Here is a 57,671-nt window from a genome sequence, read left to right as displayed (position 1 = left end):
GGAATATTCCGAACATTTTTTCATTTTTATTTTCTATTGCGTAAACGAGCTAAAAAGTCCGCCATTTTCATTTCGGAATTATAAGCAAAATCTTACGTAATATTTTTCAAAATCTGCTGTTTTACGATTCCGTTTCTACTGCGTAAACGAGCTAGAAAGTCGGCTATTTTCATTACAAACAGATTCACGTAATCTTTGTCAGAATTTTACTTTTCGAAAACGCTTAATTACGTTAATATTCCGTGTAATTTGGCTTAATGCAGGTTAACGTTTTTGTATAAGCTTTGTTGCGTTGTTTAAGCAGTGAATTTAGTAAATAAAGTACGAACGGCGAAATTCCAGAGGAATTTCCCAAGTGAGCTAAAACCAGCAATAAAGTTTATACGGTGTTGTGGTGTCGTTTTTTATTCATTTACTTCATAAACTTGACCTTTCTTTGGTTCTCCTTTTTGTTTGTTTACAATAGTTGGTAATATCCAAATCAGTTTTTTTTCACTCAGACCATTACCATATTTTTGGTTTCTCCAATGTCCTCGTCTCCAATGTGGTTCAACAGTATAATTTCCGAAAAGTTCTTTGTTTTTATGCTTAAAAGATTGTCCTACAAAAGAAATTTTTGAAAATCCTAAACTCTCAATTTTTTTGTCAAGTTTAGAATTTTCACGTTTAGTTTTGGCAAATGTTCTTTTGCGGTCAAAATTATGTGGTAAACCTTTTGGAAAATTATTCTTTATGTCAACTTTTTCAGTCGGTTGAGATAGGTATAGTATGCAGTTTATTATGAGATTAATTGTATTCTCAAATAATTGTTTAGTAGAATTATAAAAATCTAATTCTGCATCTGTAACTTCTCTTTTAGAATTTTTAAGTGGGAAAATCTCCTTTTTTAGTTCTTTTAGATAATCATCTACGGAATTTTTGACAGTTAACTTGTTTTGTTTAGGGTCAAACCATAGCCAAACATTCCAAAAATCGCCTAATGGTGAAATATCATACTTTTCAACACCATCTATATTATATGGAAGTTGACTATTAACTTTTTGTACATACTCAAAATAGATTTTCTTAAACTCTCCAGTAAAAGTCAATCCTAATTCACAATAACCGTCATAGGTTTCTCCGTTTCCATTCCATATTTGGTGGTCAATGTAAACACCTTCTATAACTTCTTTACTATCTTTTGTTATTTTTAAATTCAATGGTTTTAAGGAAAGATAAAACCTATCGTAAGGTGGATGAAATTTATCGGCTGTTATTTCACTAACATCGGTTTTTTTAAGCATTTCTAGTAATTCTTTTGTGAATGCGAAAATATGTTTACCGTTTTTGTACCAATCTAACCATCTAGAAAATTCCCCATACTTATAGTCAATTTCAATTATTTCTAACTCTGTGAAATTCGTGTGTTTTTTAATAAATTCGTGTCGGTTTGTTTCTGTACTATCATAGTTTGGAATGAACTGTCTTAAAAACCCGTCATTATCGTTGGCAAAATTTCTGTAATTATTTTTTTTGTCAATAGAATATGGATAATAATAAAGTAATTCCGATTCTGTCATTTGTCAATTTTCTTGTTAGTTTCGATCTTGGATTCAATGTTCTAACGCAACAAAGCGTTGTTAATTTTTGATGCTACTAAGCTATGTTTTTTATTTCAATATCCATCATTTCTTTAGGCGTTTTGTACCCGATAATTTTCCGAGGTCTATTGTTTAATTTTTGTTGAATAATTTGTAGTTGATTTTCGCTAATTTCATTAAAATTAGTACCCTTAGGCAGATACCTTCTAATGAGTCCATTTGTGTTTTCATTGGTGCCTCTTTCCCAGGAAGAATATGGATGTGCAAAGTAAATTTTCATACCTGTTTTTTGCGTTATTTTTTGATGCCTTGCCATTTCAATTCCGTTGTCATATGTCATTGATTTTTTATAAATAGGATTTAATTTAGTGAATATTTCACTAAATTGATTGGCAACTTCCATGGCTTTTTTCGATTTTAGTTTAATGATTAAAGTGAACCTTGTTTTGCGTTCAACAATTGTTCCGATAGCACTTTTATGGTTTTTTCCAATGATTAAGTCGCCTTCCCAATGTCCAACTTCATCTCTAAGTTCAATATGCTTAGGTCTGTTGTCAATACTAACTTGATTGCTTATTTTAGAACCACCACCACGTCTTTTTTTATGAGGTCTGCGTCTTGTTTTTTTACGAACTAGAAGTTTGATTAGTTTTTTATTTAAACTAGCTTGTGGTCTGGTGTAAATGTGTCTATAGATAGCTTCATGTGAAATAGACATTATTGGGTTGTTTGGATATATCTCTTTGAGTCTTCCAGAAATTTGTTCAGGAGTCCAGTTAGATAAAAGTCCTTTATAAACAAAAAACTTGAGTAGGGAATAGGTGCTTATTTTATCAAGGTTTCTTTTGTTCGCATAATCATCTTTAGCGTTCCAATGTGCTAATTCAGCATCATATTTATCTTCTTTATTTTGTACCCATTTAGAGACTTCTCTAAAGATTGTTGAACGTGCTCTTTTTAATGTTTTAGCGATATAAGATTTAGACTTTTTTTCATTTAAAAGAGTCTGAATAATAACTCTTTCTTTTAGAGTTAAACGTCTATGCTTTTTTATTTTCATTTTACAAATCTATAATTTTAGATTTGTTGCGTTAAGTTATTGAATGGAGCGATGTTCGTCTGAAATGCACCACAACGGTTTATATATGGTTTGTTGTGTTTTTCGAGCAACTAATTTAGTAAATAAAAACGAAATAGAAAATCCCCTAAGGATTTTCGTAGGTAGGCGAGCACTAGCAATAAATTATATATTTTGTTAGCTTTTCGTTTATTTTTCCTTATTTACAATTAAAATACCGATATAAAACCACATATTTTTCAGCGTTTTTATTCGGTGTTTAACTTGTCTAAATTTTCATTCCTAATTTCGTAAACAGGCTAAAAGTCCGCCATTTTCATTTCAGAATTACAGACAGATTCTTGCGTAATATTTGTCAGAATCCCACAGTTTTTCATTTCCGATTGCATAAACAGGCTAAAGTCTGCCGTTTCTATTTCATAATTGCGGACAGATTCTTACGTAATATTTTTCAAAATCTTCTGCGTTAAAATTCCATTTCTAATTGCGTAATATTTATCAGGATTCTACTTTAGGAAAACGCTTTATTTTTCCAATTTCACGCATTTTTTTTGTTAATGAAAGCTAACGCCATGTGTATGTGGCGTATTTTTCCGCCAGGAAAATATGCGCTCATACACTTTGTTAACGTGCGTTTTTTCTTTTTTAATTAAAATACCGTTATAAAATCACATATTTTTCAGCGTTTTTATTGGGCGTTTAACTTGTCTAAATTTTCATATAAACTTACGTGAAAAAATCTAAAATCGGGGATATTCCGAACATTTTTTCATTTTTATTTTCGATTGCGTAAACGAGCTAAAAAGTCTGCGGTTTTATTTCGGAATTATAAGCAAAATCTTACGTAATATTTTTCAAAATCTGCTGTTTTACGATTCCGTTTCTACTGCGCAAACGAGCTAGAAAGTCGGCTATTTTCATTACAAACAGATTCACGTAATCTTTGTCAGGATTTTACTTTTCGAAAACGCTTAATTACGTTAATATTCCGTGTAATTTGGCTTAATGCAGGTTAACGATAACGTATAAACGAAGTAGCGAATAAAAAAGCCGAAAATTCGAATTAAGTACTAATTCTGTAAATATACAAAAAGGTTGAGTTAAGGCACTTAACTCGCTATTTTGTTTATACAATGTTGTAGCCAGTTACTTCTTTTTTGGTAAACCTACTTTCGCAAGTATTTTTTTTGCTTTCTCTAATTTTTTAGGAAATAGAACTCTGTCTTGTAATTCTTCTAATTTCTTATCAAATACTATAATAGGTACTTTCGACGTATTTAATTTATCAATTTTAGTTGCCATAATTTTCAATATTAGTTAATAAAAAAGCACTGTAATCTTCTCCAACGATAAACTCTTCCCATTCATCCTTTTCAATTGTTAGACCAAAAACTTTAAAATCTTTCTGTATTTCAGCCAAATTGTTAGTTATTCCCATTCTATAAAGTCGAGTTCTTACTTTTGTACTACCTGTTGCAAAAATCCAAGCATTTGGGTTTTGTTCAGTAAAAGCATATACTGTTGATGCTACGGTAGCTAAAACTTTCAAACTATCTCCGTTATTGGTTACAGATAAATCATTTATAGATTTAGTTTTATCATCATAATCTCCAAATCCCAAGTTATATACATTTTCTTGTCCGGTGAAGGTATATTCAACCATTTTTCTAATTAATCCTTTTTTACCCTCACTAATAAATTCAAAATGTTGGTATTTATTCTCAGATTTGTATTGATATTTAGGATTATTCATATTAATAGTTTAATTATAAACAAAATTATGAAATATTTTCAGGACTTTAATTGTTAAGTTCAGTTTTTAATTGGCTACAACGGTTTTATATATGGTTTGTTGCGTATTTCGAGCAACTAATTTAGTAAATAAAAACGGAATAGAAAATCCCCTAAGGATTTTCGTAAGTAGATAAGCACTAGCAATAAATTATATATGTTGTTGTAATTAGTGATTTTCTAACTAAATTTCTCATTTCTTAATTTTCAATTTTTCCGTTTTATTTCTCTTTCTTTTTTTTACGTTTCTACTTAAAACTCCGCCTTAATTAATTTCCACCTATTTATTCACGCTTTATTTTCAGCGTTCAATTCTGCCTTTTTTCACGTTTGAGCTTAAAACTCCGCCCTAATTAATTTCCGCTTATTTATTCACGCTTTATTTTTCAGCGTTCAATTCTGTTTTTCTCTTTTTTAGGGTTTACTTTCTAAAAATAGAGTAGTAGTCATTTTCAATTTTTCCAGCGCAATATTATTCAATATTAATTTCTAGAAAAGATAAATCACTAATTAGGAATTTCAGGCTGAAATTCCGCCATTAATTACAACGTGTTTGTATATGGTTTGTTGCGTGTTTTAAGCACCTAATTTAGCAAATAAAAACCGAATAGAAAATCCACGAGGATTTTCGTAAGTAGGCAAGAACTAGCAATAAATTATATACGGTGTTGTGCGTTCGTTTTTTTTTACGTTATCATTGCTTTATCTCCTTTTTTTCCTTTTTTAACTCGTTCAGAATATCCAGCAAAAAAGAAAGGAATATTATCTTCAGTTCCATTTTCAATTCGTTGTTTAACTTTCTCAAAAGCTAGAATAGAAATTTCAAATTCAGGTTGTCCAGTAACTAAAATCGGTTGATTTAATTGGTCATACCAATAATATTTTCCTCCGTAGTTTCTTCTGGCAACTTCAAATATATAAGAGCCAGCTTGTGCGATTATATCTTCCAACATTCCAGAATCCATATCGTCTTTATTTTCTGAAAATAAACTCAAAATTTCGTCATCTAAAACTGCTAAACTAGATTCAGTATAATCTAATCCGTCATCAAGTCTTTCATTGAAACTGGAAATAAGTTTTTCAGCATTATTTGTCGATTTTTCAATAAATTCTAATTGAGCTTCATCAATCGGATTTTCACTAGGTTTTCCGTTTGTTTTTTTCTTAAAAAAGTTAAATATTCCCATAATTTTTATTTTGTTCTAGATTTTTCTCAAATGACGCACAACGTGTTTGTGTATGCTTTGTTGCGTTGGTTTAGCGTAAAGTTAGCAAATAATTACTGAATAGAAAATCCGCGAGGATTTTCGTAAGTAGGCTAAAAGAAAGCAATAAAATATACACGGTGTTGTAGGTAGGCTTTTAGAATTCAGTCCTATGTTTTTCGGCATATTTCCGATATAAATTTTTCATTGAACCATCTGGGTAATTAGAAAATTTAGAATCTAATTCACTCATTATTCTTTCAGATTCTTCGTTTGAACTTTCAAAAAACCAACTACCATTTTCAGGAAGCAATTCAACCGCTTTTTTTATTATTTCAGATGATTTAGTCGCTCCAATTTCATTCAGCGATTTAATAACTTTTTCATTCTGTTCAGGAAACCATTCTTGTAAAAAAGTCAAAATACTATCTGCTTGACCTGCATTTTCCAAATTCATACATAAAAATAAATTCAGTTCAATTTCATTTAGTGAGTTCGGTTTTTTTTCATTTCTTTTTTGAAGGATTTCAAATAATGCAATTGAAAAGTCAGAATTGTCTTTTAAAGAAAAAAGACTTTTGATATCTTCATTTTTAACAATTTTATCTCGTATAATTAATTCGTTTTTTATTTCCTCTGTCATCCAAGAAAGTCCAGAATAAGGATCTTTTTTCATAGTTCGAATTTCATTGATTTATTTCGGTTTTTAGCTTAGCTACAACGCCTAGTGTATGTGGCGTATTTTTCCGCCAGGAAAATATGCGCTCATACACTTTGTTAACGTGCGTTTTTTCTTTTTTAATTAAAATACCGTTATAAAATCACATATTTTTCAGCATTTTTATTCGGCGTTTAACTTGTCTAAATTTTGATATAAACTTACGCTAAAAAATCTAAAATCGGGAATATTCAGAACATTTATTCATTTTTATTTTCGATTGCGCAAACGAGCTAAAAAGTCCGCCATTTTCATTTCAGAATTATAGACAAATTCTTGCGTGATATTTTTCAAATTCTGCTGTTTTACGATTCCGTTTTGATTGCGCAAACGAGCTAGAAAGTCGGCTATTTTCATTACAAACAGATTCACGTAATCTTTGTTAGGATTTTACTTTTCGAAAACGCTTAATTCCGTTAATATTCCGTGTAATTTGGCTTAATGCAGGTTAACGCCATGTGTATGTGGCGTATTTTTCCACCAGGAAAATATGCGCTCATACACTTTGTTAACGTGCGTTTTTTTCTTTCTTTTTTAATTAAAATACCGTTATAAAATCACATATTTTTCAGCGTTTTTATTCGGCATTTAACTTGTCTAAATTTTCATATAAACTTACGCTAAAAAATCTAACATCGGGAATATTCCGAACATTTTTTCATTTTTATTTTCGATTGCGTAAACGAGCTAAAAAGTCCGCCATTTTCATTTCGGAATTATAAGCAAAATCTTACGTGATATTTGTCAAAATCTACTGTTTTACGATTCCGTTTCTATTGCGTAAACGAGCTAGAAAGTCGGCTATTTTCATTACAAACAGATTCACGTAATCTTTGTCAGGATTTTACTTTTCGAAAACGCTTAATTACGTTAATATTCCGTGTAATTTGGCTTAATGCAGGTTAACGGTCTCGTGTATGAGTAGTAGCGGATTTCTACTTACGAACCTTTCGGTTTTGCATTGACCTTTGTTTTATGTTTATACTTTCGTTTTATCACTTAAACCGCTATTACTTATACACATTGTTGTGCCTAGTATTTTTTCCATTCTCTTAAATACTTTATTGGGAACGGTAAAACTGTTAAGTCACCATTCTTAACAAAGTCTACATTCATAAGGGGTAATAATTTTTCAAAAACATATTCTGAATTTCCGTAAGTTTCAATTTTTCTAATTACTGAAGCTCTTGATATAGACTGTTGAATTCCCTTTCCTTTTATACCAACAAAATAATAATTCCTTTCGTTTTCCTTAAAAGAATGAATATCTAACTGACTGTCTAAAATTTCATACCTTGACTTATCTCTAAAATATGATTTTAATACTTCTCCTGTTTCCTGCTTAACTTTTTCAACAAAGATTTTTTTATCATTTCTGTTTTTGAAACAATTTAGTAGGTTTTCCTTATTCCAGTTCTCAATTTGTTTTATTTTGTTTTCAAATTCTTTAACTTTTTCAGTTTCAAACACTTCATTCACTACAGATAATGCTAAATCTTTTTTGATACTAATTTTAGAGTTTTCTTTTATTAAAGTATCATTTATTTTTTCAAATTCTGGAAGTGTAAAGTTGCTGGTTCGCTTTATGATATTAATATTTCCAATATCGTCTTTTACAATAAATTCAATATTACTGTCATTATCATAAATAGAACATAATTCATCATATTCACTTTGATTAAATAAATCTGCTTCGAATTTTTCATAACTCAAAACTCCATTTGGCTCAATGGTCAAGAAGTAGAAGTCGATATTACTTTTAATGCCAAAAATCCATTTGTTTTTGTAGTTATATTTCGACCAATCAATTATTGATATTTTCTTGTTCCTAATATCATTTTTAATTACCAATTCTTTAATAATTGCTTTAATACTGGCTTTTGAATTTAGTTTAAAATCTTCAGAAGTTATGTGCTGGATATTATTTGATGGTTTATAAGGGTCTTTCTGTTCGTATTTTTGATAAAAACTCTTATTATGAATTAGCTTAAAATTATAACCCGTTTTGTTTTCTTTTTTAGATAATTCAATTTTTGAATTTGGAATATGATTTTCAATTTCTCCTTTAATACTTTCAAGATGTTCGTTAGAGTTTTCATCTTTGATACCATCAATTAAAAAAATGCTTTCGTTTAATTTAGAATAATCAAAAGTAATTGAATGTCGAATTACATTATTTGTTTTAGCACTTTTAAATTCAATACTTAAATAGTTGGATAGTTTCTCTTTAATGCTATCAAAAATATCTGATAGCATTCCTATTTTACTATTTTTAAATTCATTTAGATTACTAAAATCAAAAAACGGAATATTATTTTTTTCTAATGAACCTTTTTTTGAAGTCTGTTTTAGAATGAATAGATTTTCTCCTTTAATACTTTCGCTAGGTAAAACACGTTTGAGTGTGTTAGTTGAATGAACAAAAGTATACTTTGGATATTCTTTGAGTTTCTTTTTTGAAAAATCCATTTGTTTACTTAGTAATACACTTGAAAATGTTTTTACGTTTAATTGTAAACAACAATTTGGGTCAATATAAAACTCTAAGCCTACAATTTTAAAAATCTGCTCTTTATCTTTTGATTTACTAATTTTTAAATGATTTGGATTGAATAAATAAAGTTTTCCAGTCAGATTGTTAAATGTTAGTCTTTTATGATTTGGCGTTGCTATTGAGTTAATTAATAATTGAGAGAGTGTATGAGTTTCCAACAACTCAAGTTCAGTTTTATTTAAAATCTTAAAAGATAGTTTGTTGCCATCTTCAATTTTTTCAAGTTGTTTTGATAAATCAACATTAGAAATATAATTTTTATCAAACAACGCATAAAAAGATTTACCTCTTTCAAAAATGATACTTTTAGCGTTTAACTCAAGTTCAATTTTATCAAGTATCAACGCTCCATATTTTATGAAATTCTCAGAAGTAGAAAACTTAACAATTGTATATTCTTTCACTAATTGCTGAAAGTTAAACCGTATGTTTAATTGATTTGTTTTACAAGCTTGCATAAGTGTTAATCTCTTTTAAAAATGAATGATTTAACTCCTTTGTTTCTGAATTCCATAAAAACGGAACTTCAACTATTTTTCCGTCAGTAGATTTAACTGTTTGCCAATTGATGGTAGAAAGAATATTTATTATAAACACTTTATCAGCTTGTACTTTTTCCAATTTCTTTCTGATTTTTGATTCTTGATTTTCAAATCCAATTTCTGTAGTTTCCTTCCAATGTTTAAAATCTACATAAATATTTGAATCTTTTATTTTGTAATCAAAAATTTCATAATTCTCTGTTGACAGTTCTTCAAGTTGAATACCAAAATGTTTTTCAAAAATAAATTTGCCAATTTCTTCACCTAAAGCTCCTTTGTAAATGTTGTTAAACATAACAGGTGGTATAATATACTTATTGGTTTTGAACGATTTTGCCCATTTCTTTTCATCAAAAAGGTCTTTTACTCCATCTATTTCTAAAAGTTCATTTAGCCTTGCAGTTTCAGAAGAAATTTCACTTCCATTATTAGATTTAAAATCAACAATAACATTCTTGAAATCATTGAAGAAATCAGATTTTTTTAGTTCAAAGTGATATTTGTTAGATGGATTTGGAAATTCAACATATAAATCTAAAATGCGATTTAAATTCAGGGTATTTATATCTTGCTCTGATATCGTTGGAAAACGCAAGCACATTTCTCTTAACTTTTCCCATTCTTTTACTCGCTTTTCATTCCATCCCCAATCTTCGTTTGATATAAATTTTTGAATTAAGGAATGAACTTTTTTGTTAGTCGCAGTTGCTAAATTTTTAAAAGTAAAATCTGTCTGCTGATGCATTTTGATTTGTTGTTTACTTGAATTAACCAAAGCTTTAAATTCATTCAGTACTAAGTTGTTTTCTGTGTCAAAATTGCAAATCAATTTATCTAATTCTTTATCTGCATAAATGTAGATATTTGGTGCTTTTAAATTTGTTCTACAAATTCTTCCAATTGCTTGAATGATGTATTTAGCGTAATGCTGTTTAATATTGTCGTCTTGATAAAGGTTGACTTTTGGTTTACCTAAGTCTTCTTTAGTATTAAAAGATGCTAATAAGTGTTTAAATGCTCTAGTAACTTCTGTGTTTAATTGGTGTATGGAAATGATTCCAACTTGTGTTAAAAATTCTAATTGAAAAAGGTATTTAATAAAACCTTCCTCATTTAAATCTTTATTAACTTGCTGTATAATATGCGTTGGCTTGTCTAAATAAATAGCATTAATGTCAGTCTTTCCTTTAGTATTCCAGTTAAATAGTTTTTTGCTTCTAACATTTATTAGATTTTTGGGATTTGGTGCAATAAACTGTAAATTTTGTCCAGCTCCCATTGTCTGATACATAGAGATGATAAAGACTTTTTTCCCTTCCTCAAGACGTCTTATAAAGTTTTGTTTTTTGTTATCAAAGTCATTACTGTTTATGACTGTATAGGCATTTTTAACCTTAAATTTGTCATTGATTATGAATTCGTTAGCAAGATTGTTTTCTTCAATTAGGATTTCAAATATTTCTTCCAAAATAGATAAGTCAAGAGCTTTGTCGTTCCATTTTGGTTCTTTGTTTAATAAACAAAGAAAACCTTTAATATCATCTTGAATTAAAAACTGCTTGAAAGCATAGGATATTTTTAAATAACGGTTAAAAAGATATTCAGTTATTTTTGAATTTTTAGATTTTATTTTAGAAATAATTTCTCTTGAAAGTTCTTTACTGCTTAATAAATTTTCGAAATCTGATTCGAAATTGTTAAATCCTAACCACTTTGTTTGAATCTTTGTTTTAGAGTAGTATTTATTCTGCTCATTAAATATATCAGTTAGAATTTTATTTTCTTCATTATTTAATTCTATAAATTTTGAACCAAGTTGTCTTTTAAAATAGGTAATGTCGTAATTACCTGTAACCGTTTTTACTAGTGCAGTTGCAGAAATTCCTATGACCTTTGATTTTTCAGCAAGCTTTAACAAAAACTTTTCAGGTGTATTTTGGAAACTGTATATGAATGTTTTTGTTTTTGATTGATGAGAATCATCATCTACAAAATCATAATACCTAAAACCATTTTCATAAACACTCAAATCATAATTAAGTTCGGTTTTTCCGTTTTTGCTTTTTGTTGGTTTTTCTCTAGCACTTAAAATATTATCGATTAAAAAGTTTTTGTATTTAGAATCTAAACCAAACTCTTCAATAACTGTGCTTAATGCCAAATCAAATGTAAATTCAGCTCTTCTTGGGTTGCTTTCTCTTTCTTGTGTTTCAAGTTGCTGATAATTTTCTGCAATACTTTTTAACACTCCACTAAAATAATTTACAAAGCCTTTTATTTGGTTCAATAAATGAACCATACTTTCGCCTTTGGGTTTTGTGTCTTCAAAAATTATTTCATTTGTTTTAGATGATTTGTTTTTATTCAAACGAATAAACCTTTTATCGTTTCGATAAACAGAATGATATTGAAAATCGTGAAACAATAAATTTCTTTGATTTATGTTTTCATTTTCGTGATTTTGGGTTTTAAAGCTGTAGTCAAGTTGATATTTGGTTACAATTTCTTCTGATTTTTTTAATAAGACTTCTTGTATGTCGTGAAGTGGTAAGCCATAATTATTATCAATTAATTCTTGTCTTTTTTCTGAATGTGTTATGAATTTTTGAGGAAAAACATTTTTTGATAATGCCCAATAAATTTCTGTAAAAAGATGAATGAAATCAATTCGTTGTTTTTTTCCTTTCTCAATAATATTTTTGAGAATGTTGTCTTTTGTAGCATCAAATTCATCTATGAAAATAATTGCATCTTTTGTCAAGTCATTTTCTAAGAAAGAATAAGATGGTTCTACTAACGTACTATTTTTATGATAGAATTTATCAATACTTAAGAAGAATACTTTTCTTTTTGATGTAAAAACAGCAGGATAAAGCTCTCCAATCCATTTTAATTCATTATTAGTTTGAATTGCTTTAATACGGTCTTGTCTATTTTTGAATTTGTCTTTTAAATACTTTTCAATTATTCTTCTGAATTTTGGTTCAAAATCTGTTCTAAGCTCATCTTTAAGTTTTGAAACATACGTTTTTAATGAGTTATTTTTTTCGTTATTTTTTATTTCAGCAACATTGCTTTTGATTGAATAAAAAACTTTGTAGTTTTTAAAATAGTCGTTTATTGAGTTTTCTACATCTTGAAAACGCTTAACTAGACAGTCAGAGTTTGAGTCTAAAAAAGTAATATCTTTCTCAAATTCTTGAAGCTTCTTTTTAGGTATAAAAAAGTCTTCTCTTAATTCATCAAAAGGAAGATTTTTTTTGAGGTTTGTTACAAAAAATATCTTTCTATTTTCTTTACAATAATTTTTATAATTTTCAAAAACCCAAGTTAGAACTGTATGAGTTTTTCCAGAACCAGTAGGTGGGTTAAATAATAATAATCCGTTTTCTTTGTTACAGTGATTATTCAGGATTTCTATCATATTTGGGGATGTTCTTCTATATTAGGCACAACGGTTTTATATATGGTTTGTTGCGTGTTTCAAGTTCTAAATATATTAAATAAAAACGAAATAGAAAATCCCCTAAGGATTTTTGTAAGTAGATAAGCACTAGCAATAAATTATATATGTTGTTGTAATTAGTGATTTTCTAACTAAATTTCTCATTTCTTAATTTTCAATTTTTCCGTTTTATTTCTCTTTCTTTTTTTTACGTTTCTACTTAAAACTCCACCTATTTATTCACGCTTTATTTTCAGCGTTAACTTCTGCTTTTTTCACGTTTCTGCTTAAAACTCCGCTTTCATTAATTTCCGCCTATTTATTCACGCTTCATTTTTCAGCGTTCAATTCTGTTTTTCTCTTTTTTAGGGTTTACTTTCTAAAAATAGAGTAGCAGTCATTTTCAATTTTTCCAGCGCAATATTATTCAATATTAATTTCTAGAAAAGATAAATCACTAATTAGGAATTTCAGGCTGAAATTCCGCCATTAATTACAACGTTTTTGTATATGATTAGTGGTGTGTTTAAGTACCTAATTTAGCAAATAATCACCAGATAGAAAATCGGCGAGGATTTTCGTAAGTAAGCTAAAACTAGCCATTAATTATATACGGTGTTGTACACAGTATTATTTTTTCAATTTCTTAATTTGATATTTTGACAAAAATTTATTACCCAATGGCGATATAAAAAACTTGTCATAATTAGTTCTAGTAGTTTTTATTTTTTCACGTTGAACTAAACCGAAATTTAATAAGATAGGTACTAAATTTCGAGTTATGTATCTTTGGTTGTGATTCGACATAAATTCGGTAACTCCATTTGTAAGAGAACCTTGAAAACTAACAAAAAGTTTTAATACTGTATGTATAGAATCTTCTTCTTTGGAATTCATACTAGCTGGTAAAGTAATTTCTTTAGTATTTAGCACTTCATAAATTTCATCGAAACTGTAGTCTCCAATATTATCATTTTGACTTTTTCTTTTAGTCAAAGTTTCTAATGATGTAACTTTTTTTTGTAATTCATCTCGTTCAGTTCTTAGAATTTCTAATTCATTTATTATTACAGAATTATTTGGAATTTCGTCTCCTTTTATCCAACCTTCCAAATCAAACTCATTTTGAATATCGATAATAGATTCTAAAATTGCTAATTTAATATCACTATCGTTTTCGCAAATACGACAAACTTTAGACATTACATTTTTTCTAAAATCTTTATATTTTTTTTGATTATCAAGTTCTAAAACCATTTGACCTTCTGATTTTACTTTTAAATCTATAAAATTTTTGTCTAATACTAAAGCAAAAAAAGGCTTGCCAATTTCAATTGCATAATTGTATTCAATTTCTGTATAAGATAACCCTGATTCTGGTTCCAATGAGCCATATCTTCCTCCTAAAATTAGAACGTATATATCTGATTCATCAATCCAGCGTTTAATGGTGTCTAATTGACTTTTATTTCCCGCTGAGAAAAGTTCCATTCCAGCAGGAATATTACCAGCTCTTAAAATTGCTTGAACTGCTGATTGTCTTTCTTGTATCAAATCAGTAAATGTGGATGAAACAAATATTTGTAATTTTTTCTTCATTCGTTATTTTTTAGATATTGTGTACAACGGTCTTGTATATGGCTCGTAGTGTGCAAATTATCAATATTTTTTCGGTTAAGCACTAGCCGGATTTTTTAATTTTCTTATTACCTTTTTTTCTCAATAAGTCAAATTAAAAAATTTGGCGGACTTCGCAAATATGCCTAAACTTCGATTAAGCAACTGCCCAGCTATGAGCTATATACGGTGTTGTAAGTAGTGCTTTTTTCATTCACTTACTTAATTTCAAAATCCTAAACGCTCCTTGAATTACCAATATAAAAACGATTGTTCCAATAATCAAATCAGGTTTATTAGAACTCAAATAATGCACTAAAATTCCTGCAATTATTACTCCTAAATTTATAATCACGTCATTCGAGGTGAAAATCATACTCGCTTTCATATGTGCTTCTTCTTTACTTTTTGACTTTTGCAAAATATAAAGACAAATTCCGTTTGCGATAAGTGCGAAAATCGAAACGATAATCATTGTCGAAAAATCGGGAAGTTTCTCGTCTTCGAAAAATCTTCTTAAAACTTCTACAAATCCAATAATCGCAAGTATTATTTGAAAATATCCAGCAAGTTTGGCAATCCGTTTTTTCTTTATTACTGTTCCGCCAACCGCAAACAAACTAATTCCGTAAACAAAACTGTCCGCAAGCATATCTAAACTATCGGCAACAAGTCCCATAGATTTTGAGATAATTCCTGTTGTCATTTCGATTATAAAAAACGCAAAATTTATAACGAGTACAGACCAAAGTAGCTTTTTTTGGTTTTTGTTTTCTTTAAATTCTGTTTGGTCGGTTTGTTTAGTCGAGATTTTCTTTCCACCTAAATTTAGTTCGATAACTGACTTTTCGATTTGGTCAATTTCTCCGCTGTGAAAAACGGTCAATTTTCGATTCGGAATATCAAAGTCCAAATTCGCAATGCTTGAAATTCCATCTAATTTCATTCGGATTAGATTTTCCTCTGAAGGACAGTCCATTTTGGTAATTTCAAATATTGTCTTTTTCATTCGGTTTCTGGGTTTTTCGGCATTACTTACAACGTTGTTGTATATGGTTTGTTGCGTGTTTCAAGCAACTAATTTAGTAAATAATTACCGACCAAGAAAGTCCGCGAGGACTTTCGTAAGTAGGCTAGAAGCCAGCAATAAATTATATACGGTGTTGTAGGTAGTTGTTTTTCAGGTGTATATTAATATCCGTTAGTTCTTCTCTATATATCTCGTTCCAACTAAAAAGAACATCCCAGTAGTTTTTCCATTTATGATTATTTCACTTCTTTTAGGTTTATATTCCTTCCATTCTCCTTTAGAATCTAAATTACTCATTTCGGTAATAACTTCAAATGGATTCCCTTCTCTGTATCTTAATTTAAATTTTTCTTTAAAAATAATTTCTTTACCTTGTAGAAGTGAATATTCGAAAACATCATAATCTGAACTTGATTTTGGAAGTTCATTTTTTAAATATTCCGAATTCATTTTCAAAGGAACCATAATTTCATTCAATCTTTTTTCAGTTTGATTATAGTACATAACTTCAAAGTTTTCATTATCATTTTCAGAAGTTACTTTAATTTTCAATTTACTAAGGTAGTTACTTATTTTAATATTCTCTCCTCTTAAATCGTTTCCATCATTGTCATAAAATTTCACATCAATACTTGACTGTACATTAGAGTCAAGTATTTCTTCACTATCACAAGAGTTAAAAAATTGAACTAATAAGACTATAACTAATAATTTTAAAATACTGTTTTTCATATTTTTGGTTTTAATTACCTACAACGTTTTGTATATGAAAAGTGCTGTTTTGTGTGCGAGGATTTTCCGCAGGAAAATCAGATGTAGCAAAACGGCACTGACTTTTGTGTTATGACCAAATTAAGCATTTTTTATATACTTTGTTAGCTTTTCGTTATTTTTTTACAATTAAAATACTGTTATAAAATCACATATTTTCAGCATTTTTATTCGGCGTTTAACTTGTCTAAATTTTCATTTCTGATTGCATAAACAGGCTAAAAGTCCGCCGTTTTCATTTCAGAATTACAGACGGATTCTTGCGTAATATTTGTCAGAATCCTATAGTTTTTCATTTCCGATTGCATAAACAGGCTAAAAGTCCGCCGTTTTCATTTCATAATTACAAACAAATTCTTGCGTAATATTTGTCAAAATTTACAGCTTTACGATTCCATTTCTAATTGCGTAATATTTATCAGGATTCTACTTTTTTAAACCGCTTTATTTTTTCAATTTTTGCGTATTTTTTGTTAATGAAAGCTAACGCCTAGTGTATGTGGCGTATTTTTCCGCCAGGAAAATATGCGCTCATACACTTTGTTAACGTGCGTTTTTTCTTTTTTAATTAAAATACCGTTATAAAATCACATATTTTTCAGCATTTTTATTCGGTGTTTAACTTGTCTAAATTTTCATATAAACTTACGCTAAAAAATCTAAAATCGGGAATATTCCGAACATTTTTTCATTTTTATTTTCTATTGCGTAAACGAGCTAAAAAGTCCGCCATTTTCATTTCGGAATTATAGACAAATTCTTACGTGATATTTTTTAAAGTCTGCTGTTTTACGATTCTGTTTCTATTGCGTAAACGAGCTAGAAAGTCCGCTGTTTTCATTACAAACAGATTCACGTAATCTTTGTCAGGATTTTACTTTTCGAAAACGCTTAATTACGTTAATATTCCGTGTAACTTGGCTTAATGCAGGTTAACGGTCTAGTATATGAAACGTAGCGTATAAATAAACACTAACTTTTCGGATTATACACGAGCCAAATTTTTATTTTTTCTATTTATCTTTAATTTTTTAAATATACAAAAATAAAAATTTGGTGGACTTAATAGAGAAGCAAAAACCTCTCGGAAAGCCTGTAATAGCTATGTTTTATATACATTGTTGTGCATAGTGCTTTTCACGTTTTGCTTGGTTTTCCGATGTTTGTTATTTAGTTCTAAATTGAGCGTTGGCAAGACATATTCTTTTACAGTTTTGGTGGTGCGATGGCTTGAGCGACTGTAAATGTGTATGGCTTTCAGCGTTGGCAATTCCGATTACTTACTTAATTTCAAAATCCGAAATGCACCTTGTATTACCACTATAAAAACGATTGTTCCGATAATCAAATCAGGTTTGTTGGAATTTAGCCAATTCACTAAAATTCCTGCGATTATTACTCCCAAATTGATAATCACGTCATTGGAAGTAAAAATCATACTCGCTTTCATATGTGCCTCTTCTTTGCTCTTTGACTTTTGCAAAATGTAAAGACAAATTCCGTTTGCGATAAGTGCTAAAATCGAAACGATAATCATCGTTGAAAAATCGGGAAGTTTCTCGGCTCCAAAAAATCTTCTCAACACTTCCACAAATCCGATAATCGCAAGTGTTATCTGAAAATAGCCTGCAATTTTTGCAATCCGTTTTTTCTTAATCAACGTTCCGCCAACCGCAAACAAGCTAATTCCGTAAACAAAACTGTCGGCAAGCATATCCAAACTATCGGCAACCAATCCCATTGATTTCGAGATGAGCCCTGTGGTCATTTCGATAATGAAGAAGACAAAATTTATCGCCAGTACAATCCAAAGTAGCTTTTTTTGGTTGGTGTTTTCTACAAAATCTTTTTTGTTGGTTTCTTCGGTCGAGATTTTCTTTCCGCCTAATTTTAATTCGATAATTGACTTTTCAATTTGGTCGTTATGACCATCGTGAAAAACGGTCAATTTTCGGTTGGGAATGTCAAAATCGAGATTTTTGATTTCTTGGATTCCATCCAATTTCATTCGTATAAGATTTTCCTCGGAAGGACAATCCATCTTACTGATTTCAAATATCGTTTTGTTCATTTTAGTCGTCATCTTCGTTTCCAAAAGGTTTGATTATTACTCCAACGCTAAATATAAAACCGTCTGTTGGTGCATAAATTTCGGAAAATTCTGGATTGTCGTGTGGTGGCAAAACCAATGGCGAAAACCTGCTTTGTCTTCTGTCCGTAAAGTTTTCAAAATTCACAAACGTTGTTCCCCATTTAAAATTTCGCATTGCCACAAAACCCATTGTTATGAAGTCGGTTGTTTCTGTTCCATTAGACAAAAATTGTTTTCCTGTGTAAAACGTTTCGTAACCGATTCGCCATTTTTCAGATTCGTACATCAAAACACTTCCTGCGTTATGTTTTGCAGTTAGCGGTTTTTGTGGATTTCCAGCCAAATAATTCAATTTTGTGTCAATGAGTGCATAATTCAAGAACCAACGAAAATCTTTATAGGTAAACTTGATGTTTGTTTCAGCACCTTTGCTCAAAATTTCATCTGTTGCATTCTCAAATTGGAAAAATCCATTATCAGTTGAATTTAACAGTAATGCATCATTAATCGCAGTTACATAAAACAGTTGATTAATAGAAAAACCAACGGTTTCAAATAAACGTGTTTGATAGTTGAAATCAAGATTTACACCGTAAGAACGTTCCGCATTTAGTGAAGATTTATCAATACCAAGTACATTTTCAAAATTGATAAATTCCGCCTCTTCTGTAAAAATATCTGGAATTTTGTAACCTAATCCACCACCAATTCTGCTCGAAAATCCACTATCGTTTTTGTATAGCAATGAAACTCGTGGAAGCGGAAAAAAGCCAAAATCAGTATTGTAATCTGCTCGCAATCCTGTTTCCAAAATCCAATTATCCGAAATGTCATAAATGTTATTTGCAAATGCTCCATAAGTTATATCTGTTTGGTCGCGTTGCAAAGTTGCATTATCATTTTCATCAAAATCAGAAGTATATAGGTTTGCTCCAAAAATCCAATCTGTTTTATTGGCTGACTTTTGATAGTTTATTTCCGTGAATGTATTGGTTTGTTTACCGTCAAATGTAAAATCGGGAATGGTCAGTTCTCTGTCGAAGAACGAGATACTATTTTTGATAGTTAATGAACTGACGGAATCTATTTGAGTTTCGTAAACCGCTTGACTGCTCAATCTTTTCGATACGTTTTCTTCGGTATATTGATGGATGCCATTTTCGCCACTTTCAATTTTTGTGATGTCGCCACCAATTCTGTCGTCATACGTTCCGTTTAAGCCAAACCAAAATGTTGTTTTTTCCGATGGATAATAAAAGAACTTTGGGTTGAATGAAATCGAAGTTGTTTTTGGCAAGTTACTAAAGTCATCATCTTCTGGGTCATACGCTTTTTGATAATGACCTGAACCATAAAGTGAAACACCAAATTTTTCATTCCGTTTGCTGTAAAATACATTTGCTGTACTTCCCAGAGCTTGGGTTTGTGTCAACATAATATCCAAAGCAGGTTCTTCGTCTGGTGTTTTGGAAACCATATTTATCAAACCTGCAATTGCACCACCACCATAAAGCGTTGATGAACTTCCTTTTATTATTTCAAATTGTTTTAAGTCTAATGGCGGAATTTGTAAAATACTCAAACCGCTGGAAAAACCGCCATAAAGTGGAAATCCATCTCTCAAAAGTTGTGTATAGCGTCCATCGAGACCTTGAATTCTAATGTTGGTATTTCCGCTACTTAACGAAGTTTGTTGCATCTGTATGCCTGTACTTTCTCGAAGTACCATTGAAATATTTGTCGGGTTCATTACTGCTTTTTCGCCTAATTCTTCCGCTCCAATAAATTCAATTCGAGTTGGAATTTTTCTAACAGTTCGTGTACTTCTTGAAGATTGTATGACAACTTCGTCAAGTTCATTACCTCCAGATTCGAGCTTGAAAGCGAACTCCTTTTTTGTTCCAACATCAATAGTAGTTTCTATGGTTTTGAAGCCTATGTATGAAATTTTTATAATGTGGTTTCCATTTGGGATTTCTGTAAATGTGGCAATTCCGTAAAAATCTGTTACTGCTCCTTTTGCTAATTCTTCAAAATAGACGGTAGCACCCAATAATGGTTCGTTGGTTCCTGCATCGCTAACAGAAATGGAAATATCGCTCGTCTGTGAGAACGATATGATTGATACGAATAAAAATAATGTGTTTAAAAATATGTTTTTCATCTGCTTATTCTGATTTAAAAGAATAGTACAAATGTAAATTCCTTTTACTGCAACTCGATTGCAAAGATTACTTGTTGCAGTTGTCGCACAAGCCTTTTACAACCATATTAGCTTGTTGTAGTTTGAAGTTTTGAGGAAGTTCAATTTGAGGAATTGGAACATCGAAAAGGCAGAATGTTTTATCGCAGTTTGTACAGTAAAAATGATAGTGCAAATCCTTTGGGTCGCAGTTACAGCCTTTGGCACAAACCGCATATTTGGTCATTCCAGAACCATCTTCAATGCTGTGGATAACTTTGTTTTCCTCAAATGTTTTCAGCGTTCTGAAAATCGAACTTCTGTCAGTATATGCCAATGCGTTTTCAATATCTTTTAAAGATTGGGCTTTTTCTTGGCTCAAAAGATGTCGTAAAACCACAGTTCTGACTGCGGTGTTTTTTACTTTTTTTATTTTTAGGATTTCTTCTTCAGTTTGCATTTTCCTAATGTATCATTTTTTTCGAGCGTTGGCGAAAAACAGCTCTTTTATTTTTTTAGCGTTGGTATTTCGCGTTGGCAAAAAAAATAAATGTGCTGTTTGTGCGGTTGGCTTTTTTAGTTCAAATGTTGAATTTTAGAACGATTTTTTGCATTATGCACAACGGTTTTGTATATGGTTTGTTGCGTATTTCAAGTTCTAAATATATTAAATAAAAATGGAATAGAAAATCCCCTAAGGATTTTCGTAAGTAGATAAGCACTAGCAATAAATTATATATGTTGTTGCCCACAGTTATTTTTTCAGTTCGATTAATAACATATCACATTGGTCGTTAATATAATTCAATTTAGGAACTAATTCCATTGAAGTTGGTTCATTCAGCCAATCTTGTGGTTTTCCCCAAAATTTCGATTTACTATGCAAATAATCAGGTAAATCTTTCAATTCAGCATTGATTGATTTCTGTAAAGCAACATTCCATAATTCCGCTAAATCCATATTCGGTTCATAACCATTATTATCAATAAAATTCCGAGTTTTAATTGACGCTAATTGGATTGAAGTCAAAGCATCTGATAAATTTTCTCTTCTTTCTTGCGATATTCCTGTAAGATTGAGTTTCTTTAATTCTTTTATTGAAGCCCTAATTGACTCTACTAAAAGTGTTTTTCCAATAAATTCTACAACTCCCATTTTATTCAACTATTACTTTTGTTCTACTTACCCAATATATTCTAATATCGAGTTTTTTTAATGCAGGATTAATTTTATTAATTACTATTCTTTGTTCTTCGGTATCTGGCAATGCTATTCCAACTTTCGTTTTGTTTCCACTTGGTAAACTTGAGATAACTTTCATAGTTGCTAATAAAGCTACCGAAATATGTGATTTAATTTGATTCCGATTAAATGGTAGTCCAAACCTTTTAGACGTTTCCACAGAGCTTGTTTCTCCTTTAGCCTCAATATATAAAGTTTCAGATTCCGTTTCCGCAATTATATCAATTCCTTGTTGATTAGTGGTCAAACTTTGGGTAATTCGATAACCTTTAGTTTCAAGGAAATCGGTTACTTTTTCAACTATATCATTCTCGGTTAGCATTTTTTTCATAATTGTGGGCAACGGTTTGTATATGAAAAGTAGCAGAATAAAAAAGCTATAACTTTCAATTTAGCAATAAAGATAGCAGTAAAGCACAAATTTTGTAGTTTGCACTTGACTGCTGTTTTTTATATACTGTGTTGGCAAATGTGCGTATTTATTTTTCAATTATTCTTGCTCGAAAAAAAGACCTTTTATTGAATCTTCAAAAATAGCAATACTCAAATCTCCTCCGTAATCATTTTTTAGGAATCCATTTTCGGTAATATTTGCACTAACTAATATATTATTTTCAAATTCATTATATAAAGATATTACTCCTTGTCCTTCTAATTGAACTGTAAAGTACGCTTTATCAGAAATCTCTTTTACCAAGTTCAAATTGGGCTTCCATCTATTATGGTCGACTGCAACATATTGAGCTTCGGAGTTATTATTTCTTATTCTTATGAGAGGTAACGTGTAAGATCCTGTATCTACAAATTCCCCATTTTTTATACCTCCTATAGTTACTTTTACATTTTCGTATTCTAATCCGGTTGTATTTCTTATTTCAAACATAAATCCAATTTGAACATTTTCTTCATCTGAAGGTAAACATGAAGTTAGCAAAAATATACAACAAATTAATATTAATTTCAGTTTGTTTAAATTTCTCATAAATCATTTAGTTTTTAATTAGTAATTGTTTTTTCGTTTTTAGCATTTTTGCCAACGCCTAGTGTATGTGGCGTATTTTTCCGCCAGGAAAATATGCGCTCATACACTTTGTTAACGTGCGTTTTTTTCTTTTTTAATTAAAATACCGTTATAAAATCACATATTTTTCAGCGTTTTTATTCGGCATTTAACTTGTCTAAATTTTCATATAAACTTACGCTAAAAAATCTAAAATCGGGAATATTCAGAACATTTATTCATTTTTATTTTCGATTGCGTAAACGAGCTAAAAAATCTACGGTTTTATTTCGGAATTATAAGCAAAATCTTACGTAATATTTTTTAAAATCTGCTGTTTTACGATTCCGTTTATATTGCGCAAACGAGCTAGAAAGTCCGCTGTTTTCATTACAAACAGATTCACGTAATCTTTGTCAGAATTTTACTTTTCGAAAATGCTTAATTACGTTAATATTCCGTGTAATTTGGCTTAATGCAGGTTAACGGTTAGTATATGAAAAGTAGGGCAGTAGATAAGCACTATCTTTTCGGTTTAATACTTAGCTAAATATAAATATTTTGTTTTTAATTTTCGTTTAAATGCCAAATTTTATATTTAGCGGACTTTGTAAATAAACACGGAACTTTAGAGTTAGCACAAAACCCCTATTTTTTATATGCTATGTTGTAAGTAGTTTTATTCTATAATCTACTTTTTAAACAGAAAAATAACTCAAATATAGTACCGCCTGTAACTACATCAGATATTTCTTTTAGTTTTTCTTCTAATTCATCTATATCTTTTAAAATTTGTGGTGTTTTAGGTCTATCTCTTAATGATTTAAGAGTACTCTTACAAGTATCTCCTAAATGCTTTTTTTCAGGGTCAACTAATTCTGTGAAAATACCACCCCAATTTGCACGATTATTGATTCCGTACATCATTTCATTTATTTTATCCATTTGATTTCCTTTTGTTAAAGATGAATAAATTTTTGTCGTTATATATTTTAGTATAATTATTGTTATAACATATGATATTAAAAAAATGATTGTGTTATCAAATAGTTTTCTCAGAAATACCCAACTTAATACATAATAAGCAGAAAAAAAAATTATGTTAATTGTAATTCCGAAATATTTACTGTTTTTCCAACTTTCTTGATTTACCATATTCGTTTTTATTTTATTTATGAAGTTTTATATATTCTAATTTTTGAATTATTTGAGTTTTATGATACCCATTAGGTTCTAATTGTAAGTATTTTTTGAAATTTAGTATTGCTTTTGATTGATAAATTTTAGAAGCAGAAAGAGAAATACTTTCTACCTTCAATGACTGTTGTAAATAAGATTCACCTAAAGCACATATTGTTTCTGGATGATTTGGTCTCTTCTTAATTGCTTTTTCTAAATATGTTATAGATTCCGAAAAATTTCCTTCCCTATATCTTTTTATACCTAAATCTTGTAAATTTTCAAATGAAAACATTTTTTTTACAAAAATGATTATTCCTATACCAATTAATGTTATAAATATCCAACTCATTTTTAATAATTAAAATTTCTGCCTACTCCTAATTTTAAGTCTTAATTCTGCTTATTCCGACTGTTATAAACTTTTTGAATTCATTCATAAATTGGATTTAATGATTCAAATATTCTCTTTTAGTGAGTTACTTTTCCATTCTATTGTTTCAAATTACTTACAACGCCATGTGTATGTGGCGTATTTTTCCGCCAGGAAAATATGCGCTCATACACTTTGTTAACGTGCGTTTTTTCTTTTTTAATTAAAATACCGTTATAAAATCACATATTTTTCAGCATTTTTATTCGGTGTTTAACTTGTCTAAATTTTCATATAAACTTACGCTAAAAAATCTAACATCGGGAATATTCCGAACATTTTTTCATTTTTATTTTCTATTGCGTAAACGAGCTAAAAAGTCCGCCATTTTCATTTCGGAATTATAGACAAATTCTTGCGTAATATTTTTTAAAATCTGCTGTTTTACGATTCCGTTTCTATTGCGTAAACGAGCTAGAAAGTCCGCTGTTTTCATTACAAACAGATTCACGTAATCTTTGTCAGGATTTTACTTTTCGAAAACGCTTAATTCCGTTAATATTCCGTGTAATTTGGCTTAATGCAGGTTAACGATTTATATATGGTTTGTTGCATTTTTGAAGCACTAAATTAAGTAAATAAAAACGGAATAGAAAATCCCCTAAGGATTTTCGTAGGTAGGCGAGCACTAGCAATAAATTATATATTTTGTTAGCTTTTCGTTTATTTTTCCTTTTTTACAATTAAAATACCGATATAAAACCACATATTTTTCAGCGTTTTTATTCGGCGTTTAACTTGTCTAAATTTTCATTCCTAATTTCGCAAACAGGCTAAAAGTCCGCCATTTTCATTTCAGAATTACAGACAGATTCTTGCGTAATATTTGTCAGAATCCCACAGTTTTTCATTTCCGATTGCATAAACAGGATAAAATTCCACCGTTTCTATTTCATAATTGCGGACAGATTCTTACGTAATATTTTTCAAAATCTTCTGCGTTAAAATTCCATTTCTAATTGCGTAATATTTATCAGGATTCTACTTTAGGAAAACGCTTTATTTTTCCAATTTCACGCATTTTTTTTGTTAATGAAAGCTAACGCCATGTGTATGTGGCGTATTTTTCCGCCAGGAAAATATGCGCTCATACACTTTGTTAACGTGCGTTTTTTCTTTTTTAATTAAAATACCGTTATAAAATCACACATTTTTCAGCGTTTTTATTCGGCGTTTAACTTGTCTAAATTTTCATATAAACTTACGTGAAAAAATCTAAAATCGGGAATATTCCGAACATTTTTTCATTTTTATTTTCGATTGCGTAAACGAGCTAAAAAGTCCGCCATTTTCATTTCGGAATTATAAGTAAAATCTTACGTAATATTTTTTAAAATCTGCTGTTTTACGATTCCGTTTCTATTGCGCAAACGAGCTAGAAAGTCCGCTATTTTCATTACAAACAGATTCACGTAATCTTTGTCAGGATTTTACTTTTCGAAAACGCTTAATTCCGTTAATATTCCGTGTAATTTGGCTTAATGCAGGTTAACGGTTTGTATATGGTTTGTTGCGTTTTCCATGCACTAAATATAATAAATAAAAACGCAATAGAAAATCCCTAAGGATTTTCGTAAGTAGGCGAGTACCAGCAATAAATTATATATTTTGTTGGGCTACGTTTTTTTATATTAAAATTTAAAATTATGAAAATAGAAATTAAAAAACCATCTTCAAAAGATGTAAAACAAGTTATTCTTTTTGCCTCAACTCTTACGTTTTTGGCTGTGGTCATTAAAACAGTAACAAAAGATTCGGAAAAACCGATACAAAAAACATATTCAGATTATTAGTCTTTTTGTTTTTTTACCGAACCATTTCCAATTGTATAACCAATTACAGAACCTAATAAAGTTCCAGTAATAGATTCTTTAATAACTCCATTCATAGATAATAAAATGATTGTAAATAAAAGTAAAATACATATAATTAAATCTTTAGACATTTTCCATTTCCAAAATGTTAGTTTACTATTATCTAATATTTTATCTGCTTCAATTTTCTTTGATTTAATTTCATTGTTTTTTTCAATAATTTCACTGATTTTTAAATCCTTAATGATATTTTCTACAAAATCAAATAAAGGTTTTAACTCAGTGTTTTTTATTTCCTCGTTATTTTCTTTTTTTTCACTCATTTATTTAAATGTGATTGGTAATGTAGCCCAACGTTTTTGTATATTATTTGTTGCGTATTTCGAGCACCTAATTTAGTAAATAAAAGCGGAATAGAAAATCCCCTAAGGATTTTCGTAAGTAGGTTAGTACTAGCAATAAATTATATACGGTGTTGTAGTACGTTTTTATTATTTAAATTTCGTTTTTATTCTTTTCCAAAAAGTTTGTTTTTCTTTTTTAGTATCGTCTTTTGTCAAATCAAAAGTTATTGAAGCTACTTGTCCATCAACGATTTCCACTTCATCAGAATTTTCTACTCCAACATTCAAAAAGGCTTGTGTCAACATTTCAGATTGTTCTCTTAATCCTTTCCAAATAGGTGAATTAAATACCTTGTTTTTTGCTTCTTTATGGTTAAATCCGAAATCTTTTATTAAAGTAAGAATAGAATGCATTGGCGAGATTCCAATAAGTTTTAAATCCACAATTAATTTGTCTATATCTGCTTCTTCTTCACCTTTTTTCAGTTTATTAATCAACTCCTCTTTTAGATAGTTTCGAGCAATTTGTTCAACTTTTTCTCTTGCTTTCTCTCCGCAAATAATTCGTTTATCATATTCATTAGAACTATCAATTTGGTTTTCTTTATTAAGTATATCGTAAACACACCACCACCAATAATTTTCATCCATCCATTCAGCACGTAATATTAGACCTGACCATTTCGCTATGCAATCGTTTTTTAAGTCACCATTCCATTTTATTGGTTTGTTAAAATCTCTATTTTTTTTAACTATGTTCATTGGTTTTTGGTCAAATGTGCTACAACGCCTAGTGTATGTTGCGTATTTTTCCGCCAGGAAAATATGCGCTCATACACTTTGTTAACGTGCGTTTTTTCTTTTTTAATTAAAATACCGTTATAAAATCACATATTTTTCAGCATTTTTATTCGGTGTTTAACTTGTCTAAATTTTCATATAAACTTACGCTAAAAAATCTAAAATCGGGAATATTCCGAACATTTTTTCATTTTTATTTTCTATTGCGTAAACGAGCTAAAAAGTCCGCCATTTTCATTTCGGAATTATAGACAAATTCTTACGTGATATTTTTTAAAATCTGCTGTTTTACGATTCCGTTTCTATTGCGTAAACGAGCTAGAAAGTCCGCTGTTTTCATTACAAACAGATTCACGTAATCTTTGTCAGGATTTTACTTTTCGAAAACGCTTAATTACGTTAATATTCCGTGTAACTTGGCTTAATGCAGGTTAACGTTTAGTATAAAACACGTAGGGCAGAGGATAGGCACTGACTTGCGGGTTTGAAACTTAGCCAAATATAATATTTTGTATTTATCTTTTATATTGAAAATGCCAAATTTTATATTTGGCGGACTTTATAAATAAACACAGAACTTTGAAGTTAGCACTTCAGCCCTATGTTTTTTATACATTGTTAGGCATAGTAATTTTAAATATTTCTTCCGCTCTTTTGAAATTCACACCAAGTTTTCCTTTCCAACCAGCTAAAGGCATGACAATATCAGAACGGGCAGGTTGTTTGTCTAATTCCTGTTTACTGTCTAAAATTCCTAATATAGCTAATGTTTGTAAAATCCCATACCTTTTATATTTGTCAGTTTTAGGCAATAATTTTTCTTTTCCAATACGCTTTTCAAGTTGCCCTGGTGTTTCATTTTCATCTGCTTTGTTAATTGATAAAAGCAACTTAATTAGGTAATCGTTATCTTTTTGGGTTATTATTGGTTTTTCGTATTGTAAAATATCCTTTAATTCTTCCAAAAAAGTTGATGGTTTTTCATTCCAAGAATGACCAAGATATTTACCTATGAGCCAATACATTCTATCACTTGCATCTTCTTTTGGAAGATTACAAATAACACAGGTTGAATATTCATCAGTTTTATATTCATGTTTTTTAACATCTTGAAGGTATAAATAACTTATTAGAGTTTGTCTAAATCTTGGAACTTCCCCAGTCAAACCTTTTATAAATAAAGCTGTTGCAAAATCTAATGTTAATTTTCTGTTTTTCTTTAATTCTAAAAATTCTTCAATAAATTCATTATGTGTACGTTTTTGCATTGTATTTGGCACAAGATTATGTTTTTTCAATAAATCTTTTTGCTCATCAGTTAAAAAATCGATTTTTTTCCCCCTTACGCCATAATCATATTTGGTATCAAAATCTGTATTTGTATGATGATATACTTTTCTTAGGATTGAAATCGCTTTGTTTTTTTCTTTTAGATTCATTTTTATCTTATTATGCCTAACGTTTCACAGCTATGTACGTCGTATTTTTCCCGCAGGGAAAATATGCGACATAGGTTTTGTTGTAGGTTTTAATCCTACGGTGTTTAAATTAAAAAATAAATAAATATTAACTTAAATCAAAAATAAATGTTTGGATTAATAACTTTTGGAATAGCTTATTTAATAGCAAAAAAATTAGATGAAGCAGGAGATTATAAAGAACCTAAAGGTAGTAATAAAAATAGGTATAAGTAGGTTATTACCTACAACGTGTTTGTGTATGATTAGTGGCGTGTTTAAGCACCTAATTTAGCAAATAAAAACCGAATAGAAAATCCGCGAGGATTTTCGTAAGTAGGCTCGAACTAGCCATTAATTATACACATTGTTGCCCACAGTTTTTATTCCGATTGATTAATTTTTTCAAATTTCCAACCACATCCTTCGTCGCAATTCAAATAAGTTGGAACTAATATTATTCTATTTGATTCCAAAGTGTAATTTTCAATAAATGTTCCTTCTGGGTTTTCAATTCCAGCTGTAAATCCGTCACAATCAAAATCCAAAGTCAGTTTATTAGAATTTATGGTATAGTTGCCAGAGCTACATTCAGAGAAACGAGTTGAAGTAAATTCTCCATTTACAGAAAAACTATATGTATATCCGTTTTCAACAGAATTCCAACTACCAGAACCATCTCCAGGGTCACTATAAACTTCTATTAGTTTCCACGTTCCTACAATCGAATTTTCGTCTTTTATATTTTCATCGTCATTGCTACAGCCAAAAAGGGTAAGCACAAAGCAAGAAATCATTCCAAGTTTCAGTAATTTTTTCATAATTCTTTGATTTATTATTTATTCGTACGGTTTTTTTTAAATTGTGGGCAACGGTCTTGTATATGAATAGTAGCGGATTTTATGCACTAAACTTTCGGTTTTGTACTGACCTTAAATTTATAAAATTTACCTTTGATAAAGCACTTAAACCGCTATTTTTTATATACGGTGTTAGCACACGTTTTTATTTGAATGCTTTGTTCATTTTTTCTATTATTGGATAAAAATCTTTAAAAATATTCAAATTCCCCTTTTTTTCCTCTTCCTTGAACGCTTCAAGTACTTTTGTTTTAATTTTTGACCTTGCTGATTTTCCGTCTTCAGAATTTTCCATTGATTGTTGAACTAAATCTACATTTTCAGAATATACCTTAGAAAGCAGATTAGAAGGAACAAGTCCTTCTATACATTTTTTTCCAGTTTCATTTTTACCAATGATTATAAATTCTTTGTTTTCTGTTAAGCCTAATGATAGAAAAGTCTTTTTAGTATCCGAATATTTGTCTAAGTCTACCGTTACAATAAAGCGTTTAAATCTTTCTTTAATAAACCTTAAAAGAATATTATTCTTAATATTTCCAGCACCACCATAAGGGAAAATTTCTCCATCGAAATTCAGCTTTTTACTTCCGTGTTTTGATTTTTTCAGAAGTTCGAAATATTCTTTGTCAGAAGTTCCTTCTACTAAAATAATATCATTTTTCCCACTAAATATGGTTGATTTTAAAGGTCCGAAATCTTCTCCTGTTATTCCTAACGACAATGCAAAAGGCTCATACCATTTTTCTCCTTCCGTATCTATTAATTTAGAACCTTTCTCTTTTTTATTTAAATCTCTTTCTAATAATAAATTAGCTTTTGGTTCTTTATGACTTAATAAATATGGACTGTGAGTTGCAACGAGTATTTGAATTTTAAATTCAACTGCAATATCTTGTAATATTCTGCCAAATTCAGCTTGAGCAGATGGATGTAAAAAACTTTCAGGTTCTTCAACTATTACAATAGGTGTTAGTCTTTTATTTAGATTTGAAGATTGTTGTATTCGTTTTGCGTTCATTAAGTTTAGCAGAATAAGCGTTCTGTTTTTTGTTCCTGAACCATAATCTTCTAAAGAAACTTCTATACCTTTTTCTTTTAATGAAATTTCAATACTTTCTCTATCTATGTTTAGACTTGGTATTCCAAGAGAAACATCATATTTTTCAGTTAATCTTCCAAGTAAAGAACCAAACTCTGTTTGATGTTTTTTAAGGGATTTTTTTACTGCACTTTCTAAAGTTTTTTTCTTTTTCGTTATCAGTTCTAAATCATCACTATTCAAGTATGACGATAAAGAATCTCTTCGTTTTTGTGCAAAGAAGAAAGGCTCATTTTCCGTTGAATTATGGAATAAAACACTTTCTGAGCTCCTAATTCTGTTTAATAATTCATCTCTCTTGTATTCGTCTTCAATTTTATGACCGCTAAAAAATATCTCAATATTTGTAGAGTTTTTATCGGGTAAGTTAGTTGCTTTTATTAGTAATATTTCTTTTTCAGATTCTGTTGTTTCCTCTTCTTTAAAAACCATTTCTCTAATAAATTTATAGAGTCCTGCATCATTATTTTTATCTAATTCTAATGCTATTTCTATGTATATAGATTCTTTAGTTTTTTCTTTGTTTTTCCAATATGGATAATCAGAACTATAGTTTACTGGTCCAGAAGGACCTTGAGAAAACATTTTATAATCGTAGGTTAAGAAAGATAATATAGCTTTAATTATATTAGATTTTCCTGAATTATTTTTTCCTGATAATGCATTGTAGTAAGGATTAAATTCAATTTCAATATCTTCTAAACTTCTGTAGTTTTTAGCTGTAATTTTCTTTATTATCATAGGTTTTTTTCAAATGTGTGCTAACGCCTAGTGTATGTGGCGTATTTTTCCGCCAGGAAAATATGCGCTCATACACTTTGTTAACGTGCGTTTTTTTCTTTTTTAATTAAAATACCGTTATAAAATCACATATTTTTCAGCGTTTTTATTGGGCGTTTAACTTGTCTAAATTTTGATATAAACTTACGTGAAAAAATCTAAAATCGGCAATATTCCGAACATTTTTTCATTTTTATTTTCGATTGCGTAAACGAGCTAAAAAGTCCGCCATTTTCATTTCGGAATTATAGACAAATTCTTACGTGGTATTTGTCAAAATCTACTGTTTTACGATTCCGTTTCGATTGCGTAAACGAGCTAGAAAGTCCGCTATTTTCATTACAAACAGATTCACGTAATCTTTGTCAGGATTTTACTTTTCGAAAACGCTTATTCCGTTAATATTCCGTGTAATTTGGCTTAATGCAGGTTAACGCCTAGTGTATGTGGCGTATTTTTCCGCCAGGAAAATATGCGCTCATACACTTTGTTAACGTGCGTTTTTTCTTTTTTAATTAAAATACCGTTATAAAATCACACATTTTTCAGCGTTTTTATTCGGCGTTTAACTTGTCTAAATTTTCATATAAATTTACGCTAAAAAATCTAACATCGGGAATATTCCGAACATTTTTTCATTTTTATTTTCGATTGCGTAAACGAACTAAAAAGTCCGCCATTTTCATTTCGGAATTATAAGCAAAATCTTACGTAATATTTTTCAAAATCTGCTGTTTTACGATTCCGTTTCTATTGCGTAAACGAGCTAGAAAGTCGGCTATTTTCATTACAAACAGATTCACGTAATCTTTGTCAGGATTTTGCTTTTCGAAAACGCTTAATTATGTTAATATTCCGTGTAATTTTGGCTTAATGCAGGTTAACGCCTAGTGTATGTGGCGTATTTTTCCGCCAGGAAAATATGCGCTCATACACTTTGTTAACGTGCGTTTTTTCTTTTTTAATTAAAATACCGTTATAAAATCACACATTTTTCAGCGTTTTTATTCGGCGTTTAACTTGTCTAAATTTTCATATAAATTTACGCTAAAAAATCTAACATCGGGAATATTCCGAACATTTTTTCATTTTTATTTTCGATTGCGTAAACGAACTAAAAAGTCCGCCATTTTTATTTCAGAATTATAGACAAATTCTTGCGTAATATTTTTCAAAATCTGCTATTTTACGATTCCGTTTCTATTGCGTAAACGAGCTAGAAAGTCCGCTATTTTCATTACAAACAGATTTACGTAATCTTTGTCAGGATTTTACTTTTTGAAAACGCTTAATTCTGTTAATATTCCGTGTAATTTGGCTTAATGCAGGTTAACGTTTTTATATATGGTTTGTTGCGTGTTTCGGGTAACGAATATAATAAATTATAACGGAATAGAAAATCCCTAAGGATTTTCGTAAGTAGATGAGTACTAGCAATAAATTATATATGTTGTTGTGCCACGTTTTATTCAGTAAATGGCTTTTCATTCCGCCAATATTAAAGAGAATGAGTTGTTAAAATTCAAAATATTATGAAAAACAAAGCATTAAATCCTATAATTATAGACAACGATATTTTATTAAATGAGTTCTCTACGGATTCTTTTTTCTCTGAAAGCGTAGATGACTTAGCCAAAAATAAAGAAGGGAGGCAAACATTATACACTGTTTCTGTTAATGGTATTCACCCAGAATTTAACGAGTTTATAGTTGTCCCTTCTTTAAAAGAAGCTGAAAAGTTAAAATCTATATTAACTAAATTGACCCCAGTCACGTGATACAATCCAATTAGCATTCCACGTAACAAATTCAGAAGGCTCAAAATTAATGTCTAAAACCTCTATGTTTTTAATAACATCAGGTTTTAAAGGAAGAGTGTGTCCTCCGCTTGAGCTCTCAAAATCCCATAGGTGATATTTTTCTGATTTGTCTTTAGTGTTTTTCCCTTGAGACATTCCGAAATCCATAGGTGCGCAAATTCTTGTTATATCCTCGTTATACTTTTTAGCAAAAAACGTTACTTTAATTTTCTGCTTATTGTGTATCGCATTAATAAATAGCTCTTTCATAGTTATTTTTATTTGGGTTCTAGTTGCTAATGTGGCACAACGGTTTGTGTATGAAACGTAGCGTGTAAAAATAGACTACAGTTTCAGGTTATATACTTAGCCGAATATAAATATTTTGCTTTTATTTTTTTATTTTTAAACGCAAATTTTATATTTGGCGGACTTTGTAAATAAGCGATAACTTTGGGTTTAGCACTTGCTAGCTATGTTTTATACACGTTGTTAGCAAACGTTTTTTATTATTTCGTTCTGTATTAATTCTTTTGATAAATTCATTTCGATTTTAAAAATTTCTGCAAATTGTTTAATATCTATTCCAATATTGTTTTTGTTATTCTTTGTAAGAGAATGTTGAGCTTTAGTTCTTGGTTTGTTTACTCTCTTATATCCATACTTTTGATTGTGCTTTATTTTTTCAAATAATTCGGGGATTTGACTAGGAATGTCTGTTGATTTTGAATTTTCATAATCTGTCGAAATACACATTGTTTTAAATGTTCCTTTTTGATAGTCGAAACCAAAATTGAAATATTTACCGTCTATTAAAATCTCTTTTTCTATAGGTACTCCCAAAATGGCATTCCCGTGAGTTTCTACGATGTAATAATCTGTTAAGTTTAATAAGTCAGCCACTTTTTTAAAATACATTTTTTGAAAAATAGTTTCAAGTTGGTTGTCACTTATAAATCGCTGTTTTGGGTTTTTAATTTCTTCCTTTTTTTGATGTTTGGTTTTGTGTCCATCATCAAATACATTAATGAAATCAGAAGGTGTTTCAAGAAAGTCAGCTATAATAATTGAAAAATTCTCAAGTGTTTTGATATACTCCAATAAAATTAGTCCGTCAGTGTTATTTTGTATTTTAAGTTTCTGTAGTGAATTCAATAATTGATTGTAGCTAATGTTTTTCCAATTGTCATTATTTGATTTTTCATCTATTAAAGTTAAAAAGAAAAAGTCTGTATTTATATTACCATATTTTTGTTGAATAGATTCTTTATATCTATTTAATTGATTTGAATGCTGTGAAGATTTAAGTTTATTCTCAATACAGATTACACCATTTTGGGATTTTATTAAAATATCTATTTTTTCATATTCTGTTATTATTTCAGAAACTTCAAAGTTGGTAATATTCAGAAAGTCAGAAATAAATTCATTTTTTTGATTTGAAGTCAAACTTTTATTGTCTTTTGATAATATCCATTGTAGTATTTGAGAATGGATTTTTTCCATATCAGCAATTCCTAAATATTCAAAAAAAGTTCTATTCATTCGTGATTTATTTTAATGTTTGCTAACGGTTTGTGTATGAAACGTAGCGTGTAAAAATAGATTACAGTTTCAGGTTATATACTTAGCCGAATATAAATATTTTGCTTTTATTTTTTTATTTTTAAACGCAAATTTTATATTTGGCGGACTTTGTAAATAAGCGATAACTTTGGGTTTAGCACTTGCTAGCTATGTTTTATACACGTTGTTAGCAAACGTTTTTTATTATTTCGTTCTGTATTAATTCTTTTGATAAATTCATTTCGATTTTAAAAATTTCTGCAAATTGTTTAATATCTATTCCAATATTGTTTTTGTTATTCTTTGTAAGAGAATGTTGAGCTTTAGTTCTTGGTTTGTTTACTCTCTTATATCCATACTTTTGATTGTGCTTTATTTTTTCAAATAATTCGGGGATTTGACTAGGAATGTCTGTTGATTTTGAATTTTCATAATCTGTCGAAATACACATTGTTTTAAATGTTCCTTTTTGATAGTCGAAACCAAAATTGAAATATTTACCGTCTATTAAAATCTCTTTTTCTATAGGTACTCCCAAAATGGCATTCCCGTGAGTTTCTACGATGTAATAATCTGTTAAGTTTAATAAGTCAGCCACTTTTTTAAAATACATTTTTTGAAAAATAGTTTCAAGTTGGTTGTCACTTATAAATCGCTGTTTTGGGTTTTTAATTTCTTCCTTTTTTTGATGTTTGGTTTTGTGTCCATCATCAAATACATTAATGAAATCAGAAGGTGTTTCAAGAAAGTCAGCTATAATAATTGAAAAATTCTCAAGTGTTTTGATATACTCCAATAAAATTAGTCCGTCAGTGTTATTTTGTATTTTAAGTTTCTGTAGTGAATTCAATAATTGATTGTAGCTAATGTTTTTCCAATTGTCATTATTTGATTTTTCATCTATTAAAGTTAAAAAGAAAAAGTCTGTATTTATATTACCATATTTTTGTTGAATAGATTCTTTATATCTATTTAATTGATTTGAATGCTGTGAAGATTTAAGTTTATTCTCAATACAGATTACACCATTTTGGGATTTTATTAAAATATCTATTTTTTCATATTCTGTTATTATTTCAGAAACTTCAAAGTTGGTAATATTCAGAAAGTCAGAAATAAATTCATTTTTTTGATTTGAAGTCAAACTTTTATTGTCTTTTGATAATATCCATTGTAGTATTTGAGAATGGATTTTTTCCATATCAGCAATTCCTAAATATTCAAAAAAAGTTCTATTCATTCGTGATTTATTTTAATGTTTGCTAACGGTTTGTGTATGAAACGTAGCGTGTAAAAATAGATTACAGTTTCAGGTTATATACTTAGCCGAATATAAATATTTTGCTTTTATTTTTTTATTTTTAAACGCAAATTTTATATTTGGCGGACTTTGTAAATAAGCGATAACTTTGGGTTTAGCACTTGCTAGCTATGTTTTATACACGTTGTTAGCAAACGTTTTTTATTATTTCGTTCTGTATTAATTCTTTTGATAAATTCATTTCGATTTTAAAAATTTCTGCAAATTGTTTAATATCTATTCCAATATTGTTTTTGTTATTCTTTGTAAGAGAATGTTGAGCTTTAGTTCTTGGTTTGTTTACTCTCTTATATCCATACTTTTGATTGTGCTTTATTTTTTCAAATAATTCGGGGATTTGACTAGGAATGTCTGTTGATTTTGAATTTTCATAATCTGTCGAAATACACATTGTTTTAAATGTTCCTTTTTGATAGTCGAAACCAAAATTGAAATATTTACCGTCTATTAAAATCTCTTTTTCTATAGGTACTCCCAAAATGGCATTCCCGTGAGTTTCTACGATGTAATAATCTGTTAAGTTTAATAAGTCAGCCACTTTTTTAAAATACATTTTTTGAAAAATAGTTTCAAGTTGGTTGTCACTTATAAATCGCTGTTTTGGGTTTTTAATTTCTTCCTTTTTTTGATGTTTGGTTTTGTGTCCATCATCAAATACATTAATGAAATCAGAAGGTGTTTCAAGAAAGTCAGCTATAATAATTGAAAAATTCTCAAGTGTTTTGATATACTCCAATAAAATTAGTCCGTCAGTGTTATTTTGTATTTTAAGTTTCTGTAGTGAATTCAATAATTGATTGTAGCTAATGTTTTTCCAATTGTCATTATTTGATTTTTCATCTATTAAAGTTAAAAAGAAAAAGTCTGTATTTATATTACCATATTTTTGTTGAATAGATTCTTTATATCTATTTAATTGATTTGAATGCTGTGAAGATTTAAGTTTATTCTCAATACAGATTACACCATTTTGGGATTTTATTAAAATATCTATTTTTTCATATTCTGTTATTATTTCAGAAACTTCAAAGTTGGTAATATTCAGAAAGTCAGAAATAAATTCATTTTTTTGATTTGAAGTCAAACTTTTATTGTCTTTTGATAATATCCATTGTAGTATTTGAGAATGGATTTTTTCCATATCAGCAATTCCTAAATATTCAAAAAAAGTTCTATTCATTCGTGATTTATTTTAATGTTTGCTAACGTGTTTGTATATGAAAAGTGCTGTTTTGTGTGCGAGGATTTTCCGCAGGAAAATCAGATGTAGCAAAACGGCACTGACTTTTGTGTTATGACTAAATTAAGCATTTTTTATATACTTTGTTGTAAGTAGTTTGTTTTTTTTCAATTCTGTATTTTTTCAATTCTACAAACGTTATAAATTCAGATTTCACATAATAATTCAGTCAATTTTATTTTCAGATTTTGCGTAAATTTTGCGATTTCAATTCTGTATTTTGCTCAATTCTACAAATGTTATAAATTCATGTTTTGCGTAATAATTCGGTCGATTTTATTTTCAGGTTTTATGTAAATTCAAGTATTTATAGATTCTAAATTTTATTCGTAATATTTTTATAGCGATATTTTCAAATTCTGTATTTACTTAAAAATCAGGTTCTAATTGCGATATTTTTGCGAATTACTTACAACGTTTTATATATGGTTTGTTGCATTTTTGAAGCACTAAATTAAGTAAATAAAAACGGAATAGAAAATCCCCTAAGGATTTTCGTAAGTAGGTTCGCACTAGCAATAAATTATATATTTTGTTGCAAGTAGTTTGTTTTTCAGTTTATAATGCTGTTTTTTCCAATTCCAATTTTCTGCATTTTCTCAATTCTACAGCCGTTATAAATTCAGATTTTGGATGATAATTCGGTCAGTTTTATTCATTCCGTTTTTATTGATTTATGCGTCAATATTTTAAATCAGCGGTTGCGTCAATTTTCCAATTCCAATTTTCTGCATTTTCTCAATTCTACAGCCGTTATAAATTCAGATTTTGGATGGTAATTCGGTCAGTTTTATTCATTCCGTTTTTATTGATTTATGCGTCAGTCTTTTAAATCAACAGTTGCGTAAGTTTTTCAGTATTTTGCTCATTCTTTAGAGGGTTTTTAGGGAAATAGTTTCCGATTATACTTCTTTATTAGCCTTAAAAAACACATTATAATTTGCGTGATTTTTTGCCAATTACTTGCAACGCCTAGTGTATGTGGCGTATTTTTCCGCCAGGAAAATATGCGCTCATACACTTTGTTAACGTGCGTTTTTTTCTTTTTTTTTAATTAAAATACCGTTATAAAATCACATATTTTTCAGCGTTTTTATTCGGCGTTTAACTTGTCTAAATTTTCATATAAACTTACGCTAAAAAATCTAACATCGGGAATATTCCGAACATTTTTTCATTTTTATTTTCGATTGCGTAAACGAGCTAAAAAGTCCGCCATTTTCATTTCGGAATTATAGACAAATTCTTGCGTGATATTTTTCAAAATCTGCTGTTTTACAATTCCGTTTTGATTGCGCAAATAAGCTAGGAAATCCGCTGTTTTCATTACAAACAGATTCACGTAATCTTTGTCAGAATTTTACTTTTCGAAAATGTTTAATTACGTTAATATTTCGTGTAATTGGCTTAATGCAGGTTAACGCCTAGTGTATGTGGCGTATTTTTCCGCCAGGAAAATATGCGCTCATACACTTTGTTAACGTGCGTTTTTTCTTTTTTAATTAAAATACCGTTATAAAATCACACATTTTTCAGCGTTTTTATTCGGCGTTTAACTTGTCTAAATTTTCATATAAACTTACGCTAAAAAATCTAAAATCGGTAATATTCCGAACATTTTTTCATTTTTATTTTCGATTGCGTAAACGAGCTAAAAAATCTACGGTTTTATTTCGGAATTATAAGCAAAATCTTACGTAATATTTGTCAAAATCTACTGTTTTACGATTCCGTTTCTATTGCGTAAACGAGCTAGAAAGTCGGCTATTTTCATTACAAATAGATTCACGTAATCTTTGTCAGGATTTTACTTTTCGAAAACGCTTAATTACGTTAATATTCCGTGTAATTTGGCTTAATGCAGGTTAACGGTTTGTATATGGTTTGTTGCGTTTTTAAAGCACTAAATTTAGTAAATAAAAACGGAATAGAAAATCCCTAAGGATTTTCGTAAGTAGGCTAGTACTAGCAATAAATTATATACGTTGTTGGGGCTAGTTATTTGTTTTTTCTAGCAGTCTTTTCTTCATTTCTAAACTCTCTCTGTATTCCAAAGCTTCTGATTTCATTGTCCAATGTGTTTCTAATTTAAATGTATCGACTTTAGCCTTGATTTCACTAATTGGCATAGCGAAAAATTCCTTTCTGTAATTTACTTTATTTACTCTTTCAGAATCGAAAGTTCTATGTAATTCTTTTTCTAATTTCGGAGCATCTTCTGAATGAATCATTGCGTGAACGTCAAATGTAAATGGAACAGAAGCATCTCCTAATTCTTTAACTCTGTCTAAAGGTTCTAACCTTCTTGTTAGTCCAATTTTATATACGTTTTCTCCAAATGAACCAACATTAGAAATTATGTAAACGTGTCCTCTTTTTGTTTGTTGAGCCATTGACATTGCTCTTTGTCCTTTCTCTTCTGCTATAAATAGTTTTTGCTTAATATTTTCTAGTTCTTGCTCAAATTTAGCTCTATCTTCGTCAGCAACTTTTAGTAATTTTGCCTCAATTTCTTTCCTTGCTTTTTCAAGCATTTTTTCTTCTTTTTCAGCTTCTTTTCTAGCTTTTTCAAAATCTCTTCTTGCTTTTTCTTCTTCTCTAATAGCTTCTCGTATTTCTCTTTGCTCTTGTAAATCTTGTTTCTTTATTTCGTGAACTGTAACTGCTAATTTTAATTGTTCTAAAACGGTTTCATAATATCTATTTGTAATTTTTGCATTTCTAAAGGCTTTACCATTATGATTTACCAGACGAAAAGCATCTTTTAAAGATTGTTGAAGTTTGCCATAATTGTCATATTTAACTTTAGCCATTATAGTATCAACTTTTCCATTAAAGGCATCTAGGACAAATTCAATTGCTGTTGTTTTTCTATGAACTTCAACATAATCACATTCTGCAACTTCATTATTTTTAATCATAGACTTTATAAGTGTTCTAATTTGTGCAAGTTCTTGACCAGCTTTTTTATGATTATATTCTTCTGCTAAATCGTCTAGAAGTGAATGGTTAGGTATTAAATATTCGTCTCCATAACCTTTAATGATATTTTTCATAGCTTTTACAGTTTTTTGATACTGTTCAGCATTATTCTTTGCTTCCCAAGCTTCTCCGGCTATACTTTCAGCTTTTGAATTAGCTTCATTTTCAATTTTTGTTGCAATTTTATGAGCATTTTCTAATATAATTTCAGCTCTATTTTTTGTTTCAGTTGCCTTTTCTCTTGCTTCTTTTCTTATTGTATTTACTTCTGATTTTGAACTTTGAATAATCTCTTCAACTTCAATTTTAGTTTTTTCTAACCTTTGCTCAATTTCATTAGAAATTTTTTTTAATTCATTATCAATATCTTTTATTGGCTCATATTTTTTTAAGTATTCAGTAGATTTTTGGTATTCTGAAAAATTATTTTTCTCCTTTTTAAATTTTTCATTTAAATCAGATATTTCCTTTTCTTTATTATCTCTTTCTTTTTTTAATTCATCATTTAAATCAGATATTTCTTTTCCTTTATTATCTCTTTCTTTTTTTATTGAAGAATTTTTAGATAATAAAACGATAATAATTATTATACAAATAGTAAGTAAAAATGTCATTTCTTTCTTTTTTTAATTAGCCCCAACGGTTTTATATATGGTTTGTTGCGTGTTTGAAGCAACTAATTTAGTAAATAAAAACGGAATAGAAAATCCCCTAAGGATTTTCGTAAGTAGATAAGCACTAGCAATAAATTATATATGTTGTTGTAATTAGTGATTTTCTAACTAAATTTCTCATTTCTTAATTTTCAATTTTTCCGTTTTATTTCTCTTTCTTTTTTTACGTTTCTACTTAAAACTCCGCCTTAATTAATTCACGCTTTATTTTCAGCGTTAATTTCTGCCTTTTTTTTACGTTTCCGCTTAAAACTCCGCTTTAAATTCTTTCTTTTTTCACGTTTCTGCTTCAAACTCGACTTTAATTAATTTCCACAGATTTATTCACGCTTTACTTTTCAGAGTTTAATTCTGTTTTTTTCTCTTTTTTAGGATTTACTTTCTAAAAATAGAGTAGCAGTCATTTTCAATTTTTCCAGCGTAATATTATTCAATATTAATTTCTAGAAAATAAAAATCACTAATTAGGAATTTCAGGCTGAAATTCCGCCATTAATTACAACGGTTGGTATATGAAAAGTAAGCGAATTCGAAGCACAAAACGTTCAGCTTACAAGAAAATTGAAACGGGCTACAAACCTTGATACTACTACTATCTCGCTTATTTTTTATATACATTGTTGTGTGTTCGTTAATTCTTTTCTTATGTCATTTATAAGATTGTCAAAGTTTTCAGATTTATTAATTATCGCATTTTTGTCGACTTCAACTCTCACTTCTCCAAGAATATCAATTTTTAATTTTGATATATTATGGTTACTTCTAATTTCTCTAAACTTTGTATAATCTTCAACTCCTTTGTTAAATTGAGAAGACAATTCTTTTGCAAAAAGCAAGTTGTTTTTCACATACTCAATGGATATTTCATTTACTTCTACTAATGGCCTTTCAATTGTGCAAATAGCATAGTTTGGTTCGTCTAACATTACTTTACTCGCTTGACTTGGTGCAAATAAGAAAGGATAACTACTATTGTTTTTGAATGATTTAACTTCTAAAAAATACGACTTCTCATTATTTGAAATCTTTAAATCAAACGCTCCAATACTGATTTTTTCAACATTAAATTCAGTTAAGGTATTCTTAATTGCTTCTTCAACCTTTTCACCAACTTGATACAAAAATTCTCTATTTCTTTTTTCTTCTCTTAAATCTTCGGCTCTTTGTTTCAATAATTCCGTAGAGCCAAGTTCGGTAACAATATCAATTAATTCTGCTAAATCTTTTGTTGAAACATTTGATTCTTGAATTTTAGATAATAGATTGACGCTATCTTCATCTTGTAACATTTTAATTGCCGAAATACCAATATTTGAATTGCCAACAGTAAGTTTAAATAACAAAGATTTTGATTCACTAACGAAAGTGCTAAAATAGGATTCTGCTAATTTCTTGTTCTCGCAATCTTCAATCCATTCGATTAAATCTAATATTGGGCTTTTAAATTTATCTAATACTCCTTCTCCTGGATTTTGATATTCATTCGTTTGTATTGTTGAAATATTATCTTCGATACTTTGACTTAATTCTTCAAATTTGCATTTTTCATTAAAATCAAAAAGAATACCATTATGGACTAAAAATCCTTTCCAATCTTCATGACTATTCAGTTTAAATAAAATGTCAACTAATTCATCATTTAATGGGGTTTCTTCTGTTCCAAATGATTTTGCAACTTCAAAAGAAATAAACTCCTTATATCGATTGGGAATAATCCTAATATTTTCTTCTACTAAAAACTTAAAGCCACTATTTGACTGAATTAAATTAAGATAATTATTTAGCCAAAAAAGTGAATCTTCTTCTGTCTTGCAGAGTCTTTCTTGTAAACCACTTAGTCCTTCTAATGACTGAATTTCTTTATGAACTAATTCTATAAAAAGTTTTATTGTAGTAAAGAAAACAAAAGGAGATAGGTTCTCAATATTTTTTACGTTATCATCAAGTTTGAATAGTTCTTTACCGAAGTTAAACAACTTATACTGAAAGTTATCAGCCGTAGAATTTGAAGTTTGCAATTTTAAAATATCAGTTAAAATATCCCGTGCATCTACTCTTCTTAAAAAGACAGAAACTTTGTTGTTGTAATCGCCTTGTTCTTCTTTTAGTATTTTATTAATGCTTTCAGAAATTTCTGAACAACCTTTAGTATCAATACTTAAGCCTATATTTATTTCTCTATCTATTAAATCATTTCTCCAATGTTCACCAAGTTTGTCTAAAATATCCAATAATTCATCTGGAATAGGTTTTTGAGAGTCTTCAATATGTAATTCACTTAATTTTTTGAAATTGCCATATTGATTTGGTATTAACTCATAATTTGATAATAAATCTGTTTGTTGAGTTTTTACTAAATAACTATAAAGATTATTTAACCACTTATTTAAATCGTTAACATCTACTAATTCTGTACTTTTTAATAGATTTTCTTTACTACCAAAATCATTAATGATTTGTGCTAAATCTTCTACATTTTTAGATAATTTAATTCCCCAATTTTCTCTTTGTTCTTTGTCAGTTTTAGGCCCTAATATTTTTAACCAATCAAAATGTTTTTCTTTTTTCGGAATTCTATTAGAAGAGTATATTGGTCTTGCTAAATCATAGAATTCTACTTTAAATTCTTTTGTATCGCCATCTTCAGGAATAATAGCATTTTTCAAATCAATTATCACACCTTCTTCTGTTTCAAATAATGGCATTTCAATTAATTGCTTTCTCCAATCAGTTTGAATTTCTGTATACCAATTATTAGAAAAATCTTCCCAAGTTGATTTTAATTCAGGTCTTCTTGTGTAAGCACAAATATGTCTATTTATTGCCTTGTTAGTTATTAACCACTGAGTAAATTCTTGAGCAACAGAAATTGCATTTTCGATAGATTGTCTGTTGTCAATTGATTCTTTACTTTCTTCTGAATGTAAAACAATACTATCTCTATCTTCTGTTGGGTTAAAGGTGTGCCCATTTAAGATATATGGAAAATGGAATTTTTCAGACCCAATCAAAGGGAAATCTCTAAATAAGTTGGGTTGTTGTCCAAAATGTTCAATTAATGTGATTGGGTTGAAATTATTCACTTCTATTGCAAGAGTAATTTCGTTTTTACCATAGGAAAGAAATTTTTTCGATTCTTGATTACTAATTTTAACTTCATATGCAGTTACACCATCTCTTTTGAAAATTTCCTTTTTCGCGTAAATCTCTTGAACACCATTGTTTACTACAGTTACCTTTTTAATCTTTTCTAAATTAACTAAGGTTTGTGGTAATGTATTTACTAAATCATCAATTCCATCTTTTGCCCATTTTTTACTTTTATCACTTATTAATTCATACTCAAACGAGGTATCAAATGATTGTTCTACACGATTAGTTTCATAATTGTATTCAATAGGAAAAACCTGATTGTTCTCGATTTGTGAAATGTGTTCTAATGCTGTTTTGATTTTTGGAATTAAATCTTCTGACGAATCGCCACTTCTATCTAAAATAATATCAAATTTTCTATGAATTCCATTATGAAAGACAAAGCCTTTTACAGAAATTTTTCTCGACAAAAGGTGAGTGCTAATAAATCCTGTTCCAAATTTACCCGTTACTTCTTCATTGCTATTCGTTGAATCTTTAGAACTTACTTGTTGAATAAGTCCCATAATATTTTTCAAAGTGAACGGATTTCCGTTGTGCCAAAATTTTAATGAATTTTCGGTTAATTCAATTTTTATTGAAACTTCTCCAAATCTGTTCGGAATATCCTTTGCATTTTGCATTAATTCCCAAACCCACCTTTTCGAAGATTGAGTAGGTGTTTCCATTACTTTTGATAAAATCTGTCGAATTTTATCCGCAGTTAATTTTCGATTATTATGTTTCTCAATTTCTTCTGGCGTTAAATCTCTTTCCATCAATTTTTTGTATTCTATGTTCGGTGGTTCTGTAATGACACACAACGTTTTTGTATATGATTTGTTGCGTGTTTCAAGCAACTAATTTAGTAAATAAAAATGGAATATAAAATCCGCAAAGAATTTTCGTAAGTAGGCAAGAACTAGAAATAAATTATATACTTTGTTGTGGTGTCGTTTTTTTGGTTGTTATTCATATTTCAGGATTAAGTCAAATATTGAATCACATTTCCGACTTGGTTTTAATTTTAACTTAGTTAAACCACTTTTTAAAATATATTCATAATCTATTCCTCCAATACAAGAACTAATATGTTTTTTATCAGGTTCATTTGTTTTGTAAGCCTCAACTATAAATTCTTTTAATAATTTTCTCTCATTGTCAATTCGAACGAAAGTTTGGTAATCAGTCCCTTTGTCAATAATTATTAAGGATTCAAATTCATTTTTTTTAAGATACAGTTTCTGTTCGAAATATCCTGCTATTCCTCCGTAACCATTTATTTGGATTTCTAAGTTTTCAGAGTTCAATATTTGGTTAAATTTCTCTTCTTCTGATTTATTACAGGAAGCAAAAATAAAAATTATTAAAGTTAGATAAAGTATATTATTTATTTTATACACGTTGTTTTGGTATTATTTTATATTTCAATTTTCCATTTCAGTTTGATATTTTTCTCGATCAGTCGAGTGGTTTCCGAAAATTGTAAATCCGCTGTCAAATATTTTAACTTTAAAATTACGTTTTATTTTATATCGGTCATCCAAGTCATTTGATAAGCAGGCAAATCCTAAAAATAAAACAGCATATCCAATCCAAAATATTTTCGATATATGTTTCGGAATATTGATTTTCCAAATTCGGTTTAGAATTAATGTTATAATTAACCAAAATGAAAAATAAGTCAACAAATTAATTGTCATTTCTGTCAGAAAATATTGAGTTGATAAAGATGTGTGGAATCCTTCGCATTTATAAATCATCGGAAATCCATAAAAGAAAACATCTTTTGCATCAATCGCTATTCCGTAAGACCATTTTGTTATAATTCCGAATGAAATTAAAGTAAAAGGTAAGGTCAATCGAAATATTAATTTTTTCATTTATTCAATTCAGAAGTTTGAGTGGTAAATGCACCACAACGATTTATATATGGTTTGTTGCATTTTTGAAGCACTAAATTAAGTAAATAAAAACGGAATAGAAAATCCCCTAAGGATTTTCGTAAGTAGGTTCGCACTAGCAATAAATTATATATTTTGTTACCCACAGTTCTTGTATTTTCTTTCCTTTTTTGTCCAGATTCGGCTCGATAAAAATTTCTGTTTTTTCAATCTTATTTATGAGGAAATCATATTCGAAAGTTGTTTTTAATTCCGCTATTTGTATTAAAATCAGGCGATTTATTTCCTAAGATATCAATTCCGATATTAAAATCAACATTATTTAATCGACTATTTTTTCTGCAATTTTCAGACTGTATAATACAATTCTAATAAGTCAATTCTTAGGTTTCTCTATTAAGAATCCGTTTTATAAATCCCACATATGCCATTTCGGTTTTAAGATTCTTCAAAATCAGATTTTACCATATCACGAGCCGTTTCCGCTTCTGAATTATCCACAAAAAAAGCGCTTCTTAATTTCTCTTTTTTGATCAATTTTTTTCTTCAATTGTGGGTAACGTTTTATATATGGTTTGTTGCATTTTTGAAGCACTAAATTAAGTAAATAAAAACGGAATAGAAAATCCCCTAAGGATTTTCGTAAGTAGGTTCGCACTAGCAATAAATTATATATTTTGTTACCCACAGTTCTTGTTTTTTCTTTCCTTTTTTGTCCAGATTCGGCTCGATAAAAAGTTCTATTTTTTCAATTTTATTTATGAGGAAATCATATTCGAAAGTTGTTTTTAATTCCGCTATTTGTATTAAAATCAGTGGATTTGTTTCCTAAGATATCAATTCCGATATTAAAGTAAACACTATTTAATCGACTATTTTTTCTGCAATTTTCAGACTGTATAATACAATTCTAATAAGTCAATTCTTAGGTTAATCCGTTTTATAAATCCCACATATGCCATTTCGGTTTTAAGATTCTTCAAAATCAGATTTTACCATATCACGAGCCGTTTCCGCTTCTGAATTATCCACAAAAAAAGCGCTTCTTAATTTCTCTTTTTTGATCAATTTTTCTCTTCAATTGTGGGTAACGCCTAGTGTATGTGGCGTATTTTTCCGCCAGGAAAATATGCGCTCATACACTTTGTTAACGTGCGTTTTTTTCTTTTTTAATTAAAATACCGTTATAAAATCACATATTTTTCAGCGTTTTTATTCGGCATTTAACTTGTCTAAATTTTCATATAAACTTACGCTAAAAAATTTAACATCGGAAATATTCCGAACATTTTTTCATTTTTATTTTCGATTGCGTAAACGAGCTAAAAAGTCCGCCATTTTCATTTCGGAATTATAAGTAAAATCTTACGTAATATTTTTCAAAATCTGCTGTTTTACGATTCCGTTTCTATTGCGCAAAGGAGCTAGAAAGTCCGCTATTCTCATTACAAACAGATTCACGTAATCTTTGTCAGAATTTTACTTTTAGAAAACGCTTAATTACGTTAATATTCCGTGTAATTTGGCTTAATGCAGGTTAACGGTTTGTATATGGTTTGTTGCGTATTTCAAGTTCTAAATATATTAAATAAAAACGGAATAGAAAATCCCTAAGGATTTTCGTAAGTAGATAACTACTAGCAATAAATTATATATGTTGTTAGCACCAGTAATTTTAATAATCCTGTACTAAAACTTCAGTAGGGATGTGTAATTTTAAATTTAAGTTTCTAATCATTTCTAATGTCAATTTTCTTTTTTTATTTAAAATTTCACTAACTCTACTTTTAAATCCAACAACTTCGGCTAAATCTTTTTGTTTTAACCCCATTTGTTCCATTCTAAATTTAATAGCCTCAATTGGGTCAGGAAATCCAATTGGAGAAGTTTCGTTTTCGTATTTGTCAATTAGTATTGAAAGTATTTCTAACTCATCTCCTTTTTTTGTTCCTTTTTTTGCGTCAAAAATGACTTCAAGTCTTTCAAGTGCGTTTAAGTAATCTGTTTCGTTTTTTATTGGTCTAATATTCATCTTAAATTTCGTTTGCGTTTATTTTATCATATTCGGCGTGAGTTCCTATAAATCTTATCCAACAAATTTGATATTCTAAATTAAATTTAACAATTAATCTATAATTATTTCCTTTGATGTTAAATACGACTCTATTTTCTTTTAAAATACTAGCACTTGGATATTCTTTTTTTAATTCGTTTAAGGATTCCCAATTTGCTTTTTCGGTTTCTCTATACCAAGCTGTTAATTGTTGTTCGGAATCTGAATGTTTAGTCCAGAAATCTCGTAAAGTTCGTTTTGCAATAATTCTCACATTCTATTAATTTATGCAAATATAATAAAAAGTTACCAATTTGGTTATTTATTTTGTTTTTTTATTGGTGCTAACGTTTTAGCTATGGTTTGCTGCGTGTAGATAAACTAAATTATTAAAGATTAACAAAATAAAAATTATAAACTAGAATACTAAAGTTGGCAATAAAAAGCAATGAATTATAGCTGTTGTTGGCTTTAGTGTTCTCTCAAAAATTAAAATTATGAACTTATCATTAATACTTTGGATAGTTTTTTTACCAATATTTTATTATGGGATAGTATTTTATCACCATAAGCTTATGAGATTGAGGTTTTTTTGTAAATATGATGTTTCACCTTTTTTATTATTTTTTTCATGGCTTGTTTTATGTATTGGTATTCCAGGCACAATACATCGTGATTTTCGTGAAAAAATAGAATATGAAAAAGAAGTTCATAAATATTATATTGAATCATTAGGAAATGACAAGTACATGGAAGGTGTTTTTTTCTTAGGTAATGGTTATGTAATGGAAAAAGATTATTATTTTTTTTATGTAAATACTTCAAATGGTTATCAAAGATTAAAAATACCAGTAGAAAGTACATATCTTATTGAAACTGATGAAAGACGACCTGAATACGTTCAAATTTATAGAGATTATAACGATGATAAAAGTTTTTGGAAAGTATTGCCTGATTGTGAAAAATATAATAAACTATATGTGCCTAAAGGAACAATAGTTCGTGATTTTAGGGTTCGTTAGTAATTAAAGCCAACGTTTTATATATGGAAAGTACTGTTTTGTGCGTGAGGATTTTCCGAAGGAAAATCGGAATTAACAAAATAGTACTAACTTTTGTCTTAGCACTAAACTAAGTATTTTTTATATATTTTGTTGCAAGTAGTTTGTTTTTTTTCCAATTCCAATTTTCTGCATTTTCTCAATTCTACAGCCGTTATAAATTCAGATTTTGGATGATAATTCGGTCAGTTTTATTCATTCCGTTTTTATTGATTTATGCGTCAGTTTTTAAATCAGCGGTTGCGTCAATTTTCCAATTCCAATTTTCTGTATTTTCTCAATTCTACAGCCGTTATAAATTCAGATTTTGGATGGTAATTCGGTCAGTTTTATTCATTCCGTTTTTATTGATTTATGCGTCAGTCTTTTAAATCAACAGTTACGTAAGTTTTTCAGTATTTTGCTCATTCTTTAGAGGGTTTTTAGGGAAATAGTTTCCGATTATACTTCTTTATTAGCCTTAAAAAACACATTATAATTTGCGTGATTTTTTGCCAATTACTTGCAACGCCATGTGTATGTGGCGTATTTTTCCGCCAGGAAAATATGCGCTCATACACTTTGTTAACGTGCGTTTTTTCTTTTTTAATTAAAATACCGTTATAAAATCACACATTTTTCAGCGTTTTTATTCGGCGTTTAACTTGTCTAAATTTTCATATAAACTTACGCTAAAAAATCTAATATCGGGGATATTCCGAACATTTTTTCATTTTTATTTTCGATTGCGTAAACGAGCTAAAAAGTCCGCCATTTTCATTTCGGAATTATAAGCAAAATCTTACGTGATATTTTTCAAAACCTACTGTTTTACGATTCCGTTTCTATTGCGTAAACGAGCTAGAAAGTCGGCTATTTTCATTACAAACAGATTCACGTAATCTTTGTCAGAATTTTACTTTTCGAAAATGCTTAATTACGTTAATATTCCGTGTAATTTGGCTTAATGCAGGTTAACGTTTTTGTATAAGCTTTGTTGCGTTGTTTAAGCAGTGAATTTAGTAAATAAAGTACGAACGGCGAAATTCCAGAGGAATTTCCCAAGTGAGCTAAAACCAGCAATAAAGTTTATACGGTGTTGTGGTGTCGTTTTTTATTCATTTACTTCATAAACTTGACCTTTCTTTGGTTCTCCTTTTTGTTTGTTTACAATAGTTGGTAATATCCAAATCAGTTTTTTTTCACTCAGACCATTACCATATTTTTGGTTTCTCCAATGTCCTCGTCTCCAATGTGGTTCAACAGTATAATTTCCGAAAAGTTCTTTGTTTTTATGCTTAAAAGATTGTCCTACAAAAGAAATTTTTGAAAATCCTAAACTCTCAATTTTTTTGTCAAGTTTAGAATTTTCACGTTTAGTTTTGGCAAATGTTCTTTTGCGGTCAAAATTATGTGGTAAACCTTTTGGAAAATTATTCTTTATGTCAACTTTTTCAGTCGGTTGAGATAGGTATAGTATGCAGTTTATTATGAGATTAATTGTATTCTCAAATAATTGTTTAGTAGAATTATAAAAATCTAATTCTGCATCTGTAACTTCTCTTTTAGAATTTTTAAGTGGGAAAATCTCCTTTTTTAGTTCTTTTAGATAATCATCTACGGAATTTTTGACAGTTAACTTGTTTTGTTTAGGGTCAAACCATAGCCAAACATTCCAAAAATCGCCTAATGGTGAAATATCATACTTTTCAACACCATCTATATTATATGGAAGTTGACTATTAACTTTTTGTACATACTCAAAATAGATTTTCTTAAACTCTCCAGTAAAAGTCAATCCTAATTCACAATAACCGTCATAGGTTTCTCCGTTTCCATTCCATATTTGGTGGTCAATGTAAACACCTTCTATAACTTCTTTACTATCTTTTGTTATTTTTAAATTCAATGGTTTTAAGGAAAGATAAAACCTATCGTAAGGTGGATGAAATTTATCGGCTGTTATTTCACTAACATCGGTTTTTTTAAGCATTTCTAGTAATTCTTTTGTGAATGCGAAAATATGTTTACCGTTTTTGTACCAATCTAACCATCTAGAAAATTCCCCATACTTATAGTCAATTTCAATTATTTCTAACTCTGTGAAATTCGTGTGTTTTTTAATAAATTCGTGTCGGTTTGTTTCTGTACTATCATAGTTTGGAATGAACTGTCTTAAAAACCCGTCATTATCGTTGGCAAAATTTCTGTAATTATTTTTTTTGTCAATAGAATATGGATAATAATAAAGTAATTCCGATTCTGTCATTTGTCAATTTTCTTGTTAGTTTCGATCTTGGATTCAATGTTCTAACGCAACAAAGCGTTGTTAATTTTTGATGCTACTAAGCTATGTTTTTTATTTCAATATCCATCATTTCTTTAGGCGTTTTGTACCCGATAATTTTCCGAGGTCTATTGTTTAATTTTTGTTGAATAATTTGTAGTTGATTTTCGCTAATTTCATTAAAATTAGTACCCTTAGGCAGATACCTTCTAATGAGTCCATTTGTGTTTTCATTGGTGCCTCTTTCCCAGGAAGAATATGGATGTGCAAAGTAAATTTTCATACCTGTTTTTTGCGTTATTTTTTGATGCCTTGCCATTTCAATTCCGTTGTCATATGTCATTGATTTTTTATAAATAGGATTTAATTTAGTGAATATTTCACTAAATTGATTGGCAACTTCCATGGCTTTTTTCGATTTTAGTTTAATGATTAAAGTGAACCTTGTTTTGCGTTCAACAATTGTTCCGATAGCACTTTTATGGTTTTTTCCAATGATTAAGTCGCCTTCCCAATGTCCAACTTCATCTCTAAGTTCAATATGCTTAGGTCTGTTGTCAATACTAACTTGATTGCTTATTTTAGAACCACCACCACGTCTTTTTTTATGAGGTCTGCGTCTTGTTTTTTTACGAACTAGAAGTTTGATTAGTTTTTTATTTAAACTAGCTTGTGGTCTGGTGTAAATGTGTCTATAGATAGCTTCATGTGAAATAGACATTATTGGGTTGTTTGGATATATCTCTTTGAGTCTTCCAGAAATTTGTTCAGGAGTCCAGTTAGATAAAAGTCCTTTATAAACAAAAAACTTGAGTAGGGAATAGGTGCTTATTTTATCAAGGTTTCTTTTGTTCGCATAATCATCTTTAGCGTTCCAATGTGCTAATTCAGCATCATATTTATCTTCTTTATTTTGTACCCATTTAGAGACTTCTCTAAAGATTGTTGAACGTGCTCTTTTTAATGTTTTAGCGATATAAGATTTAGACTTTTTTTCATTTAAAAGAGTCTGAATAATAACTCTTTCTTTTAGAGTTAAACGTCTATGCTTTTTTATTTTCATTTTACAAATCTATAATTTTAGATTTGTTGCGTTAAGTTATTGAATGGAGCGATGTTCGTCTGAAATGCACCACAACGGTTTGTATATGGTTTGTTGCGTTTTTGAAGCACTAAATTTAGTAAATAAAAACGGAATAGAAAATCCCCTAAGGATTTTCGTAAGTAGGCGAGCACCAGCAATAAATTATATACGTTGTTACCAGCAGTTTTTTATATCAATTCTTGAATTTTATCCATTATTTCAGGAACTTGAATTTCAATCCCTTTTTCAATTCCTTTTTTTGTTATTTTTCCAACCCAACTCATCAATTGTTTTCCTAAATCTACTTTGTTCGTTTCTTTGTTAACTATATTTTTTACTTCAATAATATTTTCATTTGGAACTCCTAATTTTTTTAAATCAGATATTACTTTTTCTATTTTTTGATGATTAACATTTTCTATTTTTTGATTAATGTTATCTCCAATTCCGATTGCTGAATTTGCATTTTTTCCATAAATGTGATTATTAATTATAGTATTGGTTTTCTCATTATTTTCCATAGTGTTTTTATAATTGTCTTGTAAGTTAGGAAATGTATAGTTTAATTCTAATAGTGTGTCAATTAATTTTTGCTTAGTTAAATTTAATATGTGTAAAGTCTGACTAAATTGAATTCTTCTTTTAATTGAGGTTATGGATGAATTATTAGTTAATTCTTTAACGATTTTTACAAAACCCAAAGGGAAGTCTTCATAACCATAAATTTTGCTATTACTTTCTTTTAAACCAAGTTCTATAGTAGATATACTTTGCATAGCTTCCATTTTGTATATTTTTCCATTTTTGTCAAGGTCAGTTAGGTCGCATTGAATAAGTCTTTTCTCTCCAAATGTTTCAGTTAAAGCATAAACGTCACATGGGATAATTCTATAATGAGGAAGTTTATCGCCGTTTTTGTATCCATTAAGTTCTTTATCTATCCAGCTTTTAAAGTCATTATTATTTAATTCATAAGCAATTAATTTAGCTCTAGTCAATGCTTGATTTAAATTGATTTTATCATAAGTTAAATCTTTAATTAAATCTTTTATCATAATTTCTTTAAATATTGCTGGTAACGCCTAGTGTATGTGGCGTATTTTTCCGCCAGGAAAATATGCGCTCATACACTTTGTTAACGTGCGTTTTTTTCTTTTTTAATTAAAATACCGTTATAAAATCACATATTTTTCAGCGTTTTTATTCGGCGTTTAACTTGTCTAAATTTTCATATAAACTTACGCTAAAAAATCTAAAATTGGGAATATTCCGAACATTTTTTCATTTTTATTTTCGATTGCGTAAACGAGCTAAAAAGTCCACCATTTTCATTTCGGAATTATAAGCAAAATCTTACGTAATATTTGTCAAAATCTGCTGTTTTACGATTCCGTTTCTACTGCGTAAACGAGCTAGAAAGTCGGCTATTTTCATTACAAACAGATTCACGTAATCTTTGTCAGAATTTTACTTTTCGAAAACGCTTAATTACGTTAATATTCCGTGTAACTTGGCTTAATGCAGGTTAACGGTTTTGTGTATAAAAAGTGCTGTTTTGCGTGCGAGGATTTTCCGCAGGAAAATCAGATGTAGCAAAACGGCACTAACTTTTGTATTATGACTAAATTAAGCATTTTTTATATACTTTGTTGTAAGTAGTTTGTTTTTTTTCAGTTTGTGATTTATAATTCTGATTTTCTGTAAATTCTGCAATTTCAATTCTGTATTTTTTCAATTCTACAAACGTTATAAATTCAGATTTCACATAATAATTCGGTCGATTTTATTTTCAAGTTTTGCGTAAATTTTGAGTTCTTTTTTTCTATATTTTTCTCAATTCTACAAACGTTATAAATTCAAATTTCACGTAATAATTCGGTCAATTTTATTTTCATATTTAGAGTAAATTTAAGTATTTATAGATTCTAAATTTTATTCGTAATATTTTTCTAGCGATATTTTTAAATTCTGTATTTACTTAAAAATCAGGTTCTAATTGCGATATTTTTGCGAATTACTTACAACGCCTAGTGTATGTGGCGTATTTTTCCGCCAGGAAAATATGCGCTCATACACTTTGTTAACGTGCGTTTTTTTCTTTTTTAATTAAAATACCGTTATAAAATCACATATTTTTCAGCGTTTTTATTCGGCGTTTAACTTGTCTAAATTTTCATATAAACTTACGCTAAAAAATCTAAAATTGGGAATATTCCGAACATTTTTTTATTTTTATTTTCGATTGCGTAAACGAGCTAAAAAGTCCGCCATTTTCATTTCAGAATTATAGACAAATTCTTGCGTAATATTTGTCAAAATCTGCTGTTTTACGATTCCGTTTTGATTGCGCAAACAAGCTAGAAAATCCGCTGTTTTCATTACAAACAGATTCACGTAATCTTTGTCAGAATTTTACTTTTCGAAAATGTTTAATTACGTTAATATTTCGTGTAATTTGGCTTAATGCAGGTTAACGTTTATATGTATGATTAGTGGCGTGTTTAAGCACTAAATTTAGTAAATAAAAACCGAATAGAAAATCCACAAGGATTTTCGTAAGTAGGCGAGAACCAGCCATTAATTATACATGTTGTTGTAAAATCGTACTTTATGTCAGACTTCGATTGAAATATTAACTTTTCCTCCAAGTCCTTTTTCTACGATGTCAAATAATGTTTTTAAAGTCAGATTACTGCCATTATTTTCTACACGAGAAATATAAGTCCGTTTTTTGTCAATTATAACTCCAAGTTGTTCTTGGGTCAGATTTTTTTCCTCACGTGCATTTCGTAAAAGTAAACCAATTTTAAACGACTCAAAATCTCTGTCGAGTTCATCTCTACGTTCAGTTCCTTTTTTTCCGTAAACCGTATCTTTTATGTCTTTCCAGCTTTTAGTTTCCATTTCCTTTATTTTTTTCTTCGTAATATTCTTTCATTAATCGAACAGCTTTGTCGATTTCTTTTTTCGGTGTTTTCTGCGTCTTTTTAGTAAATCCGTTCAAGAGTATAACTAATTTACCTTTATCAAAGAAGCAAAAAACTCGCCAGATATTCGAGCCTAATTTTATTCGAGCCTCAAATAATCCTTTGTAAGTTTTCATTGGAGCCAAATATGTTTTCGGCACGTGCTGATAAGTTTCGATTATTTCAATGACCTTAAATATTTTGTCTTGAACCTTTTTCGGTTGAGCAAGTAGAAACTCCTCGAAATAATTTTTATACTGTATTACTTGCCTAACTTTTTCCATTCAGACAAAGGTAACTTAAAAGTTACTATTTTCAAAATATTTCAAAAGTTAATTCGAAATCGAGTGTTTTTGGGTATGTTTTACAACGGTTTGTATATGAAAAGTTGCGGTTTTGTGTGCGAGGATTTTCCGAAGGAAAATCAGACGTAACAAAACAAGCAACGACCTTTAAATTTAGCCTAAACCAGCAATTTTTTATATACTTTGTTAGGCACTGGTTTTTTATTTTTTCATCTATAATCTGGCAAATCATTCCACTTATCAAGCATTTTAGCAAAAAAGTTAGCGGAATAAGTCGTTTCGTAATTCAGTCCGAGATTTCCAACTTCCAAATCTCCAAACATAGAAACTATCATTTCAATTTGGTCAGAGTTTAAGTCAATTAGATAAAAGTCAGTTTCCGTACTATTCGGCTTTTCGTGCAATTCAGGTTTTTGAATTTTGTTTTCCGATATTATTCGGTCAATTTCAGATTCAAATTCCGTCAATTTATTAATTCCGAGTTGCTTTTTAGTTTCTTTTAGCGTTCCAAAATCAAGTACGTTTCCTTCTTTCGTTATTCTATTATATTCTTCTGTTCGCATTTTTGGTCAACTTGTGCCTAACGCCCATGTGTATGTGGCGTATTTTTCCGCCAGGAAAATATGCGACCATACACTTTGTTGGCAGTAGTTTATTAACGATTAATAATTAAAACACCGCCTTAGTTATTAATTATACATTTTTTGGCGGTAGTTTATTCTTAAAATATGGGATTTCAAGATTTAAAAAAAGTAATACAAATACACTTTCCTATTCATAGAGAAGGTACAGAAGAAGACTTCAGAAATAGTAATGAGTTTAGAAATAGAAGACAATTATTCAAAAAAGAGTATTACAATGATTATTGTTCAGTTAAATTAAGAATGGGTTATTGTGAAATTCATTTTTTTAAATCTGACCATGGAACACTTGAGCAAATACAAAATGATTGGCGTGATTACTCTTTAAGTCTAAAAATTGAAGAAAAGGATTATTTGAATGCAGAAAAATTATTTAGTTGGTTAGTCTAATTACTGCCAACGGTTTGTGTATGAATAGTAGCGGATTTGAAACACTTACTTTTGGTTTATAACTCAACTATAAAGATAAAAAACTAACTTTGATTAAGCACTAAACCCGCTATTATTTATACACGTTGTTGTGTTTTCGTACTTTTTTCCGCAAACTTTCTAGCGTTGGCAAAGACATACTCTTTTGCAATTTTGGATTGTGTGTTGGCTGAAGCGAATTGCAAATGTGTATGGCTTTTAGCGTTTGGAAAATCCAATTTATACATATATATTTGCATACTATAATTAGCGTTAAAATTATGACTAAAAATCAGACAGTTACTTTAATCAATAATCAAACAACGTATGAGAACAATTTAGAATTGTCCCATAGAAAAGACCTTGGCGTTTTTCTCACTAATAATATTAATACCGTTGATAAGATTTTAGATATAATTGATTTTGAAGATAAAGACATATTGTCAAGGAAGTTTTTAGAACCATCTTGTGGTAATGGTGTATTTGTTATACGTCTTTTAGAAAAACTATTTAAAAACATTCAAGATAAAAAAATCGTTATCAAGTTTATTGAATCAAACATATTCTTTATTGATATTGATGAAAGTATGATTGAAAAAACAAAGATTAACATTTCAACTTTTTTTTATTCCAAGTTTAATGAGCCATATA

Annotated in this window: 48 protein-coding genes (1 of these 48 only partly in view); 5 read left to right on the top strand and 43 right to left on the bottom strand. The window is 29.2% G+C overall.

Annotated elements, in window-relative coordinates; genetic code table 11:
- Positions 1-404: 404 nt before the first annotated feature.
- The 20 genes from ABNT14_RS07370 to ABNT14_RS07275 all read right to left on the bottom strand — a co-directional run bounded on the left by ABNT14_RS07370 (position 405) and on the right by ABNT14_RS07275 (position 24,896).
- A complete protein-coding gene (locus tag ABNT14_RS07370; protein ID WP_348719366.1) occupies positions 405-1,559 on the bottom strand; it encodes a hypothetical protein in 1,155 nt (384 codons plus the stop codon).
- Positions 1,560-1,635: 76 nt separating this feature from the next.
- The gene (locus ABNT14_RS07365; RefSeq protein WP_101903695.1) at positions 1,636-2,640 is read right to left on the bottom strand and encodes an IS30 family transposase; all 1,005 of its coding nucleotides are present in this window, start codon (positions 2,638-2,640) and stop codon (positions 1,636-1,638) included.
- A gap of 1,164 nt (positions 2,641-3,804) precedes the next feature.
- Positions 3,805-3,960 carry a hypothetical protein gene (locus ABNT14_RS07360; protein WP_180947638.1) on the bottom strand — a complete coding sequence of 52 codons (156 nt, stop codon included), beginning with the start codon at positions 3,958-3,960 and terminating at the stop codon, positions 3,805-3,807.
- A complete protein-coding gene (locus ABNT14_RS07355; RefSeq protein ID WP_101907171.1) occupies positions 3,950-4,411 on the bottom strand; it encodes a DUF6934 family protein in 462 nt (153 codons plus the stop codon). The genes ABNT14_RS07360 and ABNT14_RS07355 overlap by 11 nt, the downstream gene beginning before the upstream one ends.
- A gap of 724 nt (positions 4,412-5,135) precedes the next feature.
- On the bottom strand, positions 5,136-5,636 hold the full coding sequence (locus tag ABNT14_RS07350; RefSeq protein ID WP_200809392.1) for a hypothetical protein: 501 nt from the start codon (positions 5,634-5,636) through the stop codon (positions 5,136-5,138).
- Between the two features lie 175 nt (positions 5,637-5,811).
- Entirely contained in the window at positions 5,812-6,330 is a 519-nt protein-coding gene (locus tag ABNT14_RS07345; RefSeq protein WP_101903699.1) for a DMP19 family protein, read from the bottom strand.
- A gap of 1,074 nt (positions 6,331-7,404) precedes the next feature.
- Positions 7,405-9,384: a hypothetical protein gene (locus tag ABNT14_RS07340; RefSeq protein WP_101902753.1), complete on the bottom strand. Its 1,980-nt coding sequence runs from the start codon at positions 9,382-9,384 to the stop codon at positions 7,405-7,407.
- Positions 9,371-12,892, bottom strand: coding sequence for a hypothetical protein (locus tag ABNT14_RS07335; protein WP_101902752.1), 3,522 nt, complete (start codon positions 12,890-12,892; stop codon positions 9,371-9,373). Before ABNT14_RS07335 ends, ABNT14_RS07340 begins: the two co-directional genes overlap by 14 nt.
- Before the next feature lie 651 nt (positions 12,893-13,543).
- On the bottom strand, positions 13,544-14,512 hold the full coding sequence (locus ABNT14_RS07330) for a DUF4062 domain-containing protein (protein WP_101902751.1): 969 nt from the start codon (positions 14,510-14,512) through the stop codon (positions 13,544-13,546).
- 232 nt (positions 14,513-14,744) lie between these two features.
- The gene (locus ABNT14_RS07325) at positions 14,745-15,539 is read right to left on the bottom strand and encodes a cation transporter (RefSeq protein ID WP_101902750.1); all 795 of its coding nucleotides are present in this window, start codon (positions 15,537-15,539) and stop codon (positions 14,745-14,747) included.
- 192 nt (positions 15,540-15,731) lie between these two features.
- The gene (locus ABNT14_RS07320) at positions 15,732-16,292 is read right to left on the bottom strand and encodes a hypothetical protein (protein WP_101902749.1); all 561 of its coding nucleotides are present in this window, start codon (positions 16,290-16,292) and stop codon (positions 15,732-15,734) included.
- Positions 16,293-17,607: 1,315 nt separating this feature from the next.
- Positions 17,608-18,402, bottom strand: a complete 795-nt coding sequence (locus tag ABNT14_RS07315) for a cation transporter (RefSeq protein ID WP_072765499.1) — start codon at positions 18,400-18,402, stop codon at positions 17,608-17,610.
- A gap of 1 nt (position 18,403) precedes the next feature.
- Entirely contained in the window at positions 18,404-20,587 is a 2,184-nt protein-coding gene (locus ABNT14_RS07310) for a TonB-dependent receptor (protein ID WP_072765500.1), read from the bottom strand.
- 67 nt (positions 20,588-20,654) lie between these two features.
- Positions 20,655-21,065: a Fur family transcriptional regulator gene (locus ABNT14_RS07305; RefSeq protein WP_047788656.1), complete on the bottom strand. Its 411-nt coding sequence runs from the start codon at positions 21,063-21,065 to the stop codon at positions 20,655-20,657.
- A 294-nt stretch (positions 21,066-21,359) separates the two neighbouring features.
- The gene (locus ABNT14_RS07300; protein WP_101902274.1) at positions 21,360-21,761 is read right to left on the bottom strand and encodes a hypothetical protein; all 402 of its coding nucleotides are present in this window, start codon (positions 21,759-21,761) and stop codon (positions 21,360-21,362) included.
- 1 nt (position 21,762) lies between these two features.
- Positions 21,763-22,179, bottom strand: a complete 417-nt coding sequence (locus tag ABNT14_RS07295) for a restriction endonuclease (protein WP_101902275.1) — start codon at positions 22,177-22,179, stop codon at positions 21,763-21,765.
- A gap of 159 nt (positions 22,180-22,338) precedes the next feature.
- Positions 22,339-22,830, bottom strand: a complete 492-nt coding sequence (locus ABNT14_RS07290) for a hypothetical protein (protein WP_239758937.1) — start codon at positions 22,828-22,830, stop codon at positions 22,339-22,341.
- Between the two features lie 702 nt (positions 22,831-23,532).
- Entirely contained in the window at positions 23,533-23,793 is a 261-nt protein-coding gene (locus tag ABNT14_RS07285) for a hypothetical protein (protein WP_145993567.1), read from the bottom strand.
- Between the two features lie 223 nt (positions 23,794-24,016).
- A complete protein-coding gene (locus ABNT14_RS07280) occupies positions 24,017-24,379 on the bottom strand; it encodes a tetratricopeptide repeat protein (RefSeq protein WP_101902278.1) in 363 nt (120 codons plus the stop codon).
- A 370-nt stretch (positions 24,380-24,749) separates the two neighbouring features.
- Positions 24,750-24,896, bottom strand: coding sequence for a hypothetical protein (locus tag ABNT14_RS07275; protein WP_180947639.1), 147 nt, complete (start codon positions 24,894-24,896; stop codon positions 24,750-24,752).
- A 1,210-nt stretch (positions 24,897-26,106) separates the two neighbouring features.
- Between ABNT14_RS07275 and ABNT14_RS07270 the strand changes: the two genes are divergently transcribed.
- Positions 26,107-26,253, top strand: coding sequence for a hypothetical protein (locus tag ABNT14_RS07270; protein WP_159459527.1), 147 nt, complete (start codon positions 26,107-26,109; stop codon positions 26,251-26,253).
- On the opposite strand, the gene ABNT14_RS07265 is transcribed toward ABNT14_RS07270, so the two are convergent.
- The 5 genes from ABNT14_RS07265 to ABNT14_RS07245 form a co-directional block, all read right to left on the bottom strand.
- A complete protein-coding gene (locus ABNT14_RS07265; protein ID WP_101902435.1) occupies positions 26,250-26,597 on the bottom strand; it encodes a hypothetical protein in 348 nt (115 codons plus the stop codon). The genes ABNT14_RS07270 and ABNT14_RS07265 overlap by 4 nt on opposite strands.
- 168 nt (positions 26,598-26,765) lie before the next feature.
- On the bottom strand, positions 26,766-27,380 hold the full coding sequence (locus ABNT14_RS07260; RefSeq protein ID WP_101902434.1) for a hypothetical protein: 615 nt from the start codon (positions 27,378-27,380) through the stop codon (positions 26,766-26,768).
- A gap of 647 nt (positions 27,381-28,027) precedes the next feature.
- Positions 28,028-28,858 carry a hypothetical protein gene (locus ABNT14_RS07255; protein ID WP_101902721.1) on the bottom strand — a complete coding sequence of 277 codons (831 nt, stop codon included), beginning with the start codon at positions 28,856-28,858 and terminating at the stop codon, positions 28,028-28,030.
- Positions 28,859-29,259: 401 nt separating this feature from the next.
- Positions 29,260-29,697, bottom strand: coding sequence for a lipocalin family protein (locus tag ABNT14_RS07250; RefSeq protein WP_101902722.1), 438 nt, complete (start codon positions 29,695-29,697; stop codon positions 29,260-29,262).
- 184 nt (positions 29,698-29,881) lie between these two features.
- Positions 29,882-31,579: an ATP-dependent nuclease gene (locus ABNT14_RS07245; RefSeq protein ID WP_348719369.1), complete on the bottom strand. Its 1,698-nt coding sequence runs from the start codon at positions 31,577-31,579 to the stop codon at positions 29,882-29,884.
- Between the two features lie 1,571 nt (positions 31,580-33,150).
- Between ABNT14_RS07245 and ABNT14_RS07240 the strand changes: the two genes are divergently transcribed.
- Positions 33,151-33,396, top strand: a complete 246-nt coding sequence (locus ABNT14_RS07240; protein ID WP_348719368.1) for a hypothetical protein — start codon at positions 33,151-33,153, stop codon at positions 33,394-33,396.
- Here the strand turns inward: ABNT14_RS07240 and ABNT14_RS07235 are convergent.
- The 11 genes from ABNT14_RS07235 to ABNT14_RS07185 all read right to left on the bottom strand — a co-directional run bounded on the left by ABNT14_RS07235 (position 33,370) and on the right by ABNT14_RS07185 (position 48,563).
- Positions 33,370-33,687 (bottom strand): hypothetical protein, encoded by a 318-nt coding sequence (locus ABNT14_RS07235; RefSeq protein ID WP_348719367.1) that lies wholly within the window; start codon positions 33,685-33,687, stop codon positions 33,370-33,372. The genes ABNT14_RS07240 and ABNT14_RS07235 overlap by 27 nt on opposite strands.
- A 222-nt stretch (positions 33,688-33,909) precedes the next feature.
- Positions 33,910-34,962 (bottom strand): PD-(D/E)XK nuclease family protein, encoded by a 1,053-nt coding sequence (locus tag ABNT14_RS07230; protein WP_101902257.1) that lies wholly within the window; start codon positions 34,960-34,962, stop codon positions 33,910-33,912.
- A 208-nt stretch (positions 34,963-35,170) separates the two neighbouring features.
- Complete coding sequence (locus tag ABNT14_RS07225; RefSeq protein ID WP_101902257.1) at positions 35,171-36,223, bottom strand: PD-(D/E)XK nuclease family protein; 1,053 nt, start codon at positions 36,221-36,223, stop codon at positions 35,171-35,173.
- A 208-nt stretch (positions 36,224-36,431) separates the two neighbouring features.
- Positions 36,432-37,484, bottom strand: coding sequence for a PD-(D/E)XK nuclease family protein (locus ABNT14_RS07220; RefSeq protein ID WP_101902257.1), 1,053 nt, complete (start codon positions 37,482-37,484; stop codon positions 36,432-36,434).
- A gap of 1,240 nt (positions 37,485-38,724) precedes the next feature.
- Positions 38,725-38,871, bottom strand: a complete 147-nt coding sequence (locus ABNT14_RS07215) for a hypothetical protein (RefSeq protein WP_348719363.1) — start codon at positions 38,869-38,871, stop codon at positions 38,725-38,727.
- A 667-nt stretch (positions 38,872-39,538) separates the two neighbouring features.
- Positions 39,539-41,140 carry a DUF4041 domain-containing protein gene (locus ABNT14_RS07210; RefSeq protein ID WP_101902717.1) on the bottom strand — a complete coding sequence of 534 codons (1,602 nt, stop codon included), beginning with the start codon at positions 41,138-41,140 and terminating at the stop codon, positions 39,539-39,541.
- A gap of 668 nt (positions 41,141-41,808) precedes the next feature.
- Complete coding sequence (locus ABNT14_RS07205; protein ID WP_101901313.1) at positions 41,809-45,111, bottom strand: sacsin N-terminal ATP-binding-like domain-containing protein; 3,303 nt, start codon at positions 45,109-45,111, stop codon at positions 41,809-41,811.
- 189 nt (positions 45,112-45,300) lie between these two features.
- On the bottom strand, positions 45,301-45,735 hold the full coding sequence (locus ABNT14_RS07200; RefSeq protein ID WP_101901316.1) for a hypothetical protein: 435 nt from the start codon (positions 45,733-45,735) through the stop codon (positions 45,301-45,303).
- Positions 45,736-45,759: 24 nt separating this feature from the next.
- Positions 45,760-46,215: a hypothetical protein gene (locus ABNT14_RS07195; protein WP_101901318.1), complete on the bottom strand. Its 456-nt coding sequence runs from the start codon at positions 46,213-46,215 to the stop codon at positions 45,760-45,762.
- A 1,696-nt stretch (positions 46,216-47,911) separates the two neighbouring features.
- Positions 47,912-48,268 carry a helix-turn-helix domain-containing protein gene (locus ABNT14_RS07190; protein WP_101902747.1) on the bottom strand — a complete coding sequence of 119 codons (357 nt, stop codon included), beginning with the start codon at positions 48,266-48,268 and terminating at the stop codon, positions 47,912-47,914.
- Position 48,269: 1 nt separating this feature from the next.
- Positions 48,270-48,563, bottom strand: coding sequence for a type II toxin-antitoxin system HigB family toxin (locus tag ABNT14_RS07185; protein WP_101902746.1), 294 nt, complete (start codon positions 48,561-48,563; stop codon positions 48,270-48,272).
- Positions 48,564-48,864: 301 nt separating this feature from the next.
- Here ABNT14_RS07185 and ABNT14_RS07180 point away from each other — a divergent pair, with 301 nt between their 5' ends.
- Positions 48,865-49,311, top strand: a complete 447-nt coding sequence (locus tag ABNT14_RS07180; protein WP_145993569.1) for a hypothetical protein — start codon at positions 48,865-48,867, stop codon at positions 49,309-49,311.
- Positions 49,312-50,443: 1,132 nt separating this feature from the next.
- On the opposite strand, the gene ABNT14_RS07175 is transcribed toward ABNT14_RS07180, so the two are convergent.
- The 7 genes from ABNT14_RS07175 to ABNT14_RS07145 all read right to left on the bottom strand — a co-directional run bounded on the left by ABNT14_RS07175 (position 50,444) and on the right by ABNT14_RS07145 (position 56,534).
- Positions 50,444-51,598: a hypothetical protein gene (locus tag ABNT14_RS07175; RefSeq protein WP_348719366.1), complete on the bottom strand. Its 1,155-nt coding sequence runs from the start codon at positions 51,596-51,598 to the stop codon at positions 50,444-50,446.
- A gap of 76 nt (positions 51,599-51,674) precedes the next feature.
- Positions 51,675-52,679 carry an IS30 family transposase gene (locus tag ABNT14_RS07170; protein ID WP_101903695.1) on the bottom strand — a complete coding sequence of 335 codons (1,005 nt, stop codon included), beginning with the start codon at positions 52,677-52,679 and terminating at the stop codon, positions 51,675-51,677.
- A gap of 209 nt (positions 52,680-52,888) precedes the next feature.
- Complete coding sequence (locus ABNT14_RS07165; RefSeq protein ID WP_101903694.1) at positions 52,889-53,755, bottom strand: hypothetical protein; 867 nt, start codon at positions 53,753-53,755, stop codon at positions 52,889-52,891.
- Between the two features lie 1,177 nt (positions 53,756-54,932).
- A complete protein-coding gene (locus ABNT14_RS07160) occupies positions 54,933-55,079 on the bottom strand; it encodes a hypothetical protein (RefSeq protein ID WP_348719365.1) in 147 nt (48 codons plus the stop codon).
- 234 nt (positions 55,080-55,313) lie between these two features.
- Positions 55,314-55,604: a helix-turn-helix domain-containing protein gene (locus ABNT14_RS07155; RefSeq protein ID WP_058885307.1), complete on the bottom strand. Its 291-nt coding sequence runs from the start codon at positions 55,602-55,604 to the stop codon at positions 55,314-55,316.
- Positions 55,594-55,950, bottom strand: coding sequence for a type II toxin-antitoxin system RelE/ParE family toxin (locus ABNT14_RS07150; protein WP_058885306.1), 357 nt, complete (start codon positions 55,948-55,950; stop codon positions 55,594-55,596). The genes ABNT14_RS07155 and ABNT14_RS07150 overlap by 11 nt, the downstream gene beginning before the upstream one ends.
- Positions 55,951-56,180: 230 nt before the next feature.
- Positions 56,181-56,534 (bottom strand): hypothetical protein, encoded by a 354-nt coding sequence (locus tag ABNT14_RS07145; RefSeq protein WP_145993593.1) that lies wholly within the window; start codon positions 56,532-56,534, stop codon positions 56,181-56,183.
- 165 nt (positions 56,535-56,699) lie between these two features.
- Here ABNT14_RS07145 and ABNT14_RS07140 point away from each other — a divergent pair, with 165 nt between their 5' ends.
- Together ABNT14_RS07140 and ABNT14_RS07135 are read left to right on the top strand one after the other, a co-directional pair.
- Positions 56,700-57,002 carry a hypothetical protein gene (locus ABNT14_RS07140; RefSeq protein WP_101903691.1) on the top strand — a complete coding sequence of 101 codons (303 nt, stop codon included), beginning with the start codon at positions 56,700-56,702 and terminating at the stop codon, positions 57,000-57,002.
- A 299-nt stretch (positions 57,003-57,301) separates the two neighbouring features.
- A protein-coding gene (locus ABNT14_RS07135) for an Eco57I restriction-modification methylase domain-containing protein (protein ID WP_159459562.1) crosses the window boundary here: on the top strand, positions 57,302-57,671 show its 5' portion. Its footprint extends 1,346 nt past the window's final position; the window shows 370 of its 1,716 coding nt (coding positions 1-370); its start codon is at positions 57,302-57,304; its stop codon lies off the right edge, out of view.

This window comes from Tenacibaculum dicentrarchi (genome assembly GCF_964036635.1).
GTDB lineage: Bacteria > Bacteroidota > Bacteroidia > Flavobacteriales > Flavobacteriaceae > Polaribacter > Polaribacter dicentrarchi.
The sequence above is the reverse complement of the archived record's forward strand: the minus strand, read 5'-3'. Positions and strand labels throughout refer to the sequence as shown.

What these genes read in the sequence shown, in the direction of transcription:
- ABNT14_RS07165 (WP_101903694.1), bottom strand. Translation starts at nt 53,755, where the DNA reads ATGATAAAAGATTTAATTAAAGATTTAACTTATGATAAAATCAATTTA.
- ABNT14_RS07230 (WP_101902257.1), bottom strand. Translation starts at nt 34,962, where the DNA reads ATGAATAGAACTTTTTTTGAATATTTAGGAATTGCTGATATGGAAAAA.
- ABNT14_RS07355 (WP_101907171.1), bottom strand. Translation starts at nt 4,411, where the DNA reads ATGAATAATCCTAAATATCAATACAAATCTGAGAATAAATACCAACAT.
- ABNT14_RS07270 (WP_159459527.1), top strand. Translation starts at nt 26,107, where the DNA reads ATGAAAATAGAAATTAAAAAACCATCTTCAAAAGATGTAAAACAAGTT.
- ABNT14_RS07215 (WP_348719363.1), bottom strand. Translation starts at nt 38,871, where the DNA reads ATGAAAACAGCGGATTTCCTAGCTTATTTGCGCAATCAAAACGGAATT.
- ABNT14_RS07285 (WP_145993567.1), bottom strand. Translation starts at nt 23,793, where the DNA reads ATGGATAAAATAAATGAAATGATGTACGGAATCAATAATCGTGCAAAT.
- ABNT14_RS07310 (WP_072765500.1), bottom strand. Translation starts at nt 20,587, where the DNA reads ATGAAAAACATATTTTTAAACACATTATTTTTATTCGTATCAATCATA.
- ABNT14_RS07225 (WP_101902257.1), bottom strand. Translation starts at nt 36,223, where the DNA reads ATGAATAGAACTTTTTTTGAATATTTAGGAATTGCTGATATGGAAAAA.
- ABNT14_RS07260 (WP_101902434.1), bottom strand. Translation starts at nt 27,380, where the DNA reads ATGAACATAGTTAAAAAAAATAGAGATTTTAACAAACCAATAAAATGG.
- ABNT14_RS07360 (WP_180947638.1), bottom strand. Translation starts at nt 3,960, where the DNA reads ATGGCAACTAAAATTGATAAATTAAATACGTCGAAAGTACCTATTATA.
- ABNT14_RS07370 (WP_348719366.1), bottom strand. Translation starts at nt 1,559, where the DNA reads ATGACAGAATCGGAATTACTTTATTATTATCCATATTCTATTGACAAA.
- ABNT14_RS07250 (WP_101902722.1), bottom strand. Translation starts at nt 29,697, where the DNA reads ATGAAAAAATTACTGAAACTTGGAATGATTTCTTGCTTTGTGCTTACC.
- ABNT14_RS07330 (WP_101902751.1), bottom strand. Translation starts at nt 14,512, where the DNA reads ATGAAGAAAAAATTACAAATATTTGTTTCATCCACATTTACTGATTTG.
- ABNT14_RS07290 (WP_239758937.1), bottom strand. Translation starts at nt 22,830, where the DNA reads ATGAGAAATTTAAACAAACTGAAATTAATATTAATTTGTTGTATATTT.
- ABNT14_RS07265 (WP_101902435.1), bottom strand. Translation starts at nt 26,597, where the DNA reads ATGAGTGAAAAAAAAGAAAATAACGAGGAAATAAAAAACACTGAGTTA.
- ABNT14_RS07235 (WP_348719367.1), bottom strand. Translation starts at nt 33,687, where the DNA reads ATGAAAGAGCTATTTATTAATGCGATACACAATAAGCAGAAAATTAAA.
- ABNT14_RS07300 (WP_101902274.1), bottom strand. Translation starts at nt 21,761, where the DNA reads ATGGGAGTTGTAGAATTTATTGGAAAAACACTTTTAGTAGAGTCAATT.
- ABNT14_RS07325 (WP_101902750.1), bottom strand. Translation starts at nt 15,539, where the DNA reads ATGAAAAAGACAATATTTGAAATTACCAAAATGGACTGTCCTTCAGAG.
- ABNT14_RS07145 (WP_145993593.1), bottom strand. Translation starts at nt 56,534, where the DNA reads ATGCGAACAGAAGAATATAATAGAATAACGAAAGAAGGAAACGTACTT.
- ABNT14_RS07240 (WP_348719368.1), top strand. Translation starts at nt 33,151, where the DNA reads ATGAAAAACAAAGCATTAAATCCTATAATTATAGACAACGATATTTTA.
- ABNT14_RS07350 (WP_200809392.1), bottom strand. Translation starts at nt 5,636, where the DNA reads ATGGGAATATTTAACTTTTTTAAGAAAAAAACAAACGGAAAACCTAGT.
- ABNT14_RS07220 (WP_101902257.1), bottom strand. Translation starts at nt 37,484, where the DNA reads ATGAATAGAACTTTTTTTGAATATTTAGGAATTGCTGATATGGAAAAA.
- ABNT14_RS07305 (WP_047788656.1), bottom strand. Translation starts at nt 21,065, where the DNA reads ATGCAAACTGAAGAAGAAATCCTAAAAATAAAAAAAGTAAAAAACACC.
- ABNT14_RS07140 (WP_101903691.1), top strand. Translation starts at nt 56,700, where the DNA reads ATGGGATTTCAAGATTTAAAAAAAGTAATACAAATACACTTTCCTATT.
- ABNT14_RS07180 (WP_145993569.1), top strand. Translation starts at nt 48,865, where the DNA reads ATGAGATTGAGGTTTTTTTGTAAATATGATGTTTCACCTTTTTTATTA.
- ABNT14_RS07295 (WP_101902275.1), bottom strand. Translation starts at nt 22,179, where the DNA reads ATGAAAAAAATGCTAACCGAGAATGATATAGTTGAAAAAGTAACCGAT.
- ABNT14_RS07345 (WP_101903699.1), bottom strand. Translation starts at nt 6,330, where the DNA reads ATGAAAAAAGATCCTTATTCTGGACTTTCTTGGATGACAGAGGAAATA.
- ABNT14_RS07210 (WP_101902717.1), bottom strand. Translation starts at nt 41,140, where the DNA reads ATGACATTTTTACTTACTATTTGTATAATAATTATTATCGTTTTATTA.
- ABNT14_RS07365 (WP_101903695.1), bottom strand. Translation starts at nt 2,640, where the DNA reads ATGAAAATAAAAAAGCATAGACGTTTAACTCTAAAAGAAAGAGTTATT.
- ABNT14_RS07175 (WP_348719366.1), bottom strand. Translation starts at nt 51,598, where the DNA reads ATGACAGAATCGGAATTACTTTATTATTATCCATATTCTATTGACAAA.
- ABNT14_RS07195 (WP_101901318.1), bottom strand. Translation starts at nt 46,215, where the DNA reads ATGAAAAAATTAATATTTCGATTGACCTTACCTTTTACTTTAATTTCA.
- ABNT14_RS07150 (WP_058885306.1), bottom strand. Translation starts at nt 55,950, where the DNA reads ATGGAAAAAGTTAGGCAAGTAATACAGTATAAAAATTATTTCGAGGAG.
- ABNT14_RS07335 (WP_101902752.1), bottom strand. Translation starts at nt 12,892, where the DNA reads ATGATAGAAATCCTGAATAATCACTGTAACAAAGAAAACGGATTATTA.
- ABNT14_RS07190 (WP_101902747.1), bottom strand. Translation starts at nt 48,268, where the DNA reads ATGAATATTAGACCAATAAAAAACGAAACAGATTACTTAAACGCACTT.
- ABNT14_RS07340 (WP_101902753.1), bottom strand. Translation starts at nt 9,384, where the DNA reads ATGCAAGCTTGTAAAACAAATCAATTAAACATACGGTTTAACTTTCAG.
- ABNT14_RS07320 (WP_101902749.1), bottom strand. Translation starts at nt 16,292, where the DNA reads ATGAAAAACAGTATTTTAAAATTATTAGTTATAGTCTTATTAGTTCAA.
- ABNT14_RS07280 (WP_101902278.1), bottom strand. Translation starts at nt 24,379, where the DNA reads ATGAGTTGGATATTTATAACATTAATTGGTATAGGAATAATCATTTTT.
- ABNT14_RS07255 (WP_101902721.1), bottom strand. Translation starts at nt 28,858, where the DNA reads ATGAATCTAAAAGAAAAAAACAAAGCGATTTCAATCCTAAGAAAAGTA.
- ABNT14_RS07160 (WP_348719365.1), bottom strand. Translation starts at nt 55,079, where the DNA reads ATGAAAACAGCGGATTTTCTAGCTTGTTTGCGCAATCAAAACGGAATC.
- ABNT14_RS07275 (WP_180947639.1), bottom strand. Translation starts at nt 24,896, where the DNA reads ATGAAAACAGCGGACTTTCTAGCTCGTTTACGCAATAGAAACGGAATC.
- ABNT14_RS07155 (WP_058885307.1), bottom strand. Translation starts at nt 55,604, where the DNA reads ATGGAAACTAAAAGCTGGAAAGACATAAAAGATACGGTTTACGGAAAA.
- ABNT14_RS07205 (WP_101901313.1), bottom strand. Translation starts at nt 45,111, where the DNA reads ATGGAAAGAGATTTAACGCCAGAAGAAATTGAGAAACATAATAATCGA.
- ABNT14_RS07170 (WP_101903695.1), bottom strand. Translation starts at nt 52,679, where the DNA reads ATGAAAATAAAAAAGCATAGACGTTTAACTCTAAAAGAAAGAGTTATT.
- ABNT14_RS07245 (WP_348719369.1), bottom strand. Translation starts at nt 31,579, where the DNA reads ATGATAATAAAGAAAATTACAGCTAAAAACTACAGAAGTTTAGAAGAT.
- ABNT14_RS07315 (WP_072765499.1), bottom strand. Translation starts at nt 18,402, where the DNA reads ATGAACAAAACGATATTTGAAATCAGTAAGATGGATTGTCCTTCCGAG.